Consider the following 57,671-nt stretch of genomic DNA (forward strand, 5'->3'; position numbering starts at 1 on the left):
AAAAACAAAATCCGTGAAAACCGCCCGATCCGCGCAAATCCGCGTTCTATCAAATCTTGTAAACAGATCGGGGCAGATATGGGAACCATCATGAAAAAACGGTACTATTTCGATAATAACGCCACAACGCCGGTCCGGCCAGAAGTTGTTGAAGCCATGCTGCCATACCTTACGGAGCTTTACGGCAACGCCTCGAGCGCCCATGCTTTCGGCCGTGAAGCCCGTCATGCAATTGAACAGAGCCGTGAAACGATAGCCCGTCTTATCGGCGCCGAACCCGACGAGATTTACTTTACCGGATGCGGAACCGAATCCGACAACATAGCGCTTGCAGGCTCCATGATGTCCGCGCCGAAAGACAGAAAGGGGCTCATCACATCGAAAGTCGAACACAGCGCGATTCTCAAAACGGCCGCAAAACTTGGGCGCGAGGGTTTCACGGTCACGTTCCTCGATGTTGACGGTTTCTGCCGCGTTGATCTCGATCAGTTGAAGGAGCACGCAAACGGCGGAACCGCTCTCGTCAGCATCATGCACGCCAACAACGAAACGGGCGTGCTTCAGGATATCGGGGAGGCAGCACAGATCGCCCATGATGCGGGGGCTCTATTCCACACCGATGCCGTCCAGTCAACCGGAAAAATCCCCATCGATGTAAAAAGAATGGGAATCGATATGCTGTCCCTGTCGGGGCATAAGCTTAACGCTCCGAAAGGAATCGGAGTTCTCTATATCAAAAAGGGTATTTCGGTGACCCCGCTTACGTACGGCGGAAGTCACGAGCGTGGAATCCGTCCCGGAACCGAGAATGTGCCGTGGATTGTGGCTCTCGCAAAAGCAGCCGAGCTTGCGATGAAAGACATGTCGGAAGAAGCCATGAACCTCTCGGCTCTCCGCGACAGGCTGGAAACCGGTATCGAGAAAACAATCCCGGATATTCTCTTCAACGGGCGTGATGTCCCGAGGCTCCCGGGAACCTCGAACATATCGTTCCCCGGCGTGGATGGCGAAGCGCTTCTTTTCAGCATGGACCTCGAAGGAATTGCGGTATCCACCGGCTCGGCATGCACCACAGGTGAGGTCGAACCCTCGCATGTGCTTGTCGCAATGGGCCGGGCGCCGAAAGTTGCCCAGAGTTCCCTCCGGTTCAGCATGGGATGGGGAAATACGGACGAGGGAGTCAATCATATTCTTAAAGTCCTTCCCCCTGTTGTGCAGCGGCTCAGGAGTATTTCGGGGGCTGTCTGACAGGGAGGTTATTGCTTCGGGGATCAATGACACTGGAGGACGTCATGCCGGACTTGTTTCGGCATCTACGATAAAACATGAGTATCATTATTTATTCGCCCGAGCAACAGTGTCAAATACCCCAGGATTAGACAGGACATAGCATAATATCGACTGTGACAATAAAGGCAAAGTAATCAGGAGGTTATAATGTATTCGGGAAAAGTGATGGAGCATTTCGAAAATCCCCGCAATGTCGGGACAATCGAAAACCCGGACGGGATCGGAAAACAGGGGAATCCCGTTTGCGGAGATGTCATGGAACTCCAGATAAAGGTGAACGATGGTATCATCGAGGAGGCGAAATTCCGGACTTTCGGGTGCTGTGCCGCTATTGCGACATCATCGATGGTTACCGAAATGGTCAAAGGCAAAACCCTGGATGAAGCCGAAAAAATCAGCAAGCAGGCTGTTGCCGATGCCCTCGACGGCCTGCCTCCGGCGAAGATGCATTGCTCCAATCTCGCGGCGGATGCCCTTCATGACGCCATACGGGATTACAAAGAAAAACACAAGGCATAAAAAACACCGATCTGACATTATTCAGGGAGCATGCCGTTCCCCATGCATGATTTCACCGTGCTTTCAGGTTTACATCCCGGCGATTACCCGTCGCGTAAAGTCGCTGTGGCGATGAGCGGCGGAGTGGACAGCTCGCTTGCCGCAATTCTGCTGAAGGAAGCAGGTTTCGATGTAATCGGCCTGACCATGAAGCTGTGGGATTTCGATCATTCCGGCGGACGCGGTCATGAACGGGGATGCTGCGATCTCTCCACGTTCAACGATGCAAGATCGGTTGCGGCTCAGGCGGAAATTCCGCATTACACATTCAATATGCGCGAGGAAATGGAGCGTATCGTTATCGGGAATTTCATATCGGAATACTGCGCCGGGCGCACACCAAATCCCTGTGTCCTCTGTAATACCGCCATCAAGTGGCATACACTCAGAACAAAGGCACACGCCATCGGATACGATCTTCTCGCCACCGGACATTATGCCCGCATCGCCCGTTACACCGATGGCACATATTCCCTCCTTACGGGAATGGATCGTGCAAAAGACCAGTCCTATTTTTTATGGGGGCTCGATTCGCCGAACCTGGCATCCACCCTCTTTCCCCTTGGCCATTTTACCAAGGAAAAAACTCGCCGGGAGGCTCTCTCCAGAAATTTAAAAACGGCGGGACGTACGGAAAGCCAGGAAATATGTTTTATTCCGGACAACGATTACGCCCGTTTTCTCCGTTCGGCTGTCAAAGGCGAATTACCCGATTCGCTCACTGAAGGTGATATTCTCGATACTTCCGGCGCCGTAATCGGCAGACATCGCGGCGCTGCATATTACACAGTCGGGCAGCGGAGGGGAATGGGCATAGCTCTCGGACATCCCGTTTATGTTACAGCTGTGAATGCGAACACCAATACAATCACTATCGGTGAAAGCGAAGACCTCCTCTCCTGTTCGATGACGGTCTCCGGGTTGAACTGGATAAGGGGATTTCCGCCCGGGAAGGCTTTCGGATGCGAAACACGTATACGATACCGTCACAAAGGATCACCGGCAGAAGTCCGACTCACTCCGGATGGCGCGGAGGTCACGTTTGCATCGCCTCAACGGGCGATAACGCCGGGGCAGAGTGCGGTTTTTTACGACGGTGAAATTGTTCTCGGCGGCGGAATCATCGATACGGTCGTGCAGCGGTCAGCGTAAAAAGGCTGTTCAATAAATAAAAAAGTATTATATGTTTTTTTCAATCCCTTTCTATCGGTAACAACCGGTTATAAAACGGTTCATATGGGTCGCTGTGGGTATTATTGAGAGCATGGTGCCGGAAATATTAAGGATTTAACATGCCGATGCGAAAAAATATATATTGATTATCTGTGTAAAAAATATATAATATACTGGAGATTAAGCTCTTTATAAAATTTTATATAATGAAATCCTTCCCACGGTGATCCACATTTCAGGAAATTATGAACACAGGTGTATCGGAAAACAGGCAGAGAATCTGGGCGATAGGCGGCGGGAAAGGCGGGGTCGGGAAAAGTCTTCTTGCAACCAACCTGTCGATAATCCTCGCCGAACTCGGGCATAATGTCATAGCCATCGATCTTGATCTCGGAAACGCAAACCTTCATACCGGCTTCGGAATAAAATATCCCCGGCAGACTCTCATGGACTTCCTGAGCGGTGACGTTCAGAATCTCAATGAAATTCTTCTGGATACATCCGTATATAACCTTAAATTCATCAGCGGCGCCGGGGGTATTATCGGATCGGCCAATCCATGGTATACCCAGAAACTCAAGCTGATGAGATATATTGAAAAACTTCATGCCGATCATATCGTCCTCGATCTCGGAGCGGGAACCTCGTACAACATCATCGACTTTTTCATCGGCGCAACAGACCATATCATTATAACCACACCGGAATCGCCATCGATTCAGAGCGCATTCAATTTCATCAGAATCTGCGTTTTCAGAAAGCTCCATTCGATCATACATTCGAAGAAAAAGTTATGGGGTGTTCTCGAAAAGGCAAAAGTCCCGAATCTCGATGGTGGGATTATTAAACTTAAAAGCGTCCTGGAAGAGATGGAAAAAATCGAGCCGGCCAGTATCGATGAGTTCAGAGAATTTCAGCAGACATTCAAGCCTTTTCTCATACTTAATATGATCATGAAGGCCGAAGAGACAAAACTCGGCTGGGGAATAAAAGAAGTCATTAAACAGTATCTCGATATCGATATACAGTATGCGGGAAGTATTTCATTCGATAATATCATCCGTGAATCCCTTTCCTCCGAAATTCCCTATATTATCAACGCCCCGAAAGCCCGGCCAACAACGGAGCTTTTTACAATCATTCCATATCTGCTCGGTAACAACACCGATTCAAAGGGTATCAGGGACATTATTCAGCGCCAGGTCAAACGCATGAGCAAGACTTACAATACCCGGGTCGTTGAATCTGCTCAGATGGATGTCGATCCGTCCATTTATGTTGTTGATAAAGTCAAAAGGGTTGAATCGGATACCCAGAAAGATTCGGATGGATTCTTCAGCTTTAAAGCGAGTACATGGTCGAAAATCGCAATCGATCTCGGTACATCCAATACCAGAATCTTTGTAAAAGGCCGTGGAGTTGTGCTCAATGAGCCTTCTCTCATGAGTCTCGATGAAACCACGGGGAAAATCGTTGCACTCGGGTATGAATCGAAAGCGATGCTGGGACGGTCGCATTCGGGTATCAATATCGTTGCTCCCATGGAATCGGGAGCAATCTCCGATTACAATGAAGTCAAGCTCCTGATTCAGGAATTTATCAAACTGGCCAAACGGTCGACCATCCTTATACGGCCTGGGGTAGTTCTGACCATTCCCCCGAAACTCACCCATGTGGAAAAGAGGGCTGTCCAGGAATTCATCAAGGAGATGGGCGCCCGTGAGGTTCATCTTGTCTATGAACCGCTGGCTGCGGCGATCGGTTCCGGGCTGCCGGTGGATATTCCCAAGGCAAGCATGCTTGTGGATATAGGGGGCGGGTCGGTTTCGGCGCTTGTCGTTTCTATCAGCGGTATAGTTGGCATGGAATCGGAAAGAATCGGCGGTAATGCTATCGATAATGCCATTGTCCGGTATCTCAGGGAAGTGCACAATTTTTATATCGGAAACCAGACTGCTGAATGGATCAAGATTAATTTCGGGCAGGCATACAAAATCGGCCGTGACAAACGGTTCGAAATCCGCGGACAGGATATCGAGAAGAGCATTCCCAGAACCATGTATATCAATACCGGTGAGATCCGTGAGGCGATTTCAAAACCTGTCAATTCCATGCTCAAGGTGATTATGCAGCTGCTTGAAAATGTCCCGCCGGAATTGTCCGGTGATCTTGTCGACCGGGGAATGACCCTGACAGGCGGCGGTTCTCTCCTTGCCGGGCTTAACTCGGCCATAACCGAACGTTCCGGAATAAAAGTACGGATTGCTCCCAATGCTAAAAAAGCGGCTGTCGAAGGTGCGGGCCGAATGCTTGATGATTTCAAATTCTACGCGAAATTTTTTGTCGACGATATTGAGGATCAAAAGCTCTGAAGGGGGCAGAATATGCGTTCAATAATAATGACCATACTCGCCGTAATTCTTGTTCTATCAGGGTGTTCATCCGCCAAATACGCAACAAGAATACACCATGTCGAAGTACTTATCCAAAACAGGCAGTATGATTCGGCGGAAAAACAGATCAAGGGTATTATGGCATATTATCCTGAAAAACCGGAGCCCTTTTACCTGTATGGCCTTGTCAATTATTATACAGGCAACTTCTACGAGTGTCTGATGAACTTCGATAAGGCCGAGCTGTTTGGCCTTAAAAATGTCAACGACCTGTACGTGAAAAAAGGCATATCGCTCTATTACATCGGAAACCGTGACGAAGCAAAAAAAACCCTTCTCCGCTCTCTCGAACTCACATCGACAGCGGAAGCCCAGAAATATGTCGGCCTGATCCGTTATGACGAGAAGGATTACAGCGGAGCTGTCGAGCCTCTGAAAGCGGCTTCAGCGGCTTTTCCACATGACCTTCAGATACACTTCTATCTCGGAACCGCGCTCTTTATCGACGGGCGTAATACCGAATCCCTCGAATATTTCAAAAAAGCGCTTGCCCTCGATTCTGAGAATCCCCTGATACAATTCATGACCGCGAACCTCTACATGCTCGATGGCGGATTCCCCCAGGCGATTGATCTTTATACCAAAATCGATCCTGAATCACCCAACGGACAACAGAGTATTTACAACTGTGCTGAGGCCTATATCGCGGTCGGTGAATTCAATTCCGCAGTACAGCTCCTCAGGTACCTGACGACAAGAAATCCGAATGATTACAATGCCCGCTACAATCTGGCGTCCGCACTCATGAAATCGGAAGATTATGTCTCAGCGGCGGAAATCCTCAACGACCTCTATTCTACCGATAGCACGGATTCACGGGTAGCATACAATTTAGGATTGGCGTACGGGGAAATCGGGCAGGAAAGTCTCTCTCTCTATTATTTTGATATCGCGGCTGCCTGTGAGCCGGACAACCCACTGTACCTCTATGCATACGGTCTTGAACTGTCGAAAAACGGCCAGCAGGAGAAAGCAGCCGTCCGGATGGAAACAGTCCTCGCTCTCGAGCCGGAAAACACGAATGCACGAAACTGGCTTGATAATTACCATGCCTCTGCAGTGCTTCCGAATCCGTAAGTATATAGTAAGAATTGCGCGCTTTACTATGGATGTTATTAACCGCCATCAAGATCATCCGATGGTTTCCATGATGATATCATTCATTGTAGATATATAAATAGAGGACATGTTCATCGGACCGCGGAGAAAAGATCCATTTTCTGCTGCGCTATGCCACCATGCTGTGTTAGTGCAAACACCACTATATTGACACCCATTTTAAGCTGCGGCTCGTTGTTCGATAAATATCTCCACTTATTTCCGTACCCCTTGTCGGAATAGATAGCGACAAGTCGGTTATCGATCCATATTCCCTCGAGATAGTTCACCGGTTCAGGCATCGTTGCATTCCGGGCGGTTTCCCCCTGTATAGCGGTTGATGTTGTCGACTCCATCATTATTTCAGATCCCAGCGGAGGCCCGTCATCGAAATCGAAATAACAGTGGTACAGGGGATGTGAGTTGGGTATCGGCAGAAAACGGGCATTCGAACCGAGAGCATCACGCACCATCTGCCGCAGGGAGGCTTCCGCCTGACTGTAATCATATCCCGGGCTTCCATTATCGAGCAGAGCGAATCCACCGTTCCGGAGGTATTCGCCGAAGTTTCTCCGCTCGATTTCCGTAAGTTCGAACGCCTTGTCAGTCGTAATGTACACAAAAGGCATTTCGAGTAGTGTACGGCAGTCGAGGAGCAGATGAGGATCAGACCGGGCAGTGATACCTGTATAGCGGTTGACAGCTTCCACGAGGTTCAAAAATGCGCGTTTGAGGTTATCCGGCGGTTTAAGCTGTGCACCCCAGACAGTGGGAATATATATAAATCCCCTGATATTCTGCTTTGAATTCGGATTCTGAATAACCATTGCCTTGTAACGGCCATTATCGAGATCCTCCATGGAAATCATCTCATCCCTCATCGAAATCTGTTTTTCCGGTTCTTTCAATACCATCGACTCGATGATATAATCCCTGTTTATGAGGGGAGAAACGGATGATATAATTTCGATATCGGGTTTGAATTCATGGAGGTTCAGGGGAAATACCGGTGAGGATACAATCTTTGGATTGATTTCAACAAACGGTTTCTGATGATGAATTACCTGACGGCGTAATACCCTTGTACCTGTGTATTTTTTATCAACCTTTATCACTCGTCTGATTTTCGGTTTGAGATAGATGAATTCTATCATAGGCGGTTTTACTACTCTGATTTCGGTTTTCCGGAACAGAAAGTATGCCCCTGCTGCGGCGTTCGCCAGAATTGCCACGAGAAATCCGAGGAAAAATATTTTTTTGGTCTCACGTTCGAGTTTCCGTAAATCAATCATATCCGATGGACCGCTGAACCGCGAAACCGGCATTCCCGTATCAGACATGATTATCACCATCCCTTCTTATACTGACTCCATATACCGCACGTCCCATTTTCAGCATATCAGCTTTTTCACATAATATATATTATATCGGATACCGTAAAAATGAAAATAATATCAGACACTGTTTTTTAAAAAGCTGCACGAGCGCACACGTTTTTTTAAAGGAAAATAATCCATGTTTCACAAAAATTTTTCAAATTTTTGCTTGCTTTTTTATATTTTTTTATATTATTGTTTTAAATTATATGCATATGTTAAAAGGAATAATTATCATATTCAAATAGTTTTTTTGGTGACTTTTGCCATGAAACGCTGGCTTTGTGTTGTAATTGTATTATCTGCTTCACTCTTCCTGAATTTGCCCCTCTATGCCCAGAACATTTATGAGCTCCGCAAGCTGACCGAACAGGATTGGCTTTCCATGTCAACCGAGGCACGCCTGAATGCAATCAGTATGACACTCAAGGAAACCAAGAACCAGTCATTTCTGGGGAGTTTCGGTTCAAATTATGAGTTATACAAACGCTGGGGTTATGAATTCTATGAGATGGAGGACCGCTACGAGAACTATTCGTTCATGTGTTACGAGAATTATAACATCATGGAAGAACGCCGTCTCAGGTGGTCGTACAACGAGTTCGGCGACAGAATCGTAAGAATGCGAGGAGACGCGAATATCTGGCATGAAACATACGAAGGTGACGGAACATTTTATGTTGAGACGCCCAATAAGTTTATCAACTCGATGACAACAAACGATATCGACGGTGTCTGGGTTGCTAAAGAATCGACCAATGACTGGGCGTTTACCGCAATCGGCGCCCGCGCACTCCGTACCAAGTTCAGTCCCCTCACACTGAGTCTTCCCAATATGAACGGCATGAGGCTCGATTACCAGTCTGCAAACACAAAGGCAGCTGTTATCAGCAGTTCCCTTCTGGGAACGTGGTGGTCATGGCACAGCAATACCGACCCCTATTTTCGCTCGCCCTCGTTTGGGCATTATTCGGGAACAGACGCCAAAAACACAGGCCTTGTAACAAATGGTGGTGTGCTCCTCAGGGGTGGATACATTCAGCGCCAGTTAGGGGCTCTCACTGTCGGCGCATCCTACGTTAATGAATACGGCGTCCAGGGAAACCGCGAAGGAGGCGACGACTGGTTCGGGTCGGCGAGTAACTATACACCGACGCCCCTCGTTGTCGGAATCCGGGTTATGGACGATTCTCCGGACGACAATGAAGGCGGCCCGATTGTGTATGATGTGAAACTCAAAGTAGACGGTAAATATCGTCCTGATATCATTCCAGCCGTTTTACTCGATGACATTACCCTCGACCGTACTACTGCCCTGAAAAAAACATACGAAAGAGATTATCTTGCCCCGCCTGCTTCGGCAATGATCGGATCTCCCAAATATGATTTTCTCGGTATCGAGGGAAGCATACCCAAGTATGCCGATTATTTCTATATGCGGGACTATTTGGCCGGTTCAAACCCCAAAAACATCAAGGATGGTATCAATTTGGAATTGGTAAACAAGTACCTGACGTTTGTCGATCCCGCCAACAGCACAATTCAGGCCAGCGGTACCAAATGTATTGTATACTACTTTGATCTTACCAATATAAAGGATCATGTCAACCGTGTTGAAGCCGAGATAACCGTGGCGAATGACTATAATATTCAGACAGCCCTGATATACACCGCGGAATCACCCGGCGGGCACGATACCTCGGGTAAAATCAAAACGTATTATGATGCAACATACTGGAAAACCATGGCGCAGGCCGAAGGCAACGTGAAGGACAAGTCTAACGTCACGACATTGACGCTGGATTTCGGTGTTCAGGTCGCCAGCATTATCTATGGAATCGATTTAACTTCAACTACCACGGTTTTAAAATTACCGGCGAAATCGTAAATAATTCCAGCCACTATATGTATCCTGATGAAGTTCCCGGAACCGGCTTTCCGACAGCTATTGTGAGCGGGCAGACACCCCGCACCGGTCACAGGTTCAGTCAGAACGATAAAGCCTATTATTTCACCGCCCAGAAAGACTGGAGGCGGTTCGGACTTGCGGCAGAGCTGTTCAAAATGGGTAAATTTTATCGGCCTTACATGGATTACTATTATGAATTTCCTCATGATTATGCCGTTTCAGCGATCAACACCAGAAATTACACTGTCAGGTTGCCGCTCATTGAGGATAATGACGATAATGACCAGTATCCCGACACCATGGTCGAGCAGAACGCGATGGGATACAATATTATTTCAGCCGAAGACCCTGATGGTGTGTTCCCGGGCAATGATGCCGACAATGACGGTATCCCCGACAACAACAAGAACAACAACGATATTCCCGATTACGAAGAGCCGTTTCTCATGTTCGACTCCGACAACGATGAATTCGTTTTCGGAAACGACTACAATAACAATAATATTCCGGACTTTCGCGAAGACGACATGAAGCTTGATACGCCTTATGACCTGGACCGCCAGGGACATCATATAATACTGAGATATACACCGATTAAAAGTGTCAACCTGATCGCCGGATCGTTCAGGACAGGCGGAGTAGGCCGTGATAACAGAACCAACGACGATTACTTCAAGCTGTTCGTCAACTACGATGTGTTCACTATCGGAAAGCTCTATGCGGAATACCGGTACGAACGGATACAGGACGATATTCGGGATCAGTATATGCAGGTTACGACAAAAATGAAACAAAATTACCAGGAACCCGGTATTATTTGTACTATCTATCGATTTACCCGCGAACTTTATTACGACGAGCTCGAGTACAAGAACTCCACGGTAAACCGTCTATGGCTTGATTCGGTGATCAGGGCTGTTCCGGCAATCACACTTGAGAATCATGTCAAGCTGGAGAATAACGAGCAGATCGAAGGAGTAATGTACAATAACACGTATCAGCCTGCCGATAACATCAAGACGCTCGCCATGGTTAATAAGGCCATATATACGAAGAAGTTAGGAAACTGGACATTTTCACCCGGTGTGAAATTCCGTTTTTACAAGAAAGACCGGAATGACATTGCTCGTCCCGGAGATTACTATGTGACAAGAATTCCCCTTTTCATGTTCAAATATGACATTTCTCCCCGAACGGACATACAGCTCGGATTGCAGGGAATACCATGGTTCGAGTTGGACCACAAGGATCATGTACAGAGCGAGAACGATTACCAGGGGAAAACGTACATGCTCCAGTTCCAGAACCGTGTGACCTATTTCGGATATGATATCTGGGCCACAACAGGTATCAGGTTTGATCAGATAAAATTTACTGAAACGACACGGGAATTTGAGAATTATAAATCCTCGACGACGTTTGTAAAGATATTCCTCGGCTGGTAACAGAATACCCTGAAAAATAATATCCCGTACTTGTGCGGGTTTTTTATGCAGACAGAATCAACTAAGCAATTGTTTGCACTCAGTTTTAGTTACTTTATTATTATAACATCAGGCGGTTTATTCTGATCAGGCGAATCGAAGGTACATAATTTCTGAACCGCGAATCCCGATAAAAGGCAATTTACGAAAATCGAAAGAGAATGGTGACATAAACTTTTCACGGGGGCGTGTTTCCCTTTTCGCTGCATCGCATCGCATCAAGGAGGCGCTCAAGGGTAAGTATCATATTAAAAGAGACAAGAAAAAAATGGGGGGATTGCCAGAAAATAGTTTTTCATGTTGACGTTGCGAATTCAATGTTTTATATTTATAGTCTATGAAAAATTGCGTCCCCTTCGTCTAGTGGCCCAGGACTCAAGGTTTTCATCCTTGCAACAGGAGTTCGATTCTCCTAGGGGACGCCAGAGTCATTTTTCCACCGGTTGGCCTTGATCGGTGGTTTTTTGTTGTGCAATCTGCCGTCTGAACGGACAAATCCCTATTCATCGTCCGGTCATTGCTTGATCGGAAGCTTCATGGTAAACCGTCGAATTTCACTAGTGTCCGTGGGCTTTCATTTCCCGTGCGGTCAACAGCGGAAACCGCGATACAGCTCACCTTACCGGTAATTCCGGGAGATTTTTCTCCGCCCTGTTTATCATCGGCCAATCCGTTGTCTGATACGGCGGAGAACGAGTAACTCCGGTCGCTACGGTTGAGAATCACGGAATTCCATGAATCCCCCTTTTTTATATACACAATCCACCGAAAAACCGCTTCTTTATCGCCCGGCATCCATGAGATAACCTGATTCACTCCTTCGAGCGCGGTTGTAACATGAGGCGCTGCGGGAGCTCTGTTATCGAGCCACGGCGAGGTCGGTACAAGCGCCTGCGCACGGTACGGTCCCGCTGCAAGCGAATCGGCGATACCGCCCATGTTGTCGAGCAGGGCTTTCATGCTGAAGTGAACATTGCCGGGACCCCCGGGGACAAAACCACGGGTGATCATGATCTGGTTGATGATTTCATCGACACCCTTTTCATCACGGGCGGTGCTTGTGTATAAACCCGGCCAGAGGTTGCGCTTCCGGGTGTTTTCACGAACCCACCAACCGAGCAGTACCGGGTAGCTCTGCGGTATCCGGTTTGTTGCCCAGTAAAGCTGGGGGGTCCAGTAATCGACCCAGCCTCTGTTGAGCCACAGCTTCGCATCCGCATAGAGAACATTGTACTGGTCGAAACCACGAATGGATTCGGGATAACCGGGTCGCCAGATTCCGAACGGACTCAAGCCGAATTTGACAAAGGGCTTCTCCTTTTTAATGGCCTTGTACACTCGCTCGATAAACCGGTTGACATTATCGCGTCGCCAGTCCTCACGGGAACGTTTGCCGCCCCGGTCACGGTATTCCGCCCAGGTGTCGTCGTCGGGAAAATCCTCACCGTCGTTGTAGGAAGGATATGGGTAGAAATAGTCATCGAAATGGACACCATCGATGTCATAACGGCGTACTACATCCATGACGACATCGAATGAATGATCCTGCGTCCCCTTTTTTGCCGGATCGAGCCAGTAGTATCCTCCCTTGAGTTGCCTGACAAGGTCGGGGTGGGTTCTGACAACGGAAGATTCGGTGATTTCTCCTGCTGCAGGATGATGCGCACGGTAGGGATTGAACCAGACATGGAGCTCCATCCCGCGGTTGTGAGCTTCCTCGATCCAGAAAGCGAGCGGGTCATAAAAGGGATCGGGAGCTTTGCCCTGCACTCCGGTCAGGTAATAGGACCACGGTTCGATTGCGCTCTGATAGAATGCGTCGCACTGCGGACGAATCTGCAGTACTATGGCATTGAGGTTGATGCTCTGCGCTTTGTCAAGAATCGCGATGATTTCCCTTTTCTGATCATCGGTGGAAAGGCCGGGCGCACTCGGCCAGTCGATATTGGCGACTGTGGCGACCCACACCGCACGGAATTCACGATGCGGGGCAGGCACTTTCTCCGTTTCACGTGATGCAGTACCCTGCCTCAGCGCTGCACAACCACCGGCCAGAAGCGCTGTACAGCATATGAGCACGATACCCTGTGTCAGTTTCTTCAGGATCATGATGAAAACTCCTCATACGGGTATAGAATTATATGCAAAACCGGTTTTTGTCCAGATGAGTTGAAATTATATCACTATAAAACAGATTACGAACTCCATGGCATATCATGTTCTACAGACAATGTTGTCATTCCGCTCTCTCACTCTCGGGTATGTGGACTACTATGATGCATGGATTCCCGAAGGTATCTTTATCTTCCACATCACCGAATGCGCCGTTGAAAACGATATAGAGCGTTGAACCGTCATGACTCAGAGTGAAACAGTATGAGCCGCCGTTCACAAAACCGTACTTCTCATGATAGTAAGGGTGAAGAAATGCAAGCACTTTTTTGGTATTCGATACCGTATCGTATTGAATAACCGGCGCACCCCATTCAAACCCCCGCCCGTGACCGCTGATGATGTAATAGAGGTACCGTGAGCCAGGATTTGCCGCGATGCACGTGACATACGTTCCTTGCGGTCCCCAGTTAAGGCCGATAAGTTCCGTTTTTTCCTTTTCAGGCCAGAATTTGAAAAACGTTCCCCGGTAATCCATGCAGTAAAAGGCGCCATCGGACATTCTGCAGGTGGTGTAAGCCCGCATTATATCATTTTCACCGGTCACAGGATGAGACGGAATCTGACAGGACAACCTCCTGAAACGGTTGAGCACCGGATCGTATTCCATGAGATGGGAACTCTCTTTCGCGCGTTTTGTCGAGCTGTCGGTAGCATACCACAGCCCGGTATTACTATCGAGAAGAGCATTGCAGCTCTCCCACTGCATCCCGTCGGGTGGTTTCCCGGCATACAGCGTCTTTTCAGCCCGTATATCGTATGCTAAAAAATAATAGAAATGCGTCGCGCCGATAAAAATTCCCCGCCGGGTATCGAATCCAAAATAGGGGTAGGAATCACCGATAAAAGGAACTCCGAGATTTCTGAACTCCCCTGTAAATACGTTGTATGTAAATAGTTTACCGCCGCCGTACTGTTTCCGGTCCGAAAGGTCTTCGGGAGGCACCGACCAATATGTTGCGGCGGTAAGCAGTCCGTCGGGGGTAATTCCGAGTTCGCCGTGTATCTTCCCATCGATGAACTCACCCTGACGCCAGCCGAGCCTCTGTGCAGAATCTACGACGATGTACTGCTCTTTTTGTACGGGATCGTACCTGACAATATATACATTGCCGTCTCTAGTCTGATGGCTCCCCACAGCGAAGTAGAAACATTCATCCGGACCGACCGTACCGATACCCCAGACCGACCAGAGACCGGGATTATCCTTCGGGAAAAAATAGGGATTGAGATTGCGTACGGGCGCAAAGTCTATGATCGGAGGCGTTACTGCCATGATAAAAGAATTGTCGCCGGCGTACATTTCTGGTTTTTCGAGCATTTTTTTCGAACTGTCCGTTACGACACCGGTTTTAAAGAGGAGTTTCTTCCTGTCCCATTTCATGAACGTATCTCGTGTAACTTCACTATACACTTCATGATTCAACCCGGATAATAACGTCCATAAAAGAGCCAGCATACACCTCACGAAGCGTGATGATCGAGTTCGAATAACTCCTTTCGGATCAAACATTTATATTTACTCCTCTTCTCTCAGTATATTCTTCGCTGACGATATTTTTCAGGTGTGAAGTATTCCGCTCATTTTCTTCCGCCCATTTCAATCGTCGGTTCGCAACTCAGATACCCAAGCGAAGCGAGAAAACGGTCGGTCACCTGCAGGGCGTTGACAATCGTCGCTTCCGTGCCTATCCCGACGATTACAAACGCATGCTTCGTATTTTCAAGGGCAACCATGTCACAGCGGTTACCCGCTTTTTTCATCGCCTCGGCAAAGCGATACGCCGATTCAATGGGGACGTTCGTGTCATCGATGCCATGCATGAGCAGAGCGGGCGGCTGTCCTTTCGCGACATAGGTGATGGGCGAGTAACGGGCATACCGTGCCCTGATATCATCATTTACTTCTGAAAGGGTAAAGACATTTTTGAATGCGGGTATATTCATATCCACAGCCGGGTTATACAGTATCATGGCGTTCGCCATGGCGCTGATCTTTGTGTCCTCGCCGGGATTTTCGAAATCCTTCATCGTTCCGAGGGCCGCGGCAAGATGCCCGCCTGCGGAATCACCGGCCACCGCAATACGGTCGGAGTCGATACCGAATTTTTCGGCGTTGGCGCGTATGTAACGGACGGCCGATTTGCAGTCAGCCACACAGCTGCCGACAGCGTCGATTCCTTCGGGACCTTTTTTGGTGATTAGCCGGTAATTGATTGTGAAAGCGACCATACCCCGTGAGGTGAAATACTGGCAGTGCGGGAAAAAGAACGAGGGATGCCCGCCGACAAATCCTCCGCCGTGTATGAATACGATCGCCGGACTCCGGTCAGTGGATTTATGATCCACGGGCTTGAAAACGAGCATATAAAGCTGAGCACCATCCACAACTTTGTAATTGAGCCATTCATAGTCCCCGCCGATGTCGTGAAGATGAACAATCTGCGCGTTAATGGACGGAGAGTACATGAGGCATACACATGCACACATAAAACCGATTGCACGGAAAGTTCTGGTCATGGCGGTTCTTTCCCTTTGCTGATATGGTTATCGTGATTTCGACAATATATCCGTTCCCGGCATTCAGAAAAATCCGGATAAACACATATTGTAGTATGATTATGATACATCAGTATGTCAAGACGTTTTGCATGGATCGGCAGGAACTGCCCTGATACTAATCAGGAGCGGTGATTCGTTTCAGGGAATCGGAAGTCGAATCGTACCGGGCGGAGAAAAACAGGAAATATGATAAAAAAGCGGGAGATGAGAGCTAATACCTGAACGGCTGTCTTAGCTGGAGGATTTTTTACGGAGGAGAAGCCCCTTCGGCGGTCATGGCAATCTCATGGAGTGTCGCGAGGGTCTTTTCCGCTTCCTCGAGATCGATAACTTCGAGCGCAAAACCCGCATGAACAATCACATAATCTCCCACATTCACATGGTCGACGAGCGCACGGGAAATGTCCATGGAGATGCCGTCCGACTCGACAACCGCTCTGTCGGGAGGTATAAGCTCCACCACTTTCATCGGAACCGCGAGACACATATAAGGTTACCCTTCCCCGGTCATTGAGCAATTTATACAGGTTATTATCACCCTGTATGACGTCATAAATAATTGCTCATATTATAAGCGATCAGACCCTGAAATGAGTTCAGGGTGACGGTCATACCGAACTCGTTTCGGCATCTGTTGGGAAAAAACTCACTAAAATATATCTTATGTATAACTTCGTTAAACCAATCAATTCGGTAATCACACAGAAGGTTTTTTTTCAGATACCGGGTCATCTTCCTCGTCAAGCTCAACCGATTCGATTTCCAGCTCACGTCCCGTTATCAGCCTCAAATTGAACGATCCGCAGCGCGGACATGGTATGGCATCGAATGTAAGCCCGCCCATCCCGCACTCCGAGCACGAACAGGAGGGAGGCGATGTTTCGATCACGAGCTGAGAATCCTCGAGACAAGTTCTCTCGGACGCCACCGGATAAACCCGTCTGAGAGCATCTTCATCCACTCCCGAATAGACCCCGATACGCACCCTGACCAACACTACCCGTGAACCGGGACGGTCATGAAGATACTGCTCGATATTCCGTACCAGTTCGGCGGCTACGGAAAGTTCATGCATGGGTCTTTACCTCTCTGTTCGATGCGATATCAGCGGCTCTCTATTCAATGCTGCCCCCGAGAACCGATTAAGCACGATATTTCTGCTCATGAACCGCCGTTTCACAGCAGCCGTTTTATGGTTTCCAGGAGAATATTCGGGTGAAGCGGTTTTTCGAGAAATTCATCCGCCATGACAAAATCCTTATCAACCCTGATTCCTGCATAATCCTCGATTGAGGATACAATAATTATGGGAATAGTCTGAAAGTCGGGATTATTTTTCAGATCGTAACTTACATTGAAGCCCTCGGTCATTGTCTCCATCATTACATCGAGGATGATAAGGTCCGGCCGCTCACACCGAAGAAATTCGAGGCATTGCTCCCCGCTGTCAGCAGCTGTCACCTTGTATCCGGCGGATTCAAGAATCATGGCAATGGATTCGACAATATCGTTGTCATCGTCAACCACCATTATTTTTTTTCGCGCATCCATCGGCTTCTTTTCCTCCGAAAAATATCACCTGTCAAAAAATAACACAAGAAAACCTCGTACTTGTAACAGCTTTCAAGCTCATCTCAATTCCGGTATGCTGAATATATAATCGATTCCAGATTCCCTGCAGGTTTCGGCAAGGGACTCGACGGAGGCTCTCACTTCGGGTGAAATTTCAGTTTCCAGACCAAGGTTTTTCGGCTGAATTCCAAGAACGAGTACCCGGGCGCCGGTCATTTCTCTGATATAATCGACAAACATCTTCAGCGATCCGTGGGTTGAAATACCGGATGCTTCGAGTTTTTCCCCGGTAACCACCGTAATCTCACCCGGCACTCCCCCGAAATCGAGTGCATCGACAATAACAACCGTATCGGGGCATGCGCGGACAACAAGGCCGGTGATATTTTCCGGCGCATCGCCTCCCTCGATCACCGTGAGGGAAACATGGTTCCCGATGAGCCTGCCGAACAGGTTCCCGGCGCCGTCATCACCTCTCAGTTCATTTCCGAGAGTCACCAGAACAAGCGTAGTCCTCTGCATGGCACACGCACCTCCCGCATACACTATCCGTACGGAATTGATTATACATGGGATTACGGAGAATTATCCCCATTCCTCGGTGAGATACATCTTACGGCGGCAGGCGGGACACATGATTTTAAAGATGTCTTCACGGTAGATGGGGCGTTCTTTGTCACGGGGCTCGATCTCATCGGTTTGGGCAAGTTCTTCCAGGCCCGAAAGGATAAGCGTCGGGTTTGCATATGCCAGGCTTCCGAGTCTTTTTGCTATCCAGCGGAGATGGTCTTTTGTCGCTACGACACTCCCGCATACCTCGCAGAGGGCAAGCTCATGCTCCATGGTAACAACCATTTCACTCCGGTCAAAACCGGCAAGGTCATACTCGGTGGTATAATCGATTCCATCTTTGGTTGTGCAGTACAGATGACACTGACCGCAGAAATTGCAGATATCGTACCTCAGTTTCAGGGTTCGTTTACCGGCTGCAGTATCATCCACAATTTCTATCGCCCGTGAGGGACACACTTCGCTGCAGGCGCCGCACCCGATACATACATCGGGATCGAACTTCGGTTTTCCGCGAAACGTCTCCGGGGGGACTGTCATTTCCGCGGGAAATCTGGATGTATACGGCCCCTCGATGAAAAGGACTTTAAGCGCTTCCCTGAGTTCGCGAAGTTTCGGTTTACGCATTCCTCTGTACTCCGTTCAGGAGGGCGGTGAAAAAGAATCTTTTCACACGTCCATTAACGAAATGTATTGTCTATTCGCTGTCAAGGGCATGTAAATCGGCACTTCATGCCGACCCTTGACAGCTTGTATCTACAAACGGTGTTTTTTACCAGGCATTTAGTGTTCCGGCCTGTCAATATCCGCATACTTATCGGTTACGCTGCCGTCCCAGAGTTTTATTCCGTACCGGTGAGCCGCCCGCGCCAGGGCATGCGCCCCTACCGGAGAAGTAAAAAGTACAAACAGCGCGCACAGGAGTGACAGGATACCGGCCGAACTGATACCAGTAATAACAAAAAGCCCGAATAGTATCATGCAGGTCCCGAGTGTAACGCACTTCGTTGCCGCCTGAAGACGGTTATAGATATCGGGAAGCCGTACAAGACCGATGCATCCGAAAAGATCGAAGAGAACCCCGATAAGGATAAAAATCAGCCCGAGAGTATCAGTCATCGAAGTCACGTCCTTCCAGATATTTGGCCAGGGCGATTGTCCCGATAAAGCTGAGCAGAGCCCAGGTAATGCCGATATTCATGTAAAACGCTCTGCCGGTTACCCATGTGAGCACGGCGCAGAATCCGACCATGAGCGTTCCGAGAATGTCGATGGCAACCGTTCTGTCCGGCGCGGTCGGTCCCTTGCCGATACGGTACAGGCAGAGAAAACCGGAAAACAGGAGAACAAGCATGACCGCTCCGGGCCAGGAAGAAACCACAAGGCTTGTCATTCGAATATCCTCTTGATGATGTTTTCAAAACGGGTAACAATGACCGCTGTCTGGTTTTCCGGGTCATCCGTCGAGACATAAATCCAGTGTATGTACATGTCGCTCCCGATAATATCGACCGTGAGCGTTCCCGGTGTCAGGGTGATGGAATTGGCGAGAAAGGTCAATCCCAGGTCGCTTGTGAGCGTCGTCTTGACCTTCACGATTCCCGGGCGGATGGGAACATCCACATGGAGTACACGGTACGCGACATCAAGGTTCGCCCTGACCATGTGCATCAGGAAGAAGGGTATATACACAAGGAACCAGAACACGCGGCGCGGCGAGAGTATCCTGACCGCATTGTCGAAGAAAAGATGCCCGAACAGCACGGTGCATATGACAGCGACGAACAGACCCGCAGTGACATTCTCGATATCGGGCGACCATGTCAGCAGCAGCCACATCGCAAACAGCATGATACAGTAAACGATCCGATTGACCATCACATGAACTCCAGTACCTTCATGATATACGCACTCTTGTCAGACAGAATCTCCCGCGCCGGTTCAACGAACACACTTATAAACCACGGGCAGGCTATGCCGAACGCGATACAGCACACCGCAAGGATCACGAGGGCACTCCACATGGAAACCGGAACCTCGCGGATATGAGTCAGTTTTTCAGGTATCGATCCGAAAAGGGCCATTTTCTGCAGTTTGACGAAATACACGAGCGTCAGAAAACTCACGATAACCGTTACAGCCGCAAGGAAATACGCGATCGGCCCGAGCTTCCCGGCCGCATCGACAGCGGCAATGATAATGATAATCTTGCTGAAGAATCCCCCGAACGGCGGAATGCCCGATATGGAGAGGGCTCCGATGCTGCATGCGGCGGATGTTACCGGCATTTTTTTCCAGAGCCCGCCCAGTTCCCTCAGATCGCGCGTTCCGGTTGAATATTCAACGGCGCCTGAGCACAGGAAGAGGAGCGACTTGAAGAATGCATGGTTGAGGAGGTGGAAAAGCCCTCCGATCATTCCGAGCGGAGTCCCGAGCCCGAAGGCGAACATGATGTACCCGATCTGACTGATGCTCGAATAGGCCAGCATCCGTTTGAAATCCCACTGACCGATGGCCAGCAGCGCCCCGCCGGTCATCGACACCACGCCGAGGATAATGAGAACGTTCGAGAACGAATTTCCTATATCGATAATATTGAAAAATATCCGCAGGATACAATAGACCCCGAGGGCCTTGATAAGCAGTCCCGAAAGCATCGCCGAAATCGGTGCGGGCGCCGATGGGTGTGCGTCCGGCAGCCAGGCGTGGAACGGTATGAGCGAGGCTTTGACGCCAAAACCCATGATAAACAGTGCGGCAATGAATTTCACCATGAGCCCCGAACCCTGTGTATCCAGCACACGGGCGATATCCGCCATGTTGAGGGTTCCCGTGATGCTGTACAGGAGCGCGATGCCGAACAGAATGAAGCTCGATGCGACACTCCCGAGGACAAGATATTTGAACGATGCCTCCAGTTCCTCATGCTCGATTCCGAACGCCACAAGCGCATAGGACGAAATCGCGGAGATTTCGAGAAACACATACATGTTGAACAGGTCGCCGGTGGCAACCACACCGTTCATTCCCGCTGTCATGAGCATGAGCAAAGAATAGTACTTTCCTTGGGCGGTATAGCGTTTCATGTATCCCACCGAATAAAGAGTCACCAGAAACGCCACGACATTGATCATGATCTGGAAAAATCCGCTCAGTCCGTCACCGACAAGGTTGATTCCGAACGGAGGCCGCCATCCTCCCATCGTGTAAACAGCCGTGTCTGCTCCGAGCCGTGAAAATGAAAACACGAGAAGGAAACCGGTAGTCACCAGCGCAAGAAAACCACCGAGCCAGTTCTTCAGGCGTACGGCGAGCGGAATGAGGAACCCGGCGCCGAGCGGCACGGCAATAAATAACGGAAGGAGGTTTCCCGAATTCATCCCTTCAACCTCCTGATCTGAAGAATGTCGAATGTTCCGTACTTTTCGTAGAGCCTGAGACAGATAGCGATAACCATGGCCGTTATCCCGAGACCGATCACTATCGAGGTCACAATAAGCGCCTGCGGAATCGGGTCGACGAAATTCGCCGACTCGACTGCGGCATAACGGGCGTCCGAAACGATCGGCGCCGTTCCGCCTGTCCTGTACCCTATGAGGATAAGGAGCAGGTTCGTGGCATACTCGATGATGAGGAGGCCGATGACTATCTTCACGAGATTCTTTTTCGCGATAATCCCGTAAATACCGAGTAACAGCAGTATCGTGCATAATATGTACGGAACCATGGCTGCTCCTTCTACCGTTTATGTTCCAGACGGAACATAACAAGGGCTATAAAAACCGCGACGAGACATGCCGAAACCTTTATCCCGATCGCAATATTGCTCCACATCACGGTACCCCCGGAAATAAGCCTGAGCGGGGTGCCTCTCATAATGAAATTCGTGAAGAAAAATCCCCCGGAAAACCCGATGAGCGCGATTGAGAGAAATCCGAGCGCGCCGATCGAATCCCATGCCGAAAGCGCTTTCTCGCCCACGATATCGAGGGCGGTCTTCTTCCCGAAGGCAAGAATAAGGAGAATAATCGCGCACGCGAGCATCACTCCGCCGGCAAATCCTCCGCCGGGAGTTATGTGGCCGTAGAGAACGATGTTCGCCGCGAACACGATAATGAAACCGAGCACGAGCCGGGTTATCGTTTTAACGATCAGTGTCATCCCGTTCATCGCTTATTCTGCCTTTCTTTCTGAGGATAACGAGCGCCCCGACAATGGAGACGAAAATCACCGTCGCCTCGCCGAGTGTATCATACGCCCTGAAATCCAAGAGAATCGCGGTCACCAGATTCGCCGCCCGCGAAACGGAAAATCCGTCACGGATATACATTTCCGATACCCTGAAAACGGGGTTGCCAAATTCCGGCATTCCACGGTATGCCAGCGATGCAAACACGATGAATATGCCGAAAAATACCAGCCCCACCGCTGTCGAGAACACCTCGCCGTAACGGTAGCGGTGGGCAATGGTGACATCCTCGCGTTCGACAACGAGACGGAGGAGCATGATGAGCGCAACCACCTCGACAACCACCTGAACAATCGCCAGGTCGGGCGCGCCGAGTATCAGGAAAATGATCGAAAGGGCAAGCCCCATGGCGCCGACCGAGATTACGCTCGAAAGGAGGTCTTTCGTCTCGATGGCGATTATGGCGCCGATAATCATGAATGCTAGCAGACCGTACAAGAGGATCATTTCCTGTCACCTCACGAGAAAAAATATCAAAAATCCGAGCCCGGCTATTGCAAACGCCACATAAGTTGAAACAACACCATTATGAATCGACTGGAGAATCCCGACAATCTTCATGCCGTACCTGCCGCCGAGAACATAGAGATCGTAAACACCCTCCTCAGCGTCCTTATACAGAACCTTCAGGGGCGAAAATGTCCGTATCGTCTCATAAAAACCGGTGCCGGGATACCTGAGCTCTTCGCTTCCGAACTGTTCGCCGCCCACAAAGATCGTGGTCTTCCGGGGCTTTATCGCTGTGCTCATATAGTAGACTATTACACCGATCAGGAGCGCCAGAACGATCAGAAGCGTCGCAAGCGTCGGACTCCACAGCGCATGCGGTAGGAGTATCGTGCCGGACACGGGTCCGAAATCGATACCTGCCGCCGGACCGACGAGATATCTGAGCGGGAGCTGTGCAAATACACCGAACAACACGCATATAACCGCAAGCACAACCATCGGTACAGCCATAGCCCATCCCGCAGGCTTCACCGAGTTAAGGCCCTCGGGCCGTTTCCCGAGAAAAACAGAGTGAATGACCTTGAAGAACGATGCGAGCGTGAGCGCGCTCCCGAACATGGCGGCGATAAGGAAAACAGGCTGTCCGGTTTCGATGGTTCCCTCGTAAATGAGCCATTTAGACGCAAAGCCGTTGAGGGGAGGAACGCCGGAAATGGCAAGCGCCGATACAAGCATCGCAGCGAAGGTCACGGGCATTACACGGGCAAGACCGCCCAATTCTTCGAGTTCGGTTGTTCCGGCACGCTTCTCGACCGCTCCCGTTCCGAGGAACAGACAGCACTTGTAGAGCGCGTTGTTGAGCATATGGAACAGCCCGCCCGCAACACCGGCGGGGACTCCGGTCCCGATACCGAGAACCATGTAGCCGACCTGGCTGACCGCATGGAAGGCGAGCAGTTTCTTGAGATTGTGCTGAACGAGCGCCATCATGACCGCGAGGATGATGGTGACAGCCCCGATACTGAGCAGAAGAAGCCTGAGCGGCCCGCTGAGCACAAACATGAAAAGCGATATCCGCGCAAGCAGGTAGATACCGAGCAGTTTGTCGAGACTCGCCGGAAGATAGGCCATGACACTTGTCGGAGCGCCCTCCGCCGCTTTCGGTATCCACGAATGCCCGGGCATCGCCCCTGCCTTGACGAGGGCGCCGGTAAGCAGAAGGATGTACAGCACGGTCATGAAACCGGATGTAACAGGGACGGAGTCGAAATCGCTGATCCGGAGCGTACCGAATGAATACCACGCCAGAATAACACCTAAAAGCAGGGCGCAGTCTGCAAATCCGACGATGACGAATGTTTTCCCGGCGGCTTCTCTCGATTCTTTTCCGCCCATGGTAATAAAGAAGAACAGGAGCATCGTGGTGACTTCCCAGCCGATGAGGAGAAGCACCAGATTATCGGCAAGCAGCGCGGCTGCAGTCGCCCCCGATGTCCAGAGAAGGTAAGCGTAATACTCGCGGTGGCGGTCGCTGTCGTTCATGAACCCGATCGAGTAAATCGCGATAAGGAGTGCGAATACCGAGGCGGCAAAAAGGATGAACCCGTTGAGACTGTCGACCCTCAGGTCGAAGGAAAACACAAAACTGCCAAGGCTGAACCACGGCCACGAAACAGCCACATATTCACCGGCAAAGAAAACGACGCCCGCGTAATAAGCGGCAATAATCGTTCCGGCAAGCGCGACAATCTCACGCACCCGCTTCATCGCCGAGGGTACGAGCAAAACGATAAACCCTGCGGCAATCGGAATTATAACCGGATATACAAGAGCATCCATCTCATGCCTTCTCTTTCATGAGGAGTTTTTTGACTGCCAGCTCGACCGGCGTCGGGGAACCGTAATCTTTTTTCAGACGGTCGGTCGCAGCCCGGGAACACTCGGTCAGCTCACGGCCCGACATGACGATGTTATCCGAGCCGCGCTCCAGAACCGCCATGCGCTCGGTACAACAGTAGCAGGGATCGACAGCGGCGGTGATGAGAGCCACATCGGCAATGGTGTGCCCGACACAGGTCGCCTTGAACGACGGTATGTTGACATAGCTCGGCGCACGGATTTTGTGCCGTATCGGTGAATTGCCGCCGTCACCGCGAACATAGTGGAATACCTCTCCGCGCGGCGCTTCGGCGTGCCCGATGCCTTCTCCGGCGGGAACCGATTTTATGTGAGCATCGATGGGGCCTTCGGGCATGGCATCGAGGCACTGCTTGATAATCTTCGCCGCTTCGATAATCTCGAGAAGCCGGACAGCCGCTTTCCCGAAGACATCGCCGCTTTCCCATGTGATGACCTTCCAGTCGATACGGTCATACGCCGCATAAGGATCGTCAGTCCTGATGTCATCGGGAATGCCGGAAGCGCGGACAGTCGGTCCCACAGTTCCGTATGCGATGGCATCTTCTTTCGTAAGAACGCCGATTCCTTTCGTCCGCGCATGGAGAACCGGATCGTCGAGGACAGCTCCGACAAGCATCTCCATCTCCCCGATAATTTTATCCATTTCGCGCTGCACCCAGGCGAAGTCATCGCTGTTGAGGTCGCGGCGGACACCACCCGGTTTCATCATGGCGTAGTGGTTACGGTTCCCGGTGAGCTTTTCACAGATATCGAGGATCGGCTCACGGTATTTCCACGCCCACATGAATACCGTATCATACCCGATAAAATGTCCCGCAAGACCGACCCAGAGGAGGTGGCTGTGAATGCGTTCGAGCTCGCAGATGATGGTGCGGATATAGTGCGCACGATCGGGAACGGTGAATCCGCCGAGGTCCTCGACCGCCAGCACATACGCGATGGGATGCGATGTCGAGCATATCCCGCAGATGCGTTCGACGATAAACGTCGACTGGTCATAGGTTTTCAGCGTGCTCAGCTTTTCAATCCCCCGGTGCATGTAGCCGATACGGACGTCCACATCCACAACTGTCTCGCCCTCAACGTAGAGCTTGAAGAATTCCGCTTCCTCGAGGAGCGGGTGGAACGGGCCGAGGGGTATGACGGTTCGCTTCATCAGTCAAACTCCTTGAAATCACGCCGTAACGGGTGAACGCCATCCGGCCAGTCATCGGCAAGAACGAGCCGTCTCGGATCGGGATGGTTTGTGAATACCACGCCTAAAAGATCGTATATCTCGCGCTCAATCCAGATGGCTGCCGGCAGGAACATGCCTATGGACCCGATTTCGGGTGATGGTTTTTTTACCTTCGTTCGCACAGTGATCATCCGGTGTTCCTGCGGGTACATGAAATGATAGAGAATCTCGATGCCGCTCCTCATGTCAACTCCCGATGCGGTAGCCAGCCGTCCTCCAAGATTCTCATACATGAAACGGCAGACCGCCGGAAGGTCGATAGAATTGACAGTTATATATACTCTGCGGTCGTTCCGCTCATGGATATCGACGAGGGTATCGCCGAATTTCTTCCGTATCGCTGACAGCGCAGTTTTTTCAGTCGTCATACATAACTCCTACAGGCTCTTGAGCGCCTTCACAACACCAAGAATAATCGCCTCGGGCTTGGGCGGACAGCCGGGAACATAGGCTATGATCGCATTCGGGTCGATTTCGCGAACAACCTCGTCAAGCGGTCCCACACAGTTATAACTGTCCCGGAACATGGTCATCGAAAGCGCGCACGAGCCTATCCCGAACACTACACATGGTTTCGCCGTCTGCCGGTACAGCTCCCTGAACCGCGGGAGGACATGACGGTTGATCGAGCCGCTCACGAGAAGCGCATCGGCGTGTCGTGGGCTGCCCACGAGCTTGATGCCGAAACGCTCCACATCGAAACGAGGGGTCAGAACATCGAGTATTTCTATATCGCAGTTGTTACAGGGCGACAGGGCAACATGGTACACCCACGGCGATTTTTTCAGACCCCACATGGTCAGACTCATAATTTTCTCCCGCGGCTATTCATATTTTTCCGCCATTGCCATTTCATTTACAATCCGTATATGGCCAGCACAAGGCCGCTGACCGCAAGCACGGTCACAGGTCCCCAGAAGAACTTCACCGCCTGATCGATTCGTACTCGTGGATTCGTGTTTCTGATCAGGACAACCAGCACAATGATCACTACATACTTCAGTATGCCCCACAGAACGGACACTCCACCTAACTGTATGCCACCCATGAGCAGGGTTATCATGAAAAGCGGCATGATCGCCAGAAGGAGGGTGCGGGTAATCCTGATTATCGCAAGGGGCGGGCCCGAGTACTCGGTAATGGTTCCCCCCATGATTTCCTGCTCCGCTTCGGGAACATCGAATGGGACAAGCCCGAGCTTCGCCTGCGTTGAGAATAGAAGCACAAGAAAACCGATTACACCCGAAACGCTCCGGAGATACCATCCGCCTTCTATCTGGTTGGCAATGATGCCGCCGAGCCGGAAATCAAATCCGGATTTATAGATAACTGTCGCTATTACAATAAGATATGGAAGCTCATATCCGAGCACGAGTTTCATCTCCCGTGATGCGCCTACAGCGGCAATGGGATTCCCGGATGCGCTTGCGCCGATGATAACCGCAACTGCGGGTATCACGAGCAAATATACGAGCACCACGATATCGCCAATAAAATCGCCATCCGGATTCATTAATGCATATCCCAAAAGCCCTGCGGCAAGAGCGGCCCCCGCGAGACCGAACAGCGGAGCTGCAAGAAATACGGTTCTGCCGGGACCATCGGGAACGAGCGTTTCCTTACCGAGCAGCTTGAGAATATCCGCAACCGGCTGAAACCACGGCGGCCCCACACGCGCCTGAATCCGTGCGGTTACCTTTCGGTCTATCCAGCTTGTCGCAAGCCCCAGAACGAGAACAAATGCGACAATCACGAGAAACGCCACAATATGAATTACCCCGGTAATGATCACATGAAACTCCATGACTCAGATTTCAAACATTCACTGCATTATCATTAAAAACCGTACCATACACGTTACACACGACAGCCGCTATGGCCTTCTGATATATGTTCTGTATCCCTGCGCATGGGCGCCGAGCACGATCTCTTTTTCTTTGCCGTATGCATCACTCATTTCCTCGAACCGGAGCGCGCCGGTAGGGCATGTGGCGACACACGCCGGCTCCCTGCCCTCTTCGAGCCGTGAGGTACAGAGGTCGCATTTGCCGAGAGCAAAGCCGATGAGCTTCATTCCCTGGCTCAGAACTCCGAACGGGCACGCCAGTACGCAGCTCCTGCAGCCGGTACACCGCGCCGGGTTCCTCCTTACCGTCCCGTCATCGTCACGGGTCATCGCCTCCCGTGGGCAGGCGGCGACACATGCTGGCTCCTCGCAGTGACGACATACGACGGGCAGATTCCCGACTTTTTCAATAAAGGTGCTCTGGAGGGTTACCGTACCGAGGTGTACACGCTGGCAGGCAACCGAGTGCGCCTGACACCCTATGCACCGGTCAAGATGGACGAACAGCCTCTTCACCACGCGATCCTTTCCTGTAATTTCACCCACTCCATGACATCGGTCAGCGCCCCGTCACCATGCCTGAGCACCGTGGAAAACACCGCAGGCTCAGGGGCTTCCTTCTCCGCGGCATCAAGAAGAGCCTTCACTGTCTCACCGCTTAATCCTGTCCGCTGCCATTCCTGACCGGGAGTACCGGGCGGCAGTTCACGCCCCATATATCGTGCGAGACGGCGGAGTATATCCCCATACGAAAGCGCCCCGCCTGGAGGATCGACCACAGGCCGCAGCTTCCGTCCATTATACGTGCCTTCCGTTTCAAGCCACAGGGTGGTTGGCAGCGTACAATCGGACACGGCGGTCGTTTTGTTATCAAACGGAGCCCCGGCAGCGACATACTCCGCTTTTTCGAGCACCGCTGCCACATCACGGCCGGGCATACTCCCGACAATATCTGCGCCGAGCACCAGCAGTACCTTGAGAGCGCCCCGCTTAACCTCATCGAGCAGTTCTTCCACCGATGCGATTTCCGGTAAAACATCGCATATGCCACGAGCATTACCGTATGTGGTCAGGCACATAAGGCGCTTGTCGTCGCCCGCAGCCGAAACGACTGCGGCGGCGAGAAAAGCGGTCACCGGATCCTGCGTATCGAGGAGCATAACCGCCGAGGGTGTTTCAATAAACTTCTTTGCGGTGCCGACAATGTAAGGGTTTTGAGGATACGGCCGCTCTTTCCTGACTACAGCCTTCCATTCGGGTCCACCCACGCCCGACTCTTCAGCAACGACACGAAGCAGGTCCGCAAGCGTTTTTCTCTCCGGGCCGGGAATGTGGAGATTCGCGAACCGCGCTGCGGTGTTCCGTTTTTTCGAGATAACGGCTAAAAGACTGCCTCTCCGTCCATACCGGGTGTTGAGAACCTGACCGGCAATCACCGGCCCGACCTCGAACGGGTCTCCGACAGCGATGATACAGTCTGCCTCACCGGTGTCGTGCGGTTGAGCCGGAGCACCGGTATATCCCACACCCGCCAGGGCGCGATACACCGCATCATCATTGGTTGAGAAATTCACGGCGATATGGTTTTCACCGAGGAAAGCATTGCCGAAACTCAGGGCTGTCAGGATGTCCTCTATCGATGCGTCCCCGCTCACGATAAGTCCCGCGGAAGACCCATCCGCGCGCTGTTTCATGTTCGCGGCAATCATCTCGAAAGCGGTATCCCGTGATATCGTTTTTCCACCGGCGCAGGGTTCGGTGAGACGGTTAGGATGGTTGAGCAGTTCGAGAATGAAATTCCCTTTGCTGCAGAGGTGTCCTTCACCGACGGCATCACCGGTGTCATATTCGAGATTCACCGCTTCACCATAGAGCGTCTCCACGATGAACCCGCATCCCAGTGAACAGAGAAGGCATGTACTCTTATGTTTTTCTCGCATCTGTTTGCCCGCCTGAGACGATCATATTCCGAACACGTTCGGATAATCCTTTATAAGCGCGTAATTGATATCGGGGCCGTCCTTGCAGAGATAGTACGGACCTACATTGCACCGCCCGCATTTCCCCGTCCCGCAGCTCATGCGGCGGTTCATCGAGAGATATAACTGTTCCGGTTTGTACCCGATATCGAGCAGCTTTTTCGTGACAAACTTGAGCATGATCTCCGGCCCGCACACCACGGCGTAACTGTCGGGAATGGTGATATCGATATCATCGAGCACCGTGGTCACCACACCGACATGGCCATCCCACCCCGGAGCACCGGCATCCACTGTGGGAGTGAAGCTCACCCGGTCTATCGCCGACCACTCGCTGTACGAATCCCTGTATACGAGATCTGCCGGAGATTTTGCCCCGTATTTTATGGACACACGCTTGAACTTTTCCATATTCTCGAACAGCACGTATAAAAGCGACCGCAACGGCGCGAGTCCGCATCCCCCGCCAACAACAAGCACTTCACTGCCCTCGAGCTTGTCGAGCGGATACCCCTTGCCGAACGGCCCGCGGAGTCCGACCGGGTCGCCTGCCTTGAGTTTGTGGAGCTCCTCCGTCACCCTGCCCATTTTCAGGATGGTGAAATCGAGTGTTTCGAGCCTGCTTGGTGATGAGGAAGGAGTAAAAGGCGCCTCTCCGACTCCCGGCATGGTCAGCTGCATGAACTGGCCCGACCTGAAGGGGATTTGCTGTTCCGGTTTCACAATAATGGTTTTAATGGTCGGGGTTTCATCGATAACCCGCACCACCGTTCCACTAGCCGGCATATAGGGATTGATATCACTCATGCTTTGTCCCGGTTTCTATCGTTTCAGTGTCGAGTGCTTTGAGCACTTTTCTCATGTCGATTTTACCCATGCATCCTTCGATACACCGCCCGCAGCCCGTACAGGCCTCGAATCCGAAATTTTTCGGGTAATACTCGAGCTTGTGCAGATAACGGTGACGGAAACGCTCCATGAGACCGAGGCGGGGCGAGCTGCCTCCGGCCATCCGTGAAAAACCGGCATAAATACATACATCCCATTCCTTGACCCGCTCGAATCCACCCCTGTTGCTTTTCTGGTCGTACAGGAGAAAACAGTGGCAGGTCGGGCAGGAAAAAAGACACGCCCCGCATTCGACGCATGTGCGTACATGCCCGAACCAGGAATCGCTTTCACGCTGAATCGCGAGGAGTTCGGGAAAACTCTTCGAGAGTGAGTAATCGCCGTTCTGCCGCTCAACGATACGGGTTGTTTCCGAACGCTGATCATCCCGTGCGCGGAGCAGGTTTTCTCCGGGCGCCGAAAAAAGCGGGGAATTCTTCCTCACTACCTCGCTGCCTTTTTCGGAACCGGTTTCGATAAGGTATCCCCCTTCGACAGCGCTCATATTGAGATCGAAGCCTGTCTTCGGATAAGGAGCATTCCCAAGCTGCGTACAGAAACAGGCCGACCGCGGATTTACACAGTCAGCGGTTATGATGAATGTATTATTTCTCCGCTCACGGTAAAAGATATCGGTAAAGGCTTCATCGAGGAACACGGCATCGAGCGATCGCAGTGAAACGGCATCACAGGCCGCCGCACCCACAATAATGGTCTTTTCCCGCGCGAAATCCGGGGCAGGCTGATTCCCGGAAGGATACTCGGCCACCTTCACCCGGCCTTTGAACAGAAACGACTTGATCGGCTGTGCGGGACGGTAACCACGGAAGATAAACGGTTTTCCGGGAGACCAGGGCTCGTAGAAATAGGACTCTTCACCCTCACGGCTCAGTGCGGGATAAGGCGCGAATACCCGAGCCCCGGAATTTAATGTCTCAAGGAACCGCCCGAAATCGCTTTCACTGATAAACGATACCCGATTGTTATCGTTCATTGTCTTCCTCGTGAGTTGTACTTATCTGTTTTCCCCGCATGACTGTTTTTTCGGCAGATGTACGGTAAAGCTTGTTCCAACATCGATCTGGCTTTCCACGCTGATATAGCCTTTGTGCGCATCGACTATTTTTTTCACGATGGCAAGTCCCAGACCCGTACCCGTATCGCCGGTCAGTTGCCGTGTCTTTTCGCTCCGTGTCCGGACCCTGAAAAATTCATCGAATATGAACGGCAGGCTTTCCTGTGGTATACCGATCCCGGTATCCGCGATCTGTATCTGTATACAATCGCCCACGTCACATGCCTTCGTTGTTATTTTTCCGCCCTCACGGTTATATTTAATGGCATTGGAGTACAGATTCATGAACAGGTGGACAAGCGCTTCGCCGTTACCATTAAACATCGGCAGATCACCGGGCATAACGAATTCGAGGGCAATTTTCTTTTCATCAGCCTGAACGCGGACAAGCTCGAGTGATTCGTCCAGAATCGACCGGAGCTGCACTTCATCCATTTTTTCAAGGATTGTCGAATTCTGTATTCTGGCCATGCTGAGCCACTCGTTGACTAGAGAAAGGAGCCATTCGATACGCCGTCTGCACTGCGAGAGAATTTCGCCCTGTTTCTGCTGGAGCTCGCCGGCAATCCCTTCGAGAAGAACCTCAATATATTGTTCCACAGCAACAAGCGGACTCCGCATCTCATGAGTAATGATTGAAACAAAATTTTCCTTCAACCGTGCGTTTTCCTCCTGAAGACGGAGCGTCTCGACAAGGAGATGCCGTTTTTCCAGCCCGCGCCGGACAATCATCCGCAATTCATCAGGGGTAAAAGGTTTCGGCAGAAAATCTGAGGCGCCGAGCTTCATTGCCTCTACCGCCGATTCAACCGTCGCATACCCCGTTATAACAACCGTCACGATCGTTTTATCGATTGCGGCAATTTCCTGGAGAATATCGATTCCGCTTTTCCCGGGCATTTTGAGGTCAAGGAGCACGAGGTCCGGCCTGGCTTCTCTGACAAGACTCATTCCGCGCTCACCATTAGACGCCGAAAGAATCGCATATCCTCCGCGGCTGAGAATCTGTGTGCATGAATCATGCATGGTTTCCTCATCATCGATGATGAGAATGACCGGCGACTTTTTTTTCCCATTCATGCTTTTTTCAGGTGCACCGTTAAAAAAGCTTTATGCTATGATCCCGGAATCGAACGTTCCGGTTCACACCTGCATGAGTGCAGGATATCCGTGTCGAACAGTCAATTTTATATTAGGAAACTAACAATGAAGAAAAACGATGTTTTATGTTGATAGCAAATTTAATGCCCGGAAGGAGTATCGATGGGTATGGAATATTTAATTTAAATATTTTTATGAAGTTAATATTGTTTATATGCGGATATGCAGGTCTTTGATTGACCGGAAAAACCGAGTATTAATTCCACAATGATGGGGAATTATTCCTCGCTCGGTACAGTGTTCTACTGTGTGTTGATGTCGTACCGGTTTATCTTGTTTCTCAATGTCTTACGGTCTATACCAAGAACAGAAGCCGTATGGGTAATGTTATACCGGCATTTTCTGAGGGTATTTTCAATATGTACGCGTTCGACATCATCAAGTTTTGTCAGCTTTTCTTCACGTCTGAGGGATACTGCCCCGCCGGAAAAAACATCCCCGTTTATATAGAAGTGCCGCACTTCTTTCTCATCGCAGAGAGCGGCCGTACGCTCCATGACATTCTCCAGCTCCCTGACATTGCCGGGCCAGTCATATGACATCATTTCTTTCATGATCCTGTCGGATATCCGTTCCGGAAGCTGACCGGGCTTCTTCTTCCGGAAGTTTTCGAGAAAATAGTTTGCCAGCACAGGAATATCATCACGGCGCTCACGGAGCGGGGGCAGATGAATGGAAATAACATTGAGTCTGAAATAGAGATCTTCCCGAAAATTACCTTCTTTTATTTCATCATCGAGGGAACGGTTTGTGGCCGCAATGATTCTGACATCGACCGGAATCATCTGGGAGCTTCCGACCCGTGTGATCTCATGCTCCTGTACTGCCCGTAAAAGCTTGCTCTGCATATGATAGCTCATATTGGCTATTTCATCGAAGAACAGCGTTCCCTTGTTTGCCATCTCGAATCGTCCGATCCGGTTATAAAACGCGCCGGTGAACGATCCCCGGACATGTCCGAAAAGCTCGCTTTCGATGAGTGTATCGGAGAGGCCGCCGGAATCGACCGTGACAAAATTACCGGTCCGCCTCTCGCTGCAGGAATGCAGGGCACGGGCGGTGAGCTCCTTGCCGGTTCCCGTTTCACCCGTTATAAGCACCGAACAGTCGGACTGGGCCACTTTCTTGATATACTCTTTCAGCCGCGATATCACCGGGCTCTGGGTAATAATGGCATCGGTTCCCCTGATCGATACCAGTTTCTGCGTATCCAGTTTTTTTAATCCGTCACGGTTGTGTTTCTCAAGGGCCTTGGTGACAACGGTGCGGAGCATGTTGGGAGTAAACGGTTTCGGTATAAAATCATAAGCGCCCATTTTCAGCACCTTGACCGCCCATTCGACCGTAGGATAGCCTGTCACGACGATAACCGCCGTTTCGGGGCTTTTTTCACGGATCATCCGCAGAATTTCCAGCCCGTTTATATCGGGCAGTTTCAGATCGAGGATTATGGCATCGAACGAGGACTCCCTGAGGTGGGTAAGCCCTATGGCGCCATTTTCGGAGAGCCAGACATCACATCCCTTCCGGGAGAGTATCTGGAAACATGAATCCCGCATGACCGGTTCATCATCGATGACAAGGATTTTAAACGGCATATTCATCCGGTCTCCTCCTTGACAACCAGACGAACCGTGAAAACAGCTCCTCCCCCGTTCCGGTTCTGCACCATGACCGTGCCGCCGTGACGCTCGATAATGCCATAGCATACAGCCAGTCCGAGTCCGGTGCCGTGTCCCTTCGTTTTTGTCGTAAAGAACGGATCGAATATGCGATCCATGTGCTCGGCAGGAATACCGGGGCCGGTGTCCTCGAAAACTATCTCGTTCATCGGAGTATTATCGGGTGCATCATGGATATGCCTGCTCGTGATGGTGAGTTCTCCGGACCCGTTCATCGCTTCCGCGGCATTCCGTATGATATTCTCAAACACTTCCTGAATCTGCGACGCATCCACGAGCACGCACGGCAGATCCTCACCTAAGTGTTCGGTGACGGTAATATGCTCGAAGAGAGGCATTCTCTTCATGTTGTTGAGCGCCTCGGTAACAATGATATTCACATCACAGGGATCGAGCTGGGGATTGGCCTGGCGGGCGAAATCGAGAAGGCTTTTAACGATGTTCTTGCAGCGGTTGGATTCTCTGATGATTTTGGTAATGTTGGAATACCGCGGATCACTCTGATCGGTATCCTCGAGAAGAAGGTGAGAATAGACAATGATTCCGGTAAGCGGGTTGTTGATCTCATGAGCCACTCCCGCGGAAAGCTGGCCGAGCATCGCCAGACGCTTGTTTTCGGCGGCGAGCTTCGAGAGTTCCTTGAGCTTTTCATTCTGATCCTGCACGGTTCCCGGTCGGTTCACTTCCCTCGCGGTACGGACGCTGAGGTCATGTATGGGATCATACATACGCTGCAATTCGGGAAGTTCCTCGCCGGACCGGGAAGGTACTACGGTATTTTTTTTTCTTCCCGGCAAGAGTATCAGATAAAAATACCCTGCGGAAATGAAAAACAAGAATATAACCACAATCGCTACGCCGGCTATATTGCCCCGGACAAACGACCGGCTGCCAAAGCGCCCGATAATAATTCCCAGCGCCATGAGCATGAGATAAAGGTAGAGCCTGCTTTCCCGGAAAATTTTCATGGAACAGGTCTGTCTCGATATATAATGATTATTTTTTTATAATATCATCTGATGTACTGATATTTCAATATGATATTACCGCCGGTCTATGTCAAATGAAAATATAAAAGGTATCTTTTAGTTTAACTAAATGATAATATGATATTTATAAAATTATTATATTTTTTTATATTGTAATTTTACAACATCATATATATTTATATTATCGGTTGATTACCGGAATACAGGAAGAATAAAAAGTCAGGAACGTAATGTCTTTTTCAAATTATAGCTGTCGTAGTTCAGCTCATATTGACTCTGTAGATGCCATTGTCTGTACCGAATCTATTAATGTTTATCACTTGAACTTTAAAAATAAGAAAATATCATCTGTGGTAAAAAAACGGGAACAAAAACCCCGCCAAATTGTCATAATATCTACCGGATTACTGATAATTAAAATTTTTTACTTTAGTAAATGATACTTGAGCGTTTACAACATAAGGGGAGTCCGGAATGAATAAAAAACGTTTGGTTTTACATGCAGCAGCTGCCGGATTATATATTATGATTGCCGGCTGCGGTGCTCCGGCGAAACAGGTACATCCGGACGATACCACTCAGGAGCCATATCACGTCCTGCAGACAGCGAATACGGATTCATCTGCGGCCATCGTTCTGGATGAACACAGCGGCCTGAACGACTACCTCGCCTATGCCGCTCTTCACAATCCCGGGCTTGAGGCTGCATTCAACCGGTGGCAAGCCGCCCTGGAAAAAATCCCTCAGGCACAGGCGCTGCCCGATCCCCGGCTCACCTATTCCTATTACATCGAAACTGTGGAAACCCGCGTAGGCCCGCAGAGGCACCGGTTCGATATTTCACAGACCTTCCCGTGGTTCGGGATCCGCGAACTCCGGGGAGATATTGCCCATGATGAAGCAGACGCGCTCCAGGAAACATTCGAAGCGATGAAGAGAACGCTTTTTTTGTCGGTCAAGCGGTCATACTTCGAATACTACTATCTTTCGCGGGCCATAAAGCTGAACGATGAAAACCTGAAACTCCTCGGTACCATGGAAAATATCGCGCGGACAGGATACAGTTCGGGGAACGTGCAGTACCAGGATGTCATCAAGTTCCAGGTGGAAATCGGGAAGCTCGAAGAACGCCTTCTCAGCCTCAGGGATATGATCGTTCCCGTTACTGCTGAATTGAACGCGGCGCTCAACAGGCCGGTTTACGAAACGCTTCCGGCCCCGGAATCGATCCCCGATTCACTCGCTGTACCGACGGATGATTCGCTCCTCAGTCATCTTTCACAGGACAATCCCGAACTCAAAGCCCTCGATTTCCGTATACACGAGGAAGAGAAATCAATCGACCTTGCCCGGAAACAGCTCTACCCTGACATTACACTCGGGGTCAATTACATCGAGACGGGGAAAGCTGTGATGCCCGGCGTCAAGAACAGCGGCAAAGACCCCGTCATGGGCATGTTCACGGTCAATCTTCCGATCTGGAGAGGGAAATACCATGCCGCGGTCAGAGAGGCGCAGGCCCGTCAGAAATCAGCCGTACAAATCCGGAATGCCCGTGAAAACAGCCTCGATGCCGATCTCAAGCGGGCGCTTTTCGATTTCCGGGATTCGGAGCGGAAAATCGATCTGTATAAAAATACGCTCATTCCCAAAGCGAACGAGTCGCTCGAAGTCTCACTCCGGGCGTTTGAGGCCGGAAAATCCGATTTTCTCAACCTGATCGACTCCCAGAGAACACTGCTCGAATTCGAGCTTTCATATGAACGCGCAAAAAGTGACCGCGCCCGTGCCTTTGCAGAAATTGAATTCCTTGCCGGCGAAAATCCTTCGGATAATCGCCGTTGACACATAGTAAAACGAAAGGGGTGGTACCCATGACATCAGGAATTGTGAAACAAACGCTTACAAAGTTAAAGCTGCCTGTTTTGATACTTCTTACCTTTTCCGTCGGTTTTCTCTTACGGGGCGGTAATAAGAATCAGAGCCAGTATCCCGTTATCAACACGACTGCCAATGAGCAGGAAACACAGATATGGACATGCTCGATGCATCCACAGATCAGGCAGAACCATCCAGGCCAGTGCCCTATCTGCGGCATGGACCTGATTCCCGTAACGACCGAGCACGCTGAAGAAGGACTCGGCCCCCGTGAGCTGAAGCTTTCGCCGCGTGCGGTCAAGCTTGCCGAAGTACAGGTCGCGCCGGTGGAGCGCAGGTCAGTGACAAAAGACATCAGGCTGATCGGAAAGGTTGACTACGACGAAACCAGGGTTCGCACCATTTCCGCATGGTTCTCCGGGCGAATCGACCGCCTCTATATCGATTTTACCGGTACCCCGGTATCGAAAGGCAACCGTCTCGCCGATCTCTACAGCCCCGATCTGTACAACGCCCAGCAGGAGTTTCTCCAGTCCCTGAAGGCGGCCGGACAGTTCCGGCAGGCGTCTCTTTCTTCGACCGGGGAACTGACACTCCGGGCAGTCGATGCCGCCCGTGAGAAACTCCGGCTGCTCGGCATGACGAGCGAGCAGATCGGGGAATTCGAACGTTCGGGTACACCTTCCGAGCATGTGACAATTTCAAGCACAATGGACGGCGTCGTTATCCATAAAAACGCGGTCGAGGGCACCTATATCGCTACCGGAACTCCACTCTACACCATCGCCGATCTTTCACAGGTCTGGGTGAAGCTCGATGTCTATGAATCAGACCTCGGATCGATACGGCTCGGCCAGGAAATGGAATTTACAGCTGATGCATATCCCGGCGAGGTATTCAAAGGAAAGATCGTCTTCATCGATCCCGTGCTCGACAATAAAACACGTACCGTCAAGGTACGTGTCAATGTTCCCAACCCGGCTGGCAGACTCAAACCCGAAATGTTCGTGCATGCCATCGTAAAATCGCCATTATATTCCGCAGGACGGTCCTCCGCGCCGCCGCTCGTCATCCCGGCATCGGCTCCCCTCGTTACGGGTAAACGCGCGGTGGTGTATATCGAAGTGCCCGGTCGGGAAGCGACATACGAAGGCAGGGAGATAGTTCTCGGTCCCCGTGCAGGCAACTATTACATTGTAAAAGAAGGGCTTCTTGAGGGTGAGCGTGTCGTTGTCAACGGTAATTTCAAGATCGACAGCGCCCTCCAGATTCTCGCAAAGCCGAGCATGATGAATCCGGAGGGCGGTCTGGCTCCTGCCCATGACCATGGTCAGACCCCGGCAGTACAGGCAGCCATACAGATGGCGGGCGGTTCCGGAGCGCAGATGAAGCATGAAGAGACGGCGAAACAGGAGTCGGGGCCCTTGAAAGAACCCGAGCCGTTTGCCGTTCCCGATCAATTCAAGGCACAGCTCGACAGTGTTTATGCGTCCTATTTCAGGATACAGTATGCCCTGAGCCACGATTCGCTCGAAGGGGCGCATAAAGCCGGTGCGACTTTTCTCGGCGCGCTCGGCACGGTGAATATGGAGCTTCTCAAAGACAAAGCCCACATGGCATGGATGGATGAGCTTAACAACCTTAAAAAGAACGGTGACGCGGTATCAAAAGCGGGTACAATAGAAATCGCCCGCGCTGCGTTTGAGCCGCTGTCTGCCGTCATGATTCGTGTCGCGCACCGTTTCGGCACAACCGGCAGGGTGGCGGTTTACCGGTTCCACTGTCCCATGGCTTTCAACAACAAGGGCGCCGACTGGCTCCAGGGAAAAACAGACCTCGAAAATCCCTGGTTCGGCTCGTCGATGCTCAAATGCGGGAGTCTGGAAGAGACGATTTCCGAAGGACCCGGCGAAACAGGCAGGAAGAAATAACACCATGAGGCAAGTATGAATGCACAGTCGCCACAACCACGGGACATGAACCTGATCAACCGTATCATCTGGTGGTGTCTCAATAACAGGCTCATCGTCGGGATCGTATTCCTTCTGATAATCGGGTGGGGTATACTTGTTGCTCCGTTCGACTGGAATATCGGGGGACTGCACCGCGACCCCGTTCCGGTTGACGCCATCCCCGATATCGGCGAGAACCAGCAGATCGTGTTCACCGAATGGATGGGACGTTCTCCTCAGGATATCGAGGACCAGATCACCTATCCCCTGACCGTTTCCCTCCTCGGAATCCCCGGGGTTAAAACTATCCGCAGTTATTCCATGTTCGGCTTTTCCACCGTGTACGTCATTTTCAAAGAAAAGGTCGATTTTTACTGGTCACGGTCACGAGTCCTCGAAAAGCTGAACAGCCTGCCGTCCGGAACCCTTCCGGAGGGCGTTCAGCCGATGCTCGGTCCCGATGCCACGGCGCTCGGTCAGATTTTCTGGTATACCCTCGAAGGTCAGGACGAACACGGCAATCCCACAGGCGGCTGGGATTTGCAGGAGCTGCGGAGCACGCAGGACTGGTATGTGCGGTATGCCCTCCAGTCCGCAGATGGAGTAAGCGAGGTCGCATCCGTCGGTGGTTTTGTGAAGGAATACCAGATCGATGTCGATCCCGATGCCATGCGTGCATATAACGTGTCGATCGAGGATGTCGTTTCGGCGGTCCGGATGTCGAATCGGGAGATCGGCGCGAGGACGATCGAGATTAACAAGGTGGAATACCTCATCCGCGGAATCGGTTTCGTCAAATCGCTCGCAGATATTGAAAACTCGGTCATCAGGGCGACCGACAATGTGCCCGTTCTCGTCAAGAATGTGGCGCATGTATCCTTTGGTCCCGCGCTTCGCCGCGGTGCGCTCGACAAGGAAGGTTCGGAAGCGGTCGGCGGCGTGGTTGTTGTCCGGTTCGGCGAAAATCCCCTCGCAGCCATTCAGAACGTGAAGAAAAAAATCGCCGAGATTTCCCCGGGACTTCCCCAGAAGACCCTCCCGGACGGCACGGTCAGCCAGATAAAAATTGTCCCGTTCTACGATCGCACGGGGCTCATCCATGAAACGCTCAACACGCTCAATTCGGCGCTCGTGGAGGAAATCCTCATCACCGTCGTCGTCATTGTCCTCATGCTCATGCATCTGCGAAGCTCTCTGCTTATTTCAGGCCTTCTTCCTCTCGCCGTGCTCATGAGCTTCATCGCGATGAAAAAATTCGGCGTTGACGCCAACATTGTCGCTCTTTCGGGTATTGCTATCGCCATCGGCACCATGGTCGACATGGGTATCGTGATCAACGAGAACATATTGCGCCATCTTGAAAGCGCTTCCCCTGATGAAAACAAGCTCGATGTCGTATTCCGGGCAGCAAGCGAGGTCGGCAGCGCTGTTCTCACCGCTGTGGCGACAACGGTTGTCAGTTTCCTCCCCGTCTTTTTCATGGAGGGCGCCGAGGGAAAGCTGTTCAAACCCCTCGCATATACCAAAACCTTCGCTCTTACGGCATCTATCATTGTTGCTCTGGCCATTATCCCCACATTCGCGCTCGCATTTTTTACATGGAAAATTGACTCGAAGCTCATCAGGCGGTTTTTACTCGGAGTTATCGCTGTCGTGGGATTGATCGCAGGTATCACAGTCACATGGTGGATTGGCCTGGTGCTCGTTCTTATTGCGGTTTACCATGTAATCGGTGACTTTGCACCCGATTCGGTTAAGAAGAAAATGTCCTGGGTATCGAACGGGCTTGCCGTGGCAGTCGTCACCGTAATTCTCACCCGGCACTGGATTCCGCTCGGGATGGAAAAGGGTATTGTCAGGAACGTTCTTTTTGTCGCGCTGTTAGTCGGATCGCTTATGGCCCTGACACTTCTCTACCAGAGGTCATACAAACGGCTCCTTGGGTGGAGTCTCGAACACAAGGCGACGGTTATCTTTGCACCGATTGTCGTGATATGCATCGGGGCTGTTGTTTGGCTCGGATTCAACAGGATATTCGGATGGCTGCCGCCATCGCTTAAAAAAACAGAGCCGGTATCGTTCCTCATCCATGAATTTCCCGGGCTGGGGAAAGAATTCATGCCGCCGCTCGACGAAGGCTCATACCTTTTCATGCCCACAACCATGCCTCATGCATCGATCGGGGAAGCGCAGGATATTCTCAGGAAACAGGACATAGGTATCAACGGGATTCCCGAAGTCGAAAGCGCCGTAGGAAAGCTCGGCCGGGCGGAGACGCCGCTCGATCCGGCGCCGGTCTCGATGATAGAAACCGTGATCAATTATAAACCCGAGTACCTTTTCGACAAGCAGGGAAAACAGAAACTCTTCCGTTTCAACCCCGACAAAACGGATCATTTCCGGAGCGAGAACGGCACACCTGTCCCTGCTGCCGACGGTGAACCGTATACCGTACAGGGTCAATTCATCCGTGACGGAAACGGAAACCTCATCCCCGATAAACACGGCAAACCGTTCAGGCTCTGGCGGTCTCCGCTCGATCCGCAGCTCAATCCCGGAAGAACAGCATGGAAAGGTATAACCAGACCGGACGATATATGGGAAGAGATTCTGAAAGCCGCCAGGGTTCCCGGTGTCACCTCGGCGCCGAAACTCCAGCCAATCGCGGCGCGTGTCGTCATGCTCCAAAGCGGAATGCGCGCTCCCATGGGGGTTAAAATAAAAGGCCCCGACCTCGCGACAATCGAAGAGGTCGGCCTGAAAATCGAACAGCTGCTCAAAGAAGTTCCCTCGGTTGAGCCGGCCTCGGTGATTGCCGACCGCATCGTGGGGAAACCGTACCTCGAAATCCATATCGACCGTGAAAAATTATCCCGTTATGGCATCATGCTCGGTCAGGTACAGGATGTAATCGAATCGGCGGCGGGCGGCAAACAGATCACCACAACCGTCGAGGGACGAGAGCGCTACCCGGTCCGGGTCAGGTATCTCCGCGAGCTCCGTGATACGGTCGAGGGGCTTGAGACGATTCTCGTTCCCGCTCCCGACGGGACTCAGATACCGCTCGGGCAGCTTGCGGATATCACCTATGTTCGCGGTCCTCAGGCGATAAAAAGCGAGGATACGTTTCTTATCGGGTATGTTCTCTTCGACAAAAAACCCGGATTTGCGGAAGTGGATGCAGTCGAGGCGGCACAGGAATATCTCCGGTACAAGATAAAAAGCGGCGAATTCAGCATCCCCGGCGGAGTGAGCTACGCATTCGCAGGCAGTTATGAAAACCAGATCAGGTCGCAGAAAAAACTCGCCGTGATTCTGCCCCTCGCACTGGCAATAATTTTCCTCATACTCTACATGCAGTTACGCCGGGTTTCCACAACCATGCTCGTTTTTTCCGGAATCTTTGTTTCGTGGGCAGGAGGATTCATCCTCATCTGGCTGTACGGTCAGGAGTGGTTTTTGAATATCGCGGTCATGGGCGTCAATCTCCGAGAGCTGTTCAACATCCACCAGATTAATCTCAGTGTGGCGATATGGGTCGGTTTTCTTGCGCTGTTCGGCATTGCGACCGATGACGGCGTTATCATGGCTACCTATCTTGAAGACGTATTCAGGCGCAAGAAACCCCAATCCGTTAAGGAAATCCGCGAGGCAGCCATCGAAGCGGGTTCGCGGCGGGTGAGACCCTGCCTCATGACGACAGCGACGACCATTCTCGCTCTGCTCCCTGTCCTGACCTCGACCGGACAGGGATCCGACATCATGATCCCCATGGCTATCCCGTCATTCGGGGGAATGATCATCGAATCCTCATCGCTCCTGATTGTACCGGTTCTCTACGCCGGACTCAGGGAGTTACCGATAATGGTGAAACGCCGGCTCGGTAAACCGACATAATTCCAGTGTTCCGGGATTATCGTTCCGCTCATGAATACTTTGACCTGGCTGTCTGCTTCCCTGCACTGTAACTGCCGGAAATGAAAACTGTCCATGCTGACCACACCTTCAATTTTCCCTGACAGCATTATCAGTTCAGTTTTTTGTTACATATTTTGTTCATGTCAATTATATTTTATACAGGTAATTTAAAAAAACTGCATTATTCTATCGGCAGACATTTCAGGCTTTGCCGTCATTCTGCGAAAATTTTGTATTGTTTAATTATAATAACCTTATCATTTAAAAGGAGTTATCATAACGTGCGTGTCATCATTCAGAAAGACTATGACTGCGTGAGCGCCTGGGCGGCGGCGTTCATCGCCTCCTATATCAGAACCGCTCAGCCCGATTCCGCAAAACCGTTTGTACTTGGGCTCCCCACCGGCTCGACACCGCTCGGGATGTACCGGGAGCTTATCAAACTCTATAAAGCAAAGATTATCTCCTTTGCCAATATCGTCACATTCAACATGGACGAGTATGTCGGCATTCCCGAAGATCATCCCGAAAGCTATCATTCGTTCATGTGGCAGAACTTTTTCAGTCATATCGATATTCCCCGCGAAAACGTCAACATCCTCAACGGCAATGCGAAAGACCTTCAGCAGGAATGCGACACGTATGAGGAAAAGATCAAATCCTACGGCGGCATCGATATCTTTGTCGGCGGAGTCGGCCCGGACGGTCACATAGCGTTCAATGAGCCCGGTTCTTCCCTCACGAGCCGTACACGGATCAAGACGCTCACCAAGGACACGCTGATCGCCAATTCCCGATTCTTCGACAATGATGTCAACAAGGTGCCTAAAACGGCTCTTACGGTCGGTGTGGGGACAGTAATGGATGCCCGCCGTGTCATGCTCCTCGTAACCGGACATAACAAGGCCCGGGCTCTTCACATGGGTGTCGAGGGCGGCGTCAACCACATGTGGACCATATCGACACTCCAGCTCCACCGTCATGCGGTCATCGTGAGCGATGAAGATGCAACCATGGAATTGAAGGTCGGGACTGTCCGGTACTTCAAGGACATCGAGTCCCCCAATATGGACCCGAAAAGCATGCTGAAATAATATCTGTCACAGATATAATAAATCCCTGGATTCATTGAATGTCGAAACGTTAACGGCTCAATAAAGGTGTCAGTATAATGAGGCTTATAATTTTTGAACATGAAGGTTTGCAGCATCTCTACCCTCTTACATATCTACGGGCTTCTTTCGAACTCCGCTGCGGTCATACGACGCTCGGAGAAAAAATTCGCCGCGCGGCAGGCCCGGTTTCCGGAACTTCATACTGGGTTCGCGATATCCTGAAACCCGTAATCAGCAAGCGGTTTACAGGATGCGCTGTCAACGACCCGGCAATGTTTACCGGCGAGGAACTCCTCCTGGTCGATGGCCGTGTGCTTGCTCTCGAAAAGCTGCCCGTTCCAGTAAACGAAGGGATAATCACCCACGGCGGCTGTACGGTGATCGCACGGATCAGTGCAAAAACCGCGGAAGCCCTTGACAGCGGCAATATCGGATCGTTTCTCGAATCCGCCAAGAGAGTTGTTCCCGTTCAGGAACAGACGGTGCCGCTTATTGAGTATCCGTGGAATCTCATCCATCACAATCCAGAGGCGATTGCCGCAGATTTCAAGGCGGCGGGCAAATCAGGCATCGAAGGCTCGATGGACAGGCTTTCTTGTATCTATGGCCCTGCAGACAGGTGCTATATAGCGAAGGGGGCGGAGATTCATCCGATGGTTGTCATTGACACCAAAGGCGGCCCGGTAACCATAGAAAAAGATGCCATCGTGTTCCCCCATTCGAGGATCGAGGGACCCGCATACATCGGCCCGCGCACCCAGATCGTAGGCGGTAAAATCCGCGAGGGATGCTCGTTCGGCCCCGAATGCCGTGTGGGCGGCGAGGTCGAGGAATCGATCATCCACGGGTACTCCAACAAGTATCACGACGGTTTTCTCGGGCATGCGTATGTCTGCGAATGGGTCAATCTCGGGGCTCTCACTACGAATTCGGACCTGAAGAATGATTATTCCTCGGTGGAAGTCAAAATCGGGAAAACGACATACGATACGGGAAGCACGAAAGTCGGCTCGTTCATTGGCGACCATACCAAAACATCCATCGGAACGCTCCTCAACACGGGAAGCACCATCGGAGTCATGTGCCTGCTCATGGCTGCCGGGGCGCCGCTTCCGAAATACATACCGGGCTTCGCATGGTTTCTCAACGGCAGGTTTTCACCGGGCGCCGGTTTTAAAAGCCTGCTCAGAACGGCGCACGGAGCTGTGGCGCGGCGTAAATGTTCCCTCACCGAAGAAGATACGGAGCTTCTCAGGGCAGTGTACGACATGACGAAGGAAGAACGCGACCCGCTCGTGAAACGCGACTCGAAAGCGATGCTGCGGCGATAAATTCGGTAACGAGTGACTTTTTTATAGCATAAAATATCGAATTTCATTTACCTTTATTTTTGGCCCTTTATAAAATTTCAAGGAGGATACAAAACTATGACCCGTGATGAAATCCTGAAACGTGTCAGGACAGTGACCGCCACAATTTTAAATATCGACGAGGCCGAATGTGCTGAAGACAAGAGCTTCACAGCCGACCTTGGCGCAGAATCGATCCAGTCGGTCGAGCTCATGGCCGGATTCAACGCCGAATTCGATATCGAGATGGATGAGGACGGCGCGCTTGAATGTGAAACGATAGGATCTGCGGTCGATTTTATTGCCCCCTATGTAAGCGGCAAATGATCGGACTGTGTAATTTTCTGTATGACCGTATTACAGTAAGTCCATGGGGCCGGACTGAGCCCTCCTCTTATCAATACAATGACTATACAGAACAGACAGAGAGGAATACCAGTGATACACGACATTGACAAACCCAACCTCATTGAGGATATATTTCCCCATTCGATTCCTCCCAGGATAACATTCGACAATCCTGTGGTGGAAATCATCGACGGCAGGCAGGTCACTTTCGATCCCGGATCTGTTGTCACCCGTGACATTTTCATAACGGATACGACGTTCCGGGACGGGCAGCAGTCACGGCCACCGTACACTACCGATCAGATGGTCGAGATTTACCGGCTGCTTTCCCGCATGGGCGGCCCGAACGGAGTCATCCGCCAGACCGAGTTCTTCCTCTATACCCCCAACGACCGTGAAACACTCGACAAATGCCGCAGCCTCGGCCTCCGTTATCCCGAGATCACCGGCTGGATACGCGCCATCAAGGGCGATTTCAGGCTCGTCAAGGAAATGGGGCTGAAAGAAACGGGCATGCTGACCAGCTCCTCGGATTACCACATCTTCTACAAGCAGAAACAGACCCGTCAAAAGGCGTTTGACACCTATATCGGCGTCGTGGAAGCAGCTTTCGAGGCGGGTGTCCGCCCGCGGTGTCATCTCGAGGATGTGACCCGCGCGGATATCAAGGGTTTCGTGATACCGTTCGTACAAAAACTGAGCGAGTTATCCGAACAGGTCCCCGATGACATGAAGGTGAAAATCAGGCTCTGCGACACCATGGGCTTTGGCATTTCCTATCCGGGCGCATCGGAACCGCGGAGCATCCCGAAGCTCGTGTACCGCATGATCAACGACTGCGGCATATCCTCCGACCGTCTCGAATGGCACGGGCACAACGATTTCCACAAGGTGCACGTCAACGCCATGACCGCATGGCTTTACGGCTGCAACGCCGCAAACACAACGCTGTTCGGATTCGGCGAGCGATGCGGTAATCCCCCGCTCGAATCGGCGCTCATGGAATATATTGCGCTCAAGGGCGATCTCTGCGGCATCGATACGAAAATCATCACCGAGACGGCACGGTATTTCGAAAAGGAAATGGGCGTCACGCTTCCCGCAAACTACCCGTTCGTGGGCAGGGATTTCAACACCACCCGCGCCGGTATCCATGCAGGAGGACTCAACCGTGACGAGCGTATCTATACGATTTTCGACACCGTCGCTCTCCTCGGCCGCGAGCCCCGTGTCGCCATAACGGATAAAACCGGTATCGACGGCGTCGTTCACTGGGTCAACGATTTTCTCGGCCTTTCCGGCGAGGACCGTCTCGGCGCCATAGCCTGCGTGAAGATCGGCCGCTGGGTCGACGATCAGTACAAGGTGCACGGTCGTCTGACCACCATTTCCGATGAGGAGCTCGAAGCCAAGGTCAAAGAGCACCTGCCGGAATACTACGTAAAGCGGAAAGGCAAATAGACTATACTTTCCGGCATTCCGTTATCGAGGGTCTCTTCCGGAGACCCTTTTTTATTGAACAAGGGCAATTTTAAGCGTCTTTGAATACTATTTTCCCCTTTTTACTTGACAAAACGGGGAATAGAATATAATATGCAAATGGACATTTATTCCGTATCATCGTGTGATTACAAATGACGTCAGCCATGTTTACGTGCTCGAATAAAGAAAACTGCCATTACATGATACAGAAGATATTACAGACTATTTACATCTTCATACTTCTTCTTTTATTTCTATCGGAACATTCATCAGCCCAGAGCGGATTCAGTACCGAACGATACCGCAGCTTTCTTAACACCACCGAAAATCTCACGAGCGAAGAAGCGCTCAACCGCCATGCGCTCAAAAACACCTACTACAGCGATATGAACGCCGCATCAACGAGCTCAGTGGCGTATCTCGATTCGGTAATCATCAAATTCGGTCTCACCCATGACGAGATAGAACTCCTTGAGAAGAACAACTTCGTGGTGACGGAGCGTGTCAATTCACTCTTTGCACCGATGTTTCACACTATTTACGGGTACGATCTGCCGGTATTCGTTTCGACCGATGCCATCCTCCAGGCGCTCCATGCATCGTATGACAGAATTCTCATGGGTCTCGAAGCCGATATTCTCGAACCGAACCTTGAAGAATTCCTGGAGGCGATGTATTCCTCCTATCCCATGCTGCTCGAAAAGTATAAATCCGAGGAACAACTGAATCAGGCGCTCGAAGACGTGGACCTGTATGTGACCATGGCAAAATCCCTGCTTGCGGATACAAAACTGTCTCCTCGATATGTATCCCAAATAACATTCGATACCGTCTGGGATGCCGTTCAGTCGGAGCAGATGGTCGAAATGCCCCTCTTTTCCGAGCACGGGCGAAAGCTCGATTTCAGCCAGTTCACCGTCAGAGGGCACTATGCCGTCAGTGAACCCGGATACCATCTGGGGCCATACTTCAAGACAATGATGTGGCTCGGACGCATGGATTTTCTGCTTACCGCTCCCCCGGATTTTGGCGGCTCGTCCTGGGATGACGATCTGCGGAGAATGAGCCTCGGCACGGTACTCCTCAACGAGCTCGTCGATCTTTCGGGAAAGCGGGCCCTGTTGAACGAGAACGACAGGATCGTTACCTTCATGGTCGGCGAAAGCGACAACCTCACCCCGACGGAGCTTGACGATATTCTCGAATCTCTCGGAATTTCCGGCGCGGATGACCTGCTCGATGAGTCCACATACGGGAAGTTTACGAAAACCGTGGAAGAATCGGTCAATGCCGGGCAGCGGATCCTCTCGAATTTCTTTATTATGGACCCGTTCAGCGCCGAGCCTGACAAGCTTCCCGTCTCGTTCAGGCTCATGGGTCAGCGGTTCATCATCGATTCGTATATCTTTTCAAATGTCGTGTACGACCGCATCATCTATGAAGAACGTAAAATCTGGCGCCCCATGCCTGACCCTCTCGATGCCATGTTCGTGCTCGGAAACGACGACGCCCTGCAGTTACTGAAGAAAGAACTGGATACCTACAAATATTCATCGCAGCTCACCTCGCTGAGGTACCTCGTGGATGCTTATGATAATTCGTTCTGGGAACAGTCGCTCTACAATACCTGGCTTGAAGCAATCCGCCGCCTGAATCCTCCGGTGGACCGAAACGGTTTCCCGGATTTCATGCTTACCGCCGCCTGGCAGCAGGAAAAACTGAACACACAGCTTGCCTCGTGGGCGCAGCTCCGGCATGATACGCTGCTTTATGCAAAACAATCGTATACGGGCGGATCACTGTGCTCTTTTCCCCATTCGTTCGTCGAGCCTTATCCGGCGTTCTACCGTCAAATCGGGCATTTCGGAGAATTGGCATACGACTATTTTTCAAATTTTCCCTCCGGCAACACGAGATTAAAAAGTATTTCCGGTTACTTTTCACGGCTGCATGACATTATGGTAACACTGGAGGGGATTGCCGGAAAAGAGCTCGCAGGCCAGCAGTTCAGCGCCGAAGAGACGTCATTTCTTCAAACCATGCTGTTTAGAGAAAGCGGGAGCGGAGCGCCACCGTTTTCAGGATGGTATGCCGATCTTTTCTATATCACCGATGACGCTCTCAAAAACGATTTAACAATTGCCGATGTCCATACCCAGCCTACAGACGAGTTCGGCGGTATTGTCGGCAGAGTGCTTCATGTGGGAACGGGTAAGGTCAATCTTGGCGTATTCATAGCCGAATCACCTTCAAACGGATTCATTCCCACGGCGTTTGTCGGACCGGTCATGTCATACTATGAAACAATCACGGATCAGTTTGACCGTCTGACTGATGAGCGCTGGATAAAAATGATTGCGACGGGCTCGCAACCCGACCGACCCGACTGGGTTAACAGCTATTGTGCAGACAGCAACGGCAATGTCCGGGAAAAAGGACGCGAACTGCCCTCCGTCCGGTTCTCCGAAACATCTGTCGAAAAGAATATTGAACCCGAATCGTTCGTACTTTTCAGAAATTATCCGAATCCGTTCAATCCGGTTACGACCGTTTCATACAGTGTGCCCGAATCGGGCAGAATTACGGTTACTGTTTATGACATTCTTGGCAGGAAAGTCGAAACCCTGGTCGATGCAGAACAGAGGACCGGCCAGTATTCCGTACAGTGGAATGCGGGGAACATTTCGAGCGGACTCTACTTCTGCCGCATACAGGCGGGTACATTTGAACGCACAATCAAGATGCTCCTGATGCGTTGACACGACAGTCTCCGACTGTCAGGCCATCCGGAAATACTCTGTCATTCTCATGAATCGGCCGTATCGGTCGGTGAAACGACGAATTATTGTATTGGCAGCGCTTTGCCGCCGACTTTTATAAATCCCAGAGCCGCGGAATCACCGGCCAGTACTTTTGCGCCCGCACCTTCGATACTTATTTCAAAGAAGCCGGATTCTTTTGTAAGGGAAAGCTCCAGTTCTCCCGCCCTGAGCGATTTGCCCCCGTACAGCGCTACATAAGTAACCTTCCCGTTACGGTCATACCGGACATGGCAGAGCTCCCCATCGAACAGAATTGAAGGTTCACGTACAGCAAGAATCCTGTCGGACGCCCTTGACGGAGCGAGTTTGAGGGGATTTTCGACATCCGCGGCGACAAACACATCCCTGTGGCCGTCAGCGAGGCTTATCTCGACCGCCGCATTGGTATCGGGATAGGGTTTTCCGTTTTCCGTAACGAGCGGCAGCCGGCGGATACGCAAAATGTTCGATGATTTCCCGTACGGCTCGATGAGACTGATAAAAGTCGAAACGAGCGGGGCTTTTTCTGCCTGACGGCGGACCATGATGCGGGGAATCCAGAGCTCCTGATTCTCGTTGTATGAGCTGACCGTTATCCACCCTTCCGCCGTATACGCCTGCGCGCCCTCAGTAAGGTCGCAGTACCGGACATGAATATCGGAGCCGTTCGGAAGATAACCGAGCCTGTCCTCGACCTTCCAGTCGACTTCCCACCCGGGAGCGGGCGAACCGTCAACCCTGAAATTGCGCATGATCGTGTCGTGCCCGTAATCGGCGGCGGGTTTCAGGGATAGTCCTTTCGTCGCTATCGAGCCAAAATGGCTCTGCATGAATTTTGCATGATCGGTTCCGCCGACCACGCGGAATATGTCGATAAGATACGAGTCCTCATCCGAAATATCGACGAGCGCGACAGTCCGCTCGTATTGCTCGATACCGTAAAACTCCGGCGCCGAGGCCCTGATAGCTCTGAAACGGTTTCCATCAGCCCAAAGGGTCGTTCTGCCGATGTGGCGAGTCCGCGGATTGTCCTGATCCTTCCCGTCGACCACGACCGTGTTGTGAGCGGCTGTTCTCCTGACCCAGAGCGCACGCTGCGATTCCCAGCCGCCGTACTGGACGGGAGGATAGCCCATTTCCGGCAGGAGGTCGAGCCTTTTTGCGAACAGGCCGAGATTCATGCCGTCGATGTGGCTGTGACGCTCCCCCGTATCGTAATCGAGCCAGAACGCCCGGGCATTCTCTCCCCTGCCCGAACGCATTATCGCGAGACACCACTGCTCTTTGTTTACGCTGCCGACCTCGATTGTGGTTCCCTTTGTCTTTATGACATCGGCGACCGTTTTTTGGAATTCCTCCGGATCATCGGCGAAAAGGTCCCATGGCAGATTGTCGACCGAATTGCCGTTTTCACGGTACAAGACCTGTACATATGCGGGATCGCCGGTCAAAACGTAGAGGTCCCGGAGAAAGCTGAACATCGATGTATCGACGCCCGGGCTTCTGGTTGTCCGTGCGGTTGGATAAGAGGTTACCTTCTGGGCGAATCCCCCGGTGTCGCCGCTGAGCGGATAGTATTCCCCGTTGAACCATGTGTCGATATGGAACCGCCAGGTTTTACGGAGATTCGGGTGACGTTCCACAATATCCGGGAGAAATGTCGAGTCCATCCGGGCGAACATCTCGAAAAAATGGGCGAGGATATTGATGGGATACGATGAATAGCTGGCAAGCCCCTTCTCGCCGCTCAAACCGTCCACCCCGGAGGAATTTTCAGCCATGGTATCGATGATCGCGTACACTTCCCCTCGGTTCTCCGGCCAGCCGAGCACCGTGTGGGTCACGGCAAGGGATACTTCCGTGGCGGGATAGTTGGAATTGATCTTGTGACGGTTTGTTATGGCATCCCGGAGTATGCCGTTCTCGATGTTGTCCTGGATGAGACCGAACGATGTTTTCGGATTGGACAGGCCGTACGCTTTCGCTTTTCCGGAGAGGAACGCGACAAGCTCGCGGTCATCGCGGAGCGCCTCGAACACCTGATCGTAGGCGATGACGATCTGATAGTGTTCCACACAGGCGTCGTGCCATGTCGACACATACCCGGTAGCGCCTTTCCGTTCGTAGACAAGGCCTTCCTTCCCGAAATCGAAGGTCCCGTAGAGATCGGCCACACGGTCGAGGAGAATTCCCGCCTTGTGGGCATAGGCTTTGTCCCCGGTGACAGTGTACGCTTCGGCGAGGTCACGTATTCCGGCCACAATCGCCTGTTTCCACTGGCCGTAGATGAGGTACGCGCCGATAAAACGCCAGCGTTTGGTACCCTCGACATATCCCTCGCCGTCATCGACCCCGAACAGATGGAGCGAATCGGCCGGATCGGGATGTTCGGCGTTGAAGAGCAGCTTCCTGTCCGCACGGGCGGGCATGAATACGCCGTGCTCATCGAGACCGGAGCGGTAAAACGCATAAAAGTCATTCGTGGGGAAAATCGCCCCGCAGTGCGGACACTGCACTTTCCATGGCATCCCGAGAGCATCGACTTTCCATGAATACATGCGGACATCTTTATGGCAGGCCGGACAGTATCCGTCCGACCATACCATCCACGAGCGGCTGATAGTATTGCCGAACATCATGTTCCAGAGCTCGTCGTCGGAGTATTTCATCCACGGCTGCGCCGCCGAAACGATACTGTTTTTGATCTCCGCCGCCCAGGGATACTTTTCAGCGTTCAAGCGAGCTTTCCGAACCATGTCCGCGGTATAGAGCACGCTGTGTGTTTTTCCGGCGACGGTCTGCGCTGCTGGTGTATCGGAGAATAGAATACATGCGGTGATTATATACAGGGTCAGGTATATGTATCGCATCGACCGGAATCCTCCCATGGCTGAAAGATTTTTATAAGTACGCTCCCTGTAAAAACAACGGAACATTTTTTCCGGCAGAATTACCACATAAAATCATTTACGATTCTGAAAGATGCTGAATCAAGTTCAGCATGACGGCTCTTATACCACCCAGATTTTATTCCGGGGTCTATTGCTCACTATATATATAATTTCATTGAACGCATCTTGGTATCAACAGACTTACTTCATTCTCCGGGCAACGCGAAACCCTGAAAAATTGCTTGTGCGGTCCGGCCTGTCGCCGATACGAAATGTCGACCGGCAGTAGGAAGCATTGTTGAACCAGCTCCCGCCGCGCAGAATACGGTAACCGCCTCCCTCGGAAGCTGCCGGATTATTCTGGGGCCCGCTCGTGTACTCTCCTTCCCAGTCGAAACACCATTCGAGAATGTTACCGTGCATGTCGTACAATCCCCATGCGTTCGGCACTTTCTGACCGACAGGATGAGACTTTTCAGCGGCATTTCCACGGTCGTTCCCATACCATCCGGCCTTTGCCAGGTCTGCTTCTTCATTTCCCGTATAATACTGAGTCGACGTTCCAGCCCTGCATGCATACTCCCATTCCGCCTCGGTCGGCAGCCTGAATCCGTTTTTGGTGAAATCACACGCCCATGTGCTCTCATCGTAACACTTCCCGAGCCCCAGTTTTTCGCTCAGCCTGTTGCAGAATTTCGCCGCATCGATCCAGGTAACACGGTCAGCGGGAAGCCGGTCTTCACCGGTGAAATACGAGGGATTCTCGCCTGTGATTTCCTTGTACTGTCCCTGCGTGATCTCGGTCTCCCCCATCTCGAACGCATCGAGCGTCACCGAACGGACAGGCTTTTCATCATCCTCGCCATCTTCGCATCCCATCTGAAAGCTGCCACTGGGAATTGAAATCATGGTGATTCCTTTGGTGGTCTTGAACGGCACATCCTGTCGTTTCAACTGTTTATTCTGTCCTTCTGCTCCGGTTTCAGCAGCCGTCAGAACAAGAAGAAAAAGTACTGTCATCAAACCAATCGTTTTCCCAAACATGATAACTCTCCTGCGCTGTAAGTTTTTTCATCTTTTCACAGCATAACAACCTGACAATACAATATACGTCAATAAAAATTTCTTTTTCAAGCAAAAGAATCTATACCGGCACCCCCCCATTTTATAATAAGACTTTTTATATGATACTTTCCTTTGCGCGCCTAAAGGAAAGTATCCAAAGGAAAAGGCGCCCGTGAAAAGCCTTTTCCCCGTTCACTGCCCGTTTTTCGGGAATGTGTGAACTCGCGAATCTGCGGCACGCTCGGACAGCACACATTCTTTTTCCGAAAACCGGTTGTGAGCGAGGGGCTTTTCAACGGGATTAAAATTCACCAGGTTCCAAAGTCTATATTCTCTTTATAATCAATGTATTACTATACATTTCAATATGGATTTCAGGGGATCGCAAAAGAATCGATGGGGGTATTCAATACATGAAATCGAAAAAATCTTATCGGTTTTCCCGCCGAAACTGTTTTGTTGCAAAGCATCGACTCCTGTATTATTATTAAATACCTTAAACAGGTATGACTTTTTTATCATCGCGAGGAGATGAAAACGTGGATTTTTCTAAAATAAAAACATTCCCGATCCGTAACAGAACCCATAAAGTGACCGTTTCCCATCTCGGTTCTATCCCGACGGGGAAAAGTTTCGCCGATTTTTACGATTCCCTTCCCGAAGTCCTCGGCGCCGAAAATCTCAAGCGTGCCGCCCGTGCCATAGCACACGCATCCGTCGAAAACAGCGAGGTTATTCTTGCGATGGGCGCTCATCCGGTCAAATGCGGCCTCAGCCCGGTAATCATCGAGCTCATGGAACGGGGCATATTCACCTGTGTCGCTCTCAACGGCGCCGGATCGATTCATGATTTCGAACTTTCGTACATCGGGGAAACCTCGGAGGATGTCGCTGAAACCCTTCAGGACGGCTCGTTCGGCATGGTCGAGGAGACAGGGCGTATTCTCAACGAGGCGATGGCTTCGGGAGTGAACGATGGTCTCGGAGCCGGCGCCGCGGTCGGCCGTTTCATAGCGCAGGCCGGATACCCTCACTCAAATCTCAGCATACAGGCAGCCGGATCAAGGCTCGACATCGATATAACCGTCCACATCGCCATGGGAACCGACACCATCCACGTTCATCCGAAGGCGGACGGCGCTGTGCTCGGAAAAGCGAGCCATATGGATTTTTCAACCTTCACCGACCATATTGCACGGCTCGAGGATGGCGTATTCATCAACCTCGGGTCGGCGGTAATTCTGCCCGAGGTTTTTCTGAAAGCCCTTTCGGCGGTACGCAACATGGGCCATGAAGTGCTCCGTTTCACCACAATCAACATGGATATGATCAGCCACTACCGTCCATCAGAGAACGTCCTCAAACGGCCCGGCCTGACCGGCGCTCAGGCGATAAACCTCGTCGGCCACCACGAGATAATGCTTCCCCTGCTCGCATCGGCGGTGCTCCTCGAAAAAGAGAGGTCATGACATGCGGAAACGTCTGGCAATGCTCCTCGATGACATCGTCACCGCCTCGGTTACGGTTGTCGGAGACATCATGCTCGATGAATACATCATCGGCGACTCCCACCGGATAAGTCCCGAAGCGCCCGAACCCATCATCGAGGAACACGAAAGGATGTACGTTCCCGGCGGCGCGGCGAATGTGGCGGTAAACATCTCCGCACTCGGCGCGCGGGCGCACCTGATAAGCATAATCGGCGACGATTCCGACGGCGACAGATTCAGGACGACGCTGTCCGGATCGGGTGTCGATACTTCCGGGCTTGTCACCGTCCCCGGCCGTCCCACGACCCGTAAAACGAGGCTCATCGCCCGCGGCAACCAGGTGCTCCGCGTGGACCATGAAACGACAGCCCCAATTGACAGCACACTCGAACGTCGCCTTATCGACATGATTCTTGCCAGTCACGGCGACATTGTCGTTATATCGGATTACGCAAAGGGACTGGTCACGCCGGGACTCGTAAAAGGCCTGACGGGAGCAGGCCGTCGTGTGATCGTCGATCCGAAGTCCTCCGATTTCGGCCTGTACGCCGGTTCTTACCTTTTAACGCCGAATCTTTCCGAGATATCTTCTGCTGCGGGTGTCCGCACCCTTTCTGGTGATGCGCTCGAACCTTCCTGCCGCGCCCTGATGGCAAAACATTCCATATCAAATATACTCGTGACTCTCGGTTCCGGAGGTATGGCTCTCTTTGAAAAGACCCCACCGGCTGTGTATATCCACTCGAGAGCGCGCGAGGTATACGATGTCACCGGCGCCGGAGACACCGTCGTCGCCACACTCTCCGCTGCCGCAGCCGCGGGAGCCTCTTTGCAGGATGCCTGCACAGTCGCCAACATCGCCGCGGGAATCGTGGTCGGAAAACACTTCACCGCCACAACCTCGCCAAAGGAAATCATGGCATATGCGTTCGGCCCGACTGCATCGGAAAAAATCGTCGACAGGGAAACGCTCCTGCCCCGCATCGCCGAGCTGAAAAGAACCGGCAACCGTATCGTATTTACCAACGGGTGTTTCGATCTGCTCCACATGGGTCATATTACCTACCTCAATGAAGCCCGGGGCCTCGGCGATGTCCTCGTCATCGGCATCAATACGGATCGTTCCGTCCGCGCGCTCAAGGGCGAGAACCGTCCCATCATCCCCCAGGAGGAGCGGAGCCATGTCATCGCGGCCCTCGAATGCGTGGACTATGTCATTCTTTTCGATGAGGACACCCCTGCCAATCTAATCGGGGACATCCGTCCCGATGTACTCGTCAAGGGTTCCGATTACTCGAAAGATGAAGTAGTAGGCCATGATATCGTCGAGTCGTACGGCGGGACGGTTTCCCTCATACCGCTCGTGGAAAATACATCGACGACATCGATCATCAACCGCATCAAAGATCAGTACAACCATGAATGACAGACAGGCAGAACCCCGCCGTTTCGTCTTTATGGACCGTGATGGCGTTATCAATGTGGAACGCGGGGATTACACGACCACCATCGACCAGTGGCAGTGGGCGGAGGGGGCGCTTGAAGGAATCAGAAAGCTGACCGAAGCCGGCTTCGGGATAATCGTCATCACCAATCAGGCATGCATCGCCAAGGGTATACAGACCGAAAAGGGACTCGAAAAACTCCATTCGTTCATGCTCGACCGTATCCGGAAAGAAGGCGGCTCGA

48 protein-coding genes and 1 tRNA gene (1 of these 49 running past the window's edge) are annotated in these 57,671 nt (G+C 51.4%); 19 read left to right on the top strand and 30 right to left on the bottom strand.

Annotation, left to right across the window (positions count from 1 at the left end; translation table 11 throughout):
• Positions 1 to 90: 90 nt before the first annotated feature.
• The 5 genes from LLG96_13005 to LLG96_13025 all read left to right on the top strand — a co-directional run bounded on the left by LLG96_13005 (position 91) and on the right by LLG96_13025 (position 6,551).
• Complete coding sequence (locus LLG96_13005) at positions 91 to 1,248, top strand: IscS subfamily cysteine desulfurase (protein ID MCE5251129.1); 1,158 nt, start codon at positions 91 to 93, stop codon at positions 1,246 to 1,248.
• A gap of 189 nt (positions 1,249 to 1,437) precedes the next feature.
• The gene (nifU, locus tag LLG96_13010; GenBank protein MCE5251130.1) at positions 1,438 to 1,809 is read left to right on the top strand and encodes a Fe-S cluster assembly scaffold protein NifU; all 372 of its coding nucleotides are present in this window, start codon (positions 1,438 to 1,440) and stop codon (positions 1,807 to 1,809) included.
• Between the two features lie 30 nt (positions 1,810 to 1,839).
• Positions 1,840 to 3,000: a tRNA 2-thiouridine(34) synthase MnmA gene (mnmA, locus tag LLG96_13015; GenBank protein MCE5251131.1), complete on the top strand. Its 1,161-nt coding sequence runs from the start codon at positions 1,840 to 1,842 to the stop codon at positions 2,998 to 3,000.
• Positions 3,001 to 3,266: 266 nt separating this feature from the next.
• A complete protein-coding gene (gene mreB, locus LLG96_13020) occupies positions 3,267 to 5,393 on the top strand; it encodes a rod shape-determining protein MreB (protein ID MCE5251132.1) in 2,127 nt (708 codons plus the stop codon).
• A 12-nt stretch (positions 5,394 to 5,405) separates the two neighbouring features.
• Positions 5,406 to 6,551: a tetratricopeptide repeat protein gene (locus tag LLG96_13025; protein MCE5251133.1), complete on the top strand. Its 1,146-nt coding sequence runs from the start codon at positions 5,406 to 5,408 to the stop codon at positions 6,549 to 6,551.
• A 113-nt stretch (positions 6,552 to 6,664) separates the two neighbouring features.
• On the opposite strand, the gene LLG96_13030 is transcribed toward LLG96_13025, so the two are convergent.
• Positions 6,665 to 7,912, bottom strand: a complete 1,248-nt coding sequence (locus tag LLG96_13030) for a DUF4159 domain-containing protein (GenBank protein ID MCE5251134.1) — start codon at positions 7,910 to 7,912, stop codon at positions 6,665 to 6,667.
• A 304-nt stretch (positions 7,913 to 8,216) separates the two neighbouring features.
• Here LLG96_13030 and LLG96_13035 point away from each other — a divergent pair, with 304 nt between their 5' ends.
• The 3 genes from LLG96_13035 to LLG96_13045 all read left to right on the top strand — a co-directional run bounded on the left by LLG96_13035 (position 8,217) and on the right by LLG96_13045 (position 11,766).
• On the top strand, positions 8,217 to 9,836 hold the full coding sequence (locus LLG96_13035) for a hypothetical protein (protein MCE5251135.1): 1,620 nt from the start codon (positions 8,217 to 8,219) through the stop codon (positions 9,834 to 9,836).
• A gap of 17 nt (positions 9,837 to 9,853) precedes the next feature.
• Complete coding sequence (locus tag LLG96_13040; GenBank protein ID MCE5251136.1) at positions 9,854 to 11,302, top strand: hypothetical protein; 1,449 nt, start codon at positions 9,854 to 9,856, stop codon at positions 11,300 to 11,302.
• A 388-nt stretch (positions 11,303 to 11,690) separates the two neighbouring features.
• Positions 11,691 to 11,766, top strand: a tRNA-Glu gene (locus LLG96_13045).
• Between the two features lie 109 nt (positions 11,767 to 11,875).
• On the opposite strand, the gene LLG96_13050 is transcribed toward LLG96_13045, so the two are convergent.
• The 27 genes from LLG96_13050 to LLG96_13180 form a co-directional block, all read right to left on the bottom strand.
• Positions 11,876 to 13,450, bottom strand: coding sequence for a family 10 glycosylhydrolase (locus LLG96_13050; protein ID MCE5251137.1), 1,575 nt, complete (start codon positions 13,448 to 13,450; stop codon positions 11,876 to 11,878).
• Between the two features lie 127 nt (positions 13,451 to 13,577).
• Positions 13,578 to 14,897, bottom strand: a complete 1,320-nt coding sequence (locus tag LLG96_13055) for a hypothetical protein (GenBank protein MCE5251138.1) — start codon at positions 14,895 to 14,897, stop codon at positions 13,578 to 13,580.
• Positions 14,898 to 15,094: 197 nt separating this feature from the next.
• Positions 15,095 to 16,033, bottom strand: a complete 939-nt coding sequence (locus LLG96_13060; GenBank protein MCE5251139.1) for an alpha/beta hydrolase — start codon at positions 16,031 to 16,033, stop codon at positions 15,095 to 15,097.
• Positions 16,034 to 16,322: 289 nt separating this feature from the next.
• Positions 16,323 to 16,562, bottom strand: a complete 240-nt coding sequence (locus tag LLG96_13065; GenBank protein ID MCE5251140.1) for a HypC/HybG/HupF family hydrogenase formation chaperone — start codon at positions 16,560 to 16,562, stop codon at positions 16,323 to 16,325.
• 210 nt (positions 16,563 to 16,772) lie between these two features.
• Complete coding sequence (locus LLG96_13070; protein MCE5251141.1) at positions 16,773 to 17,150, bottom strand: hydrogenase maturation nickel metallochaperone HypA; 378 nt, start codon at positions 17,148 to 17,150, stop codon at positions 16,773 to 16,775.
• A 101-nt stretch (positions 17,151 to 17,251) separates the two neighbouring features.
• Positions 17,252 to 17,626 carry a response regulator gene (locus LLG96_13075; protein MCE5251142.1) on the bottom strand — a complete coding sequence of 125 codons (375 nt, stop codon included), beginning with the start codon at positions 17,624 to 17,626 and terminating at the stop codon, positions 17,252 to 17,254.
• Positions 17,627 to 17,704: 78 nt separating this feature from the next.
• Positions 17,705 to 18,169 (bottom strand): hydrogenase 3 maturation endopeptidase HyCI, encoded by a 465-nt coding sequence (locus tag LLG96_13080; protein ID MCE5251143.1) that lies wholly within the window; start codon positions 18,167 to 18,169, stop codon positions 17,705 to 17,707.
• A gap of 63 nt (positions 18,170 to 18,232) precedes the next feature.
• On the bottom strand, positions 18,233 to 18,844 hold the full coding sequence (locus LLG96_13085; protein MCE5251144.1) for a 4Fe-4S binding protein: 612 nt from the start codon (positions 18,842 to 18,844) through the stop codon (positions 18,233 to 18,235).
• A gap of 156 nt (positions 18,845 to 19,000) precedes the next feature.
• Positions 19,001 to 19,336, bottom strand: coding sequence for a monovalent cation/H(+) antiporter subunit G (gene mnhG, locus LLG96_13090; protein ID MCE5251145.1), 336 nt, complete (start codon positions 19,334 to 19,336; stop codon positions 19,001 to 19,003).
• Positions 19,329 to 19,610 carry a cation:proton antiporter gene (locus tag LLG96_13095; protein ID MCE5251146.1) on the bottom strand — a complete coding sequence of 94 codons (282 nt, stop codon included), beginning with the start codon at positions 19,608 to 19,610 and terminating at the stop codon, positions 19,329 to 19,331. The genes mnhG and LLG96_13095 overlap by 8 nt, the downstream gene beginning before the upstream one ends.
• Positions 19,607 to 20,095, bottom strand: a complete 489-nt coding sequence (locus LLG96_13100; protein ID MCE5251147.1) for a Na+/H+ antiporter subunit E — start codon at positions 20,093 to 20,095, stop codon at positions 19,607 to 19,609. Before LLG96_13100 ends, LLG96_13095 begins: the two co-directional genes overlap by 4 nt.
• Positions 20,095 to 21,597, bottom strand: coding sequence for an NADH/ubiquinone/plastoquinone (complex I) (locus LLG96_13105; GenBank protein MCE5251148.1), 1,503 nt, complete (start codon positions 21,595 to 21,597; stop codon positions 20,095 to 20,097). Before LLG96_13105 ends, LLG96_13100 begins: the two co-directional genes overlap by 1 nt.
• The gene (locus LLG96_13110; GenBank protein MCE5251149.1) at positions 21,594 to 21,944 is read right to left on the bottom strand and encodes a sodium:proton antiporter; all 351 of its coding nucleotides are present in this window, start codon (positions 21,942 to 21,944) and stop codon (positions 21,594 to 21,596) included. The genes LLG96_13105 and LLG96_13110 overlap by 4 nt, the downstream gene beginning before the upstream one ends.
• An 11-nt stretch (positions 21,945 to 21,955) precedes the next feature.
• Positions 21,956 to 22,387, bottom strand: coding sequence for a hypothetical protein (locus tag LLG96_13115; protein MCE5251150.1), 432 nt, complete (start codon positions 22,385 to 22,387; stop codon positions 21,956 to 21,958).
• Positions 22,362 to 22,913: a DUF4040 domain-containing protein gene (locus tag LLG96_13120; protein MCE5251151.1), complete on the bottom strand. Its 552-nt coding sequence runs from the start codon at positions 22,911 to 22,913 to the stop codon at positions 22,362 to 22,364. The genes LLG96_13115 and LLG96_13120 overlap by 26 nt, the downstream gene beginning before the upstream one ends.
• A gap of 6 nt (positions 22,914 to 22,919) precedes the next feature.
• A complete protein-coding gene (locus tag LLG96_13125; protein ID MCE5251152.1) occupies positions 22,920 to 24,755 on the bottom strand; it encodes a hypothetical protein in 1,836 nt (611 codons plus the stop codon).
• 1 nt (position 24,756) lies between these two features.
• On the bottom strand, positions 24,757 to 25,992 hold the full coding sequence (locus LLG96_13130) for a nickel-dependent hydrogenase large subunit (protein ID MCE5251153.1): 1,236 nt from the start codon (positions 25,990 to 25,992) through the stop codon (positions 24,757 to 24,759).
• On the bottom strand, positions 25,992 to 26,441 hold the full coding sequence (locus LLG96_13135) for an NADH-quinone oxidoreductase subunit C (protein MCE5251154.1): 450 nt from the start codon (positions 26,439 to 26,441) through the stop codon (positions 25,992 to 25,994). Before LLG96_13135 ends, LLG96_13130 begins: the two co-directional genes overlap by 1 nt.
• 9 nt (positions 26,442 to 26,450) lie before the next feature.
• Positions 26,451 to 26,882: an NADH:ubiquinone oxidoreductase gene (locus LLG96_13140; GenBank protein MCE5251155.1), complete on the bottom strand. Its 432-nt coding sequence runs from the start codon at positions 26,880 to 26,882 to the stop codon at positions 26,451 to 26,453.
• Positions 26,883 to 26,929: 47 nt separating this feature from the next.
• Positions 26,930 to 27,865, bottom strand: coding sequence for an NADH-quinone oxidoreductase subunit H (locus LLG96_13145; protein ID MCE5251156.1), 936 nt, complete (start codon positions 27,863 to 27,865; stop codon positions 26,930 to 26,932).
• 81 nt (positions 27,866 to 27,946) lie between these two features.
• On the bottom strand, positions 27,947 to 28,438 hold the full coding sequence (locus LLG96_13150; protein ID MCE5251157.1) for a 4Fe-4S dicluster domain-containing protein: 492 nt from the start codon (positions 28,436 to 28,438) through the stop codon (positions 27,947 to 27,949).
• Complete coding sequence (locus LLG96_13155; protein MCE5251158.1) at positions 28,432 to 29,859, bottom strand: hypothetical protein; 1,428 nt, start codon at positions 29,857 to 29,859, stop codon at positions 28,432 to 28,434. Before LLG96_13155 ends, LLG96_13150 begins: the two co-directional genes overlap by 7 nt.
• Before the next feature lie 21 nt (positions 29,860 to 29,880).
• Positions 29,881 to 30,705, bottom strand: a complete 825-nt coding sequence (locus tag LLG96_13160; GenBank protein ID MCE5251159.1) for an FAD/NAD(P)-binding protein — start codon at positions 30,703 to 30,705, stop codon at positions 29,881 to 29,883.
• The gene (locus LLG96_13165; GenBank protein ID MCE5251160.1) at positions 30,698 to 31,780 is read right to left on the bottom strand and encodes a 4Fe-4S dicluster domain-containing protein; all 1,083 of its coding nucleotides are present in this window, start codon (positions 31,778 to 31,780) and stop codon (positions 30,698 to 30,700) included. The genes LLG96_13160 and LLG96_13165 overlap by 8 nt, the downstream gene beginning before the upstream one ends.
• A 21-nt stretch (positions 31,781 to 31,801) precedes the next feature.
• A complete protein-coding gene (locus LLG96_13170; GenBank protein MCE5251161.1) occupies positions 31,802 to 32,941 on the bottom strand; it encodes a response regulator in 1,140 nt (379 codons plus the stop codon).
• A 323-nt stretch (positions 32,942 to 33,264) separates the two neighbouring features.
• Positions 33,265 to 34,626 carry a sigma-54 dependent transcriptional regulator gene (locus LLG96_13175; protein ID MCE5251162.1) on the bottom strand — a complete coding sequence of 454 codons (1,362 nt, stop codon included), beginning with the start codon at positions 34,624 to 34,626 and terminating at the stop codon, positions 33,265 to 33,267.
• Entirely contained in the window at positions 34,623 to 35,672 is a 1,050-nt protein-coding gene (locus LLG96_13180; GenBank protein MCE5251163.1) for a hypothetical protein, read from the bottom strand. Before LLG96_13180 ends, LLG96_13175 begins: the two co-directional genes overlap by 4 nt.
• A gap of 495 nt (positions 35,673 to 36,167) precedes the next feature.
• Between LLG96_13180 and LLG96_13185 the strand changes: the two genes are divergently transcribed.
• The 8 genes from LLG96_13185 (at position 36,168) to LLG96_13220 (ending at position 50,494) form a co-directional block, all read left to right on the top strand.
• A complete protein-coding gene (locus tag LLG96_13185; GenBank protein ID MCE5251164.1) occupies positions 36,168 to 37,538 on the top strand; it encodes a TolC family protein in 1,371 nt (456 codons plus the stop codon).
• Positions 37,539 to 37,567: 29 nt separating this feature from the next.
• Positions 37,568 to 39,502 carry an efflux RND transporter periplasmic adaptor subunit gene (locus LLG96_13190; protein ID MCE5251165.1) on the top strand — a complete coding sequence of 645 codons (1,935 nt, stop codon included), beginning with the start codon at positions 37,568 to 37,570 and terminating at the stop codon, positions 39,500 to 39,502.
• Between the two features lie 15 nt (positions 39,503 to 39,517).
• Positions 39,518 to 43,420: an efflux RND transporter permease subunit gene (locus tag LLG96_13195; protein ID MCE5251166.1), complete on the top strand. Its 3,903-nt coding sequence runs from the start codon at positions 39,518 to 39,520 to the stop codon at positions 43,418 to 43,420.
• Between the two features lie 302 nt (positions 43,421 to 43,722).
• On the top strand, positions 43,723 to 44,535 hold the full coding sequence (locus LLG96_13200) for a glucosamine-6-phosphate deaminase (protein MCE5251167.1): 813 nt from the start codon (positions 43,723 to 43,725) through the stop codon (positions 44,533 to 44,535).
• A 77-nt stretch (positions 44,536 to 44,612) separates the two neighbouring features.
• Positions 44,613 to 45,887, top strand: coding sequence for a hypothetical protein (locus tag LLG96_13205; GenBank protein MCE5251168.1), 1,275 nt, complete (start codon positions 44,613 to 44,615; stop codon positions 45,885 to 45,887).
• 96 nt (positions 45,888 to 45,983) lie between these two features.
• Positions 45,984 to 46,232, top strand: a complete 249-nt coding sequence (locus LLG96_13210; protein MCE5251169.1) for a phosphopantetheine-binding protein — start codon at positions 45,984 to 45,986, stop codon at positions 46,230 to 46,232.
• A 111-nt stretch (positions 46,233 to 46,343) separates the two neighbouring features.
• Positions 46,344 to 47,714: a 2-isopropylmalate synthase gene (locus LLG96_13215; protein MCE5251170.1), complete on the top strand. Its 1,371-nt coding sequence runs from the start codon at positions 46,344 to 46,346 to the stop codon at positions 47,712 to 47,714.
• Positions 47,715 to 47,935: 221 nt separating this feature from the next.
• On the top strand, positions 47,936 to 50,494 hold the full coding sequence (locus LLG96_13220) for a DUF3160 domain-containing protein (GenBank protein ID MCE5251171.1): 2,559 nt from the start codon (positions 47,936 to 47,938) through the stop codon (positions 50,492 to 50,494).
• Positions 50,495 to 50,577: 83 nt separating this feature from the next.
• Here LLG96_13220 and LLG96_13225 read toward each other — a convergent pair whose 3' ends face one another.
• Positions 50,578 to 53,406 carry a heparinase II/III family protein gene (locus LLG96_13225; protein MCE5251172.1) on the bottom strand — a complete coding sequence of 943 codons (2,829 nt, stop codon included), beginning with the start codon at positions 53,404 to 53,406 and terminating at the stop codon, positions 50,578 to 50,580.
• 222 nt (positions 53,407 to 53,628) lie between these two features.
• A complete protein-coding gene (locus LLG96_13230) occupies positions 53,629 to 54,471 on the bottom strand; it encodes a formylglycine-generating enzyme family protein (protein ID MCE5251173.1) in 843 nt (280 codons plus the stop codon).
• Positions 54,472 to 55,031: 560 nt separating this feature from the next.
• Here LLG96_13230 and LLG96_13235 point away from each other — a divergent pair.
• The 3 genes in view from LLG96_13235 to LLG96_13245 are tightly spaced (at most 1 nt apart) and all read left to right on the top strand, a layout consistent with a single transcriptional unit that may run on beyond the window.
• Complete coding sequence (locus LLG96_13235; GenBank protein ID MCE5251174.1) at positions 55,032 to 55,961, top strand: hypothetical protein; 930 nt, start codon at positions 55,032 to 55,034, stop codon at positions 55,959 to 55,961.
• 1 nt (position 55,962) lies between these two features.
• Positions 55,963 to 57,408 carry a D-glycero-beta-D-manno-heptose 1-phosphate adenylyltransferase gene (rfaE2, locus tag LLG96_13240; GenBank protein MCE5251175.1) on the top strand — a complete coding sequence of 482 codons (1,446 nt, stop codon included), beginning with the start codon at positions 55,963 to 55,965 and terminating at the stop codon, positions 57,406 to 57,408.
• Positions 57,401 to 57,671, top strand: partial view of an HAD family hydrolase gene (locus LLG96_13245; protein ID MCE5251176.1) — the beginning only. 299 nt of this gene lie beyond the right edge of the window; only the first 271 of its 570 coding nucleotides appear in the window; it begins with the start codon at positions 57,401 to 57,403; the stop codon falls past the right edge of the window. The genes rfaE2 and LLG96_13245 overlap by 8 nt, the downstream gene beginning before the upstream one ends.

The organism is bacterium, assembly GCA_021372535.1.
Taxonomy (GTDB): Bacteria; Latescibacterota; Latescibacteria; order Latescibacterales; family Latescibacteraceae; genus JAFGMP01.

Excerpts from the sequence above, each read along its gene's own strand:
- LLG96_13005 (MCE5251129.1), top strand. The coding sequence starts at position 91 with ATGAAAAAACGGTACTATTTCGATAATAACGCCACAACGCCGGTCCGG.
- nifU (MCE5251130.1), top strand. The coding sequence starts at position 1,438 with ATGTATTCGGGAAAAGTGATGGAGCATTTCGAAAATCCCCGCAATGTC.
- mnmA (MCE5251131.1), top strand. The coding sequence starts at position 1,840 with ATGCCGTTCCCCATGCATGATTTCACCGTGCTTTCAGGTTTACATCCC.
- mreB (MCE5251132.1), top strand. The coding sequence starts at position 3,267 with ATGAACACAGGTGTATCGGAAAACAGGCAGAGAATCTGGGCGATAGGC.
- LLG96_13025 (MCE5251133.1), top strand. The coding sequence starts at position 5,406 with ATGCGTTCAATAATAATGACCATACTCGCCGTAATTCTTGTTCTATCA.
- LLG96_13030 (MCE5251134.1), bottom strand. The coding sequence starts at position 7,912 with ATGTCTGATACGGGAATGCCGGTTTCGCGGTTCAGCGGTCCATCGGAT.
- LLG96_13035 (MCE5251135.1), top strand. The coding sequence starts at position 8,217 with ATGAAACGCTGGCTTTGTGTTGTAATTGTATTATCTGCTTCACTCTTC.
- LLG96_13040 (MCE5251136.1), top strand. The coding sequence starts at position 9,854 with ATGTATCCTGATGAAGTTCCCGGAACCGGCTTTCCGACAGCTATTGTG.
- LLG96_13050 (MCE5251137.1), bottom strand. The coding sequence starts at position 13,450 with ATGATCCTGAAGAAACTGACACAGGGTATCGTGCTCATATGCTGTACA.
- LLG96_13055 (MCE5251138.1), bottom strand. The coding sequence starts at position 14,897 with ATGAAATGGGACAGGAAGAAACTCCTCTTTAAAACCGGTGTCGTAACG.
- LLG96_13060 (MCE5251139.1), bottom strand. The coding sequence starts at position 16,033 with ATGACCAGAACTTTCCGTGCAATCGGTTTTATGTGTGCATGTGTATGC.
- LLG96_13065 (MCE5251140.1), bottom strand. The coding sequence starts at position 16,562 with ATGTGTCTCGCGGTTCCGATGAAAGTGGTGGAGCTTATACCTCCCGAC.
- LLG96_13070 (MCE5251141.1), bottom strand. The coding sequence starts at position 17,150 with ATGCATGAACTTTCCGTAGCCGCCGAACTGGTACGGAATATCGAGCAG.
- LLG96_13075 (MCE5251142.1), bottom strand. The coding sequence starts at position 17,626 with ATGGATGCGCGAAAAAAAATAATGGTGGTTGACGATGACAACGATATT.
- LLG96_13080 (MCE5251143.1), bottom strand. The coding sequence starts at position 18,169 with ATGCAGAGGACTACGCTTGTTCTGGTGACTCTCGGAAATGAACTGAGA.
- LLG96_13085 (MCE5251144.1), bottom strand. The coding sequence starts at position 18,844 with ATGCGTAAACCGAAACTTCGCGAACTCAGGGAAGCGCTTAAAGTCCTT.
- mnhG (MCE5251145.1), bottom strand. The coding sequence starts at position 19,336 with ATGACTGATACTCTCGGGCTGATTTTTATCCTTATCGGGGTTCTCTTC.
- LLG96_13095 (MCE5251146.1), bottom strand. The coding sequence starts at position 19,610 with ATGACAAGCCTTGTGGTTTCTTCCTGGCCCGGAGCGGTCATGCTTGTT.
- LLG96_13100 (MCE5251147.1), bottom strand. The coding sequence starts at position 20,095 with ATGGTCAATCGGATCGTTTACTGTATCATGCTGTTTGCGATGTGGCTG.
- LLG96_13105 (MCE5251148.1), bottom strand. The coding sequence starts at position 21,597 with ATGAATTCGGGAAACCTCCTTCCGTTATTTATTGCCGTGCCGCTCGGC.
- LLG96_13110 (MCE5251149.1), bottom strand. The coding sequence starts at position 21,944 with ATGGTTCCGTACATATTATGCACGATACTGCTGTTACTCGGTATTTAC.
- LLG96_13115 (MCE5251150.1), bottom strand. The coding sequence starts at position 22,387 with ATGAACGGGATGACACTGATCGTTAAAACGATAACCCGGCTCGTGCTC.
- LLG96_13120 (MCE5251151.1), bottom strand. The coding sequence starts at position 22,913 with ATGATCCTCTTGTACGGTCTGCTAGCATTCATGATTATCGGCGCCATA.
- LLG96_13125 (MCE5251152.1), bottom strand. The coding sequence starts at position 24,755 with ATGGATGCTCTTGTATATCCGGTTATAATTCCGATTGCCGCAGGGTTT.
- LLG96_13130 (MCE5251153.1), bottom strand. The coding sequence starts at position 25,992 with ATGAAGCGAACCGTCATACCCCTCGGCCCGTTCCACCCGCTCCTCGAG.
- LLG96_13135 (MCE5251154.1), bottom strand. The coding sequence starts at position 26,441 with ATGACGACTGAAAAAACTGCGCTGTCAGCGATACGGAAGAAATTCGGC.
- LLG96_13140 (MCE5251155.1), bottom strand. The coding sequence starts at position 26,882 with ATGAGTCTGACCATGTGGGGTCTGAAAAAATCGCCGTGGGTGTACCAT.
- LLG96_13155 (MCE5251158.1), bottom strand. The coding sequence starts at position 29,859 with ATGCGAGAAAAACATAAGAGTACATGCCTTCTCTGTTCACTGGGATGC.
- LLG96_13160 (MCE5251159.1), bottom strand. The coding sequence starts at position 30,705 with ATGAGTGATATCAATCCCTATATGCCGGCTAGTGGAACGGTGGTGCGG.
- LLG96_13165 (MCE5251160.1), bottom strand. The coding sequence starts at position 31,780 with ATGAACGATAACAATCGGGTATCGTTTATCAGTGAAAGCGATTTCGGG.
- LLG96_13170 (MCE5251161.1), bottom strand. The coding sequence starts at position 32,941 with ATGAATGGGAAAAAAAAGTCGCCGGTCATTCTCATCATCGATGATGAG.
- LLG96_13175 (MCE5251162.1), bottom strand. The coding sequence starts at position 34,626 with ATGAATATGCCGTTTAAAATCCTTGTCATCGATGATGAACCGGTCATG.
- LLG96_13180 (MCE5251163.1), bottom strand. The coding sequence starts at position 35,672 with ATGAAAATTTTCCGGGAAAGCAGGCTCTACCTTTATCTCATGCTCATG.
- LLG96_13185 (MCE5251164.1), top strand. The coding sequence starts at position 36,168 with ATGAATAAAAAACGTTTGGTTTTACATGCAGCAGCTGCCGGATTATAT.
- LLG96_13190 (MCE5251165.1), top strand. The coding sequence starts at position 37,568 with ATGACATCAGGAATTGTGAAACAAACGCTTACAAAGTTAAAGCTGCCT.
- LLG96_13195 (MCE5251166.1), top strand. The coding sequence starts at position 39,518 with ATGAATGCACAGTCGCCACAACCACGGGACATGAACCTGATCAACCGT.
- LLG96_13205 (MCE5251168.1), top strand. The coding sequence starts at position 44,613 with ATGAGGCTTATAATTTTTGAACATGAAGGTTTGCAGCATCTCTACCCT.
- LLG96_13210 (MCE5251169.1), top strand. The coding sequence starts at position 45,984 with ATGACCCGTGATGAAATCCTGAAACGTGTCAGGACAGTGACCGCCACA.
- LLG96_13220 (MCE5251171.1), top strand. The coding sequence starts at position 47,936 with ATGATACAGAAGATATTACAGACTATTTACATCTTCATACTTCTTCTT.
- LLG96_13225 (MCE5251172.1), bottom strand. The coding sequence starts at position 53,406 with ATGCGATACATATACCTGACCCTGTATATAATCACCGCATGTATTCTA.
- LLG96_13230 (MCE5251173.1), bottom strand. The coding sequence starts at position 54,471 with ATGTTTGGGAAAACGATTGGTTTGATGACAGTACTTTTTCTTCTTGTT.
- rfaE2 (MCE5251175.1), top strand. The coding sequence starts at position 55,963 with ATGCGGAAACGTCTGGCAATGCTCCTCGATGACATCGTCACCGCCTCG.